This window comes from Zhongshania borealis (assembly GCF_039539625.1).
Taxonomy (GTDB): domain Bacteria; phylum Pseudomonadota; class Gammaproteobacteria; order Pseudomonadales; family Spongiibacteraceae; genus Spongiibacter; species Spongiibacter borealis.
In genome coordinates, this window is the sequence record NZ_BAABDM010000009.1 from 1 (window position 1) to 57,671 (window position 57,671).

Annotated in this window: 38 protein-coding genes; all 38 read right to left on the reverse strand. The window is 44.2% G+C overall.

Annotated features, from left to right (window positions below):
• Positions 1-120 precede the first annotated feature (120 nt).
• Positions 121-519, reverse strand: a complete 399-nt coding sequence (locus tag ABD836_RS16435; RefSeq protein WP_344938070.1) for a hypothetical protein — start codon at positions 517-519, stop codon at positions 121-123.
• Positions 520-783: 264 nt separating this feature from the next.
• A complete protein-coding gene (locus ABD836_RS16440; RefSeq protein WP_344938072.1) occupies positions 784-1,977 on the reverse strand; it encodes a UxaA family hydrolase in 1,194 nt (397 codons plus the stop codon).
• A complete protein-coding gene (locus ABD836_RS16445; protein WP_344938074.1) occupies positions 1,974-2,345 on the reverse strand; it encodes a UxaA family hydrolase in 372 nt (123 codons plus the stop codon). Before ABD836_RS16445 ends, ABD836_RS16440 begins: the two co-directional genes overlap by 4 nt.
• A 276-nt stretch (positions 2,346-2,621) precedes the next feature.
• A complete protein-coding gene (locus ABD836_RS16450; RefSeq protein ID WP_344938076.1) occupies positions 2,622-4,172 on the reverse strand; it encodes an alpha-L-fucosidase in 1,551 nt (516 codons plus the stop codon).
• A 16-nt stretch (positions 4,173-4,188) separates the two neighbouring features.
• Positions 4,189-6,051, reverse strand: coding sequence for an arylsulfatase (locus ABD836_RS16455; protein WP_344938078.1), 1,863 nt, complete (start codon positions 6,049-6,051; stop codon positions 4,189-4,191).
• A 201-nt stretch (positions 6,052-6,252) separates the two neighbouring features.
• Complete coding sequence (locus tag ABD836_RS16460; protein WP_344938080.1) at positions 6,253-9,006, reverse strand: TonB-dependent receptor; 2,754 nt, start codon at positions 9,004-9,006, stop codon at positions 6,253-6,255.
• A 547-nt stretch (positions 9,007-9,553) separates the two neighbouring features.
• Positions 9,554-12,316 carry a TonB-dependent receptor gene (locus tag ABD836_RS16465; RefSeq protein ID WP_344938082.1) on the reverse strand — a complete coding sequence of 921 codons (2,763 nt, stop codon included), beginning with the start codon at positions 12,314-12,316 and terminating at the stop codon, positions 9,554-9,556.
• A 488-nt stretch (positions 12,317-12,804) separates the two neighbouring features.
• The gene (locus ABD836_RS16470; protein ID WP_344938084.1) at positions 12,805-13,770 is read right to left on the reverse strand and encodes an SGNH/GDSL hydrolase family protein; all 966 of its coding nucleotides are present in this window, start codon (positions 13,768-13,770) and stop codon (positions 12,805-12,807) included.
• 120 nt (positions 13,771-13,890) lie between these two features.
• A complete protein-coding gene (locus ABD836_RS16475; RefSeq protein ID WP_344938086.1) occupies positions 13,891-15,132 on the reverse strand; it encodes an alpha/beta hydrolase family protein in 1,242 nt (413 codons plus the stop codon).
• Positions 15,133-15,154: 22 nt separating this feature from the next.
• Positions 15,155-16,672 (reverse strand): alpha-L-fucosidase, encoded by a 1,518-nt coding sequence (locus ABD836_RS16480; protein ID WP_344938088.1) that lies wholly within the window; start codon positions 16,670-16,672, stop codon positions 15,155-15,157.
• 75 nt (positions 16,673-16,747) lie between these two features.
• On the reverse strand, positions 16,748-18,595 hold the full coding sequence (locus ABD836_RS16485) for an alpha-L-fucosidase (protein WP_344938089.1): 1,848 nt from the start codon (positions 18,593-18,595) through the stop codon (positions 16,748-16,750).
• A 51-nt stretch (positions 18,596-18,646) separates the two neighbouring features.
• Entirely contained in the window at positions 18,647-20,101 is a 1,455-nt protein-coding gene (locus ABD836_RS16490) for a sulfatase-like hydrolase/transferase (RefSeq protein ID WP_344938091.1), read from the reverse strand.
• 48 nt (positions 20,102-20,149) lie between these two features.
• Positions 20,150-21,715 (reverse strand): arylsulfatase, encoded by a 1,566-nt coding sequence (locus ABD836_RS16495; protein ID WP_344938093.1) that lies wholly within the window; start codon positions 21,713-21,715, stop codon positions 20,150-20,152.
• Positions 21,708-23,291: a sulfatase-like hydrolase/transferase gene (locus ABD836_RS16500; RefSeq protein ID WP_344938095.1), complete on the reverse strand. Its 1,584-nt coding sequence runs from the start codon at positions 23,289-23,291 to the stop codon at positions 21,708-21,710. Before ABD836_RS16500 ends, ABD836_RS16495 begins: the two co-directional genes overlap by 8 nt.
• Before the next feature lie 81 nt (positions 23,292-23,372).
• Complete coding sequence (locus ABD836_RS16505; RefSeq protein ID WP_344938097.1) at positions 23,373-25,502, reverse strand: right-handed parallel beta-helix repeat-containing protein; 2,130 nt, start codon at positions 25,500-25,502, stop codon at positions 23,373-23,375.
• A gap of 735 nt (positions 25,503-26,237) precedes the next feature.
• Complete coding sequence (locus ABD836_RS16510) at positions 26,238-27,293, reverse strand: formylglycine-generating enzyme family protein (protein WP_344938099.1); 1,056 nt, start codon at positions 27,291-27,293, stop codon at positions 26,238-26,240.
• A gap of 385 nt (positions 27,294-27,678) precedes the next feature.
• On the reverse strand, positions 27,679-28,596 hold the full coding sequence (locus tag ABD836_RS16515; protein WP_344938101.1) for a GntR family transcriptional regulator: 918 nt from the start codon (positions 28,594-28,596) through the stop codon (positions 27,679-27,681).
• A 376-nt stretch (positions 28,597-28,972) separates the two neighbouring features.
• A complete protein-coding gene (locus tag ABD836_RS16520; protein ID WP_344938103.1) occupies positions 28,973-29,623 on the reverse strand; it encodes a LutC/YkgG family protein in 651 nt (216 codons plus the stop codon).
• Complete coding sequence (locus ABD836_RS16525) at positions 29,616-31,073, reverse strand: LutB/LldF family L-lactate oxidation iron-sulfur protein (RefSeq protein ID WP_344938105.1); 1,458 nt, start codon at positions 31,071-31,073, stop codon at positions 29,616-29,618. The genes ABD836_RS16520 and ABD836_RS16525 overlap by 8 nt, the downstream gene beginning before the upstream one ends.
• Before the next feature lie 4 nt (positions 31,074-31,077).
• Entirely contained in the window at positions 31,078-31,845 is a 768-nt protein-coding gene (locus ABD836_RS16530; protein ID WP_344938107.1) for a (Fe-S)-binding protein, read from the reverse strand.
• A 378-nt stretch (positions 31,846-32,223) separates the two neighbouring features.
• Positions 32,224-33,072, reverse strand: coding sequence for a fumarylacetoacetate hydrolase family protein (locus ABD836_RS16535; RefSeq protein WP_344938109.1), 849 nt, complete (start codon positions 33,070-33,072; stop codon positions 32,224-32,226).
• 304 nt (positions 33,073-33,376) lie between these two features.
• The gene (locus ABD836_RS16540) at positions 33,377-33,718 is read right to left on the reverse strand and encodes an L-rhamnose mutarotase (RefSeq protein ID WP_344938111.1); all 342 of its coding nucleotides are present in this window, start codon (positions 33,716-33,718) and stop codon (positions 33,377-33,379) included.
• 10 nt (positions 33,719-33,728) lie between these two features.
• Positions 33,729-35,075 carry an L-fucose:H+ symporter permease gene (fucP, locus tag ABD836_RS16545; protein ID WP_344938112.1) on the reverse strand — a complete coding sequence of 449 codons (1,347 nt, stop codon included), beginning with the start codon at positions 35,073-35,075 and terminating at the stop codon, positions 33,729-33,731.
• Between the two features lie 51 nt (positions 35,076-35,126).
• On the reverse strand, positions 35,127-35,903 hold the full coding sequence (locus tag ABD836_RS16550) for an SDR family NAD(P)-dependent oxidoreductase (protein ID WP_344938114.1): 777 nt from the start codon (positions 35,901-35,903) through the stop codon (positions 35,127-35,129).
• Between the two features lie 51 nt (positions 35,904-35,954).
• Entirely contained in the window at positions 35,955-36,782 is an 828-nt protein-coding gene (locus ABD836_RS16555) for an amidohydrolase family protein (RefSeq protein WP_344938116.1), read from the reverse strand.
• 3 nt (positions 36,783-36,785) lie between these two features.
• Entirely contained in the window at positions 36,786-37,817 is a 1,032-nt protein-coding gene (locus tag ABD836_RS16560; RefSeq protein WP_344938118.1) for an aldo/keto reductase, read from the reverse strand.
• A gap of 1,081 nt (positions 37,818-38,898) precedes the next feature.
• The gene (locus ABD836_RS16565) at positions 38,899-39,402 is read right to left on the reverse strand and encodes an SRPBCC family protein (protein WP_344938120.1); all 504 of its coding nucleotides are present in this window, start codon (positions 39,400-39,402) and stop codon (positions 38,899-38,901) included.
• A gap of 287 nt (positions 39,403-39,689) precedes the next feature.
• A complete protein-coding gene (locus tag ABD836_RS16570; protein WP_344938122.1) occupies positions 39,690-40,778 on the reverse strand; it encodes a Rieske 2Fe-2S domain-containing protein in 1,089 nt (362 codons plus the stop codon).
• 261 nt (positions 40,779-41,039) lie between these two features.
• Positions 41,040-42,374 (reverse strand): MFS transporter, encoded by a 1,335-nt coding sequence (locus ABD836_RS16575; RefSeq protein WP_344938124.1) that lies wholly within the window; start codon positions 42,372-42,374, stop codon positions 41,040-41,042.
• 96 nt (positions 42,375-42,470) lie between these two features.
• Positions 42,471-43,877, reverse strand: a complete 1,407-nt coding sequence (locus ABD836_RS16580) for an acyl-CoA reductase (protein ID WP_344938126.1) — start codon at positions 43,875-43,877, stop codon at positions 42,471-42,473.
• 31 nt (positions 43,878-43,908) lie between these two features.
• Positions 43,909-45,330 (reverse strand): long-chain-fatty-acid--protein ligase, encoded by a 1,422-nt coding sequence (locus tag ABD836_RS16585; RefSeq protein WP_344938128.1) that lies wholly within the window; start codon positions 45,328-45,330, stop codon positions 43,909-43,911.
• 75 nt (positions 45,331-45,405) lie between these two features.
• Positions 45,406-46,656: a cytochrome P450 gene (locus tag ABD836_RS16590; RefSeq protein WP_344938130.1), complete on the reverse strand. Its 1,251-nt coding sequence runs from the start codon at positions 46,654-46,656 to the stop codon at positions 45,406-45,408.
• A gap of 93 nt (positions 46,657-46,749) precedes the next feature.
• Positions 46,750-48,465 carry a thiamine pyrophosphate-binding protein gene (locus ABD836_RS16595; protein WP_344938132.1) on the reverse strand — a complete coding sequence of 572 codons (1,716 nt, stop codon included), beginning with the start codon at positions 48,463-48,465 and terminating at the stop codon, positions 46,750-46,752.
• Between the two features lie 58 nt (positions 48,466-48,523).
• The gene (locus ABD836_RS16600) at positions 48,524-49,837 is read right to left on the reverse strand and encodes a phenylacetate--CoA ligase family protein (RefSeq protein ID WP_344938134.1); all 1,314 of its coding nucleotides are present in this window, start codon (positions 49,835-49,837) and stop codon (positions 48,524-48,526) included.
• An 18-nt stretch (positions 49,838-49,855) separates the two neighbouring features.
• On the reverse strand, positions 49,856-51,301 hold the full coding sequence (locus ABD836_RS16605; RefSeq protein ID WP_344938135.1) for an acyl-CoA reductase: 1,446 nt from the start codon (positions 51,299-51,301) through the stop codon (positions 49,856-49,858).
• Positions 51,302-51,334: 33 nt separating this feature from the next.
• Positions 51,335-52,765, reverse strand: a complete 1,431-nt coding sequence (locus tag ABD836_RS16610; RefSeq protein ID WP_344938137.1) for a long-chain-fatty-acid--protein ligase — start codon at positions 52,763-52,765, stop codon at positions 51,335-51,337.
• A 243-nt stretch (positions 52,766-53,008) separates the two neighbouring features.
• The gene (locus ABD836_RS16615; RefSeq protein WP_344938139.1) at positions 53,009-54,919 is read right to left on the reverse strand and encodes a CocE/NonD family hydrolase; all 1,911 of its coding nucleotides are present in this window, start codon (positions 54,917-54,919) and stop codon (positions 53,009-53,011) included.
• 111 nt (positions 54,920-55,030) lie between these two features.
• Complete coding sequence (locus tag ABD836_RS16620; protein ID WP_344938141.1) at positions 55,031-57,430, reverse strand: TonB-dependent receptor; 2,400 nt, start codon at positions 57,428-57,430, stop codon at positions 55,031-55,033.
• Positions 57,431-57,671 lie beyond the last annotated feature (241 nt).

The following is a 57,671-nucleotide window of genomic DNA, read 5'->3' on the forward strand; positions in this document are numbered from 1 at the left end:
CTTAATAATGCCACGTCTATCACTCCTAAATCCCCCGCAGTCATCCTGCGGGTAAGTGTTACACATGGGTCAAAATTCAATGCAAATATAGGGGGTTAGTGGGTCAGTTTTAAATGCAAATCAACAGCTGGGATTCAATGTGGAATAAGCACCAAGCGTTTCAAGATCCAGCTGCGGCAGTACACGTTCTAGCTCTACGCGGCCCCGTGAAAGAATCCGCTTGTCCCGTCGGTATAAGACCGACATCGGCATAATCTCAACCAACAGCACCGCAATCCGAGTAAGGACAGATTTACCTTTCATAATGTACTCGAGTAAAAATGCTGAGGAACACAATAGAGCCAAACCATCCGGCAGTACGTTTGCGCTGCCGATCGCAAGAGCTGCGGTAGTCATCAGTCCCGTTATGCCCAGGAATAGCATTATCGACACTATAACACTGGCCATGCGCAAACGGGCGGATGAAAGACCTTTAAACGTCAGCGCGTCGAGATCAATATTTATTTTATTGGCTAGCATAACGGGTATCGCCTTATTCAAATCAGTTTCAATAAGGATCGCACGGTAAGAAGATCTAGCAACTCAGAGCTAAATTCGTCTTAGAAATAAAGGAAATCAGCCCTTTCGGGCTACTTTGGGATAATATTTTCAGAAAAGTTGTCCCGCTCGGACGCACGGAAACAAACTTTGCCTTTCAACGATTCACCAGAAAAATCGATCTATTGCCGCAATCATCCCTTCAACGAAATCAATATAACTTAAAATTCCAGTCCAAATAGTGCTTTATCTCACCCTAGGTAAACACGACGGGCCGATGGGCTCAAACTGCTTGTAAGTTAAAATAAATTCTTGATGGCCCAATTCTTCTGATTTACTCTTTTCACCCGCTGCAACCTTGCAGACCAAGTCGAAAATTTCTTTTCCTACTGCCGCAACAGTTGCTTTGCCCTCAATCACTTGACCAGCGTTAACATCCATATCATCCTTTAATTTATGATAGGTTTCGGGGTTTGCACACACTTTAATAACAGGTGATATTGCAGAGCCTACTACAGAACCTCGCCCTGTTGTAAATAAAATAATATGCGCGCCAGAGGCAATAAGTTCTACTATTTCCGCATTATCAACAATATTAGGGAAGCCGAATCGTGGTTCCCCATCTGGCACCACATCCATTAGATACAAACCACCCTGCGGTGGAATATCACCTGGTTTAATCATACCGTGAATCTGTGAAGTACCAGACTTAGCGTAGGCACCCATGGATTTTTCTTCCTGAGTGGTAAGCCCGCCCTCAGCGTTGCCGGGTGCAAAACTACCGTATCCCATTGTTCGATAGTAGTCTTCGGCCTTATGAACAGCGCCAATAATTTCTTGCGCCAACTCTGGCGTTGCAGCGCGGTCGGCCATCACCTGTTCGCAGCCGATCAGTTCGCCGGTTTCCTCAAAAATACAAGCAGCTCCTTGGCCTATCAGCAAATCAAAGCTATGACCCACTGCTGGGTTAGCACTGATACCACTGGTGCCGTCTGAACCACCGCAAATCGTACCGATGACCAAGTCTTTAACGCTCATTTCAAGCATTGGGGTTTCAGCAATTTTTTCTAGACACTGAACTACAGCGCTTAATCCAGCTTCAATGGTGGTTCTCGTACCACCATTTTCTTGGATCACCAAGGTTTCTACCGGCCGGCCACTCGCCTTAATCGTTTCCGATAGTTTCTCTCGATTAAAACCTTCACACCCCAATGACAACAATACGACGCCACCAACATTGGGGTGCGTACATAAACGCTCCATCATATTAAGAGAGTAATCGTTAGGGTAGCATCCCGGAAAACCAACCAGTTGAACATTGTCAGAATTAGATTGCATTACTACAGCACGCGCTACATGATGTGCACACTCCACCAAATAGGCTACCAATACAACGTTACGTACGCCTTTACGACCATCGGCACGCACATATCCCTTCATTTCGCTACCCCTACTTTTCTGTCCCTTGTGTGGCTCGGGATGTAATCACTCTTCATATTGTGCAGGTGCACATGCTGTCCAAAGGAAATATCAACAGTAGCCGAGCCAATTGGCGCACCATAACGAATAATTTTTTCCGCTTTAGAAATATCACGGCGAGCTACCTTATGGCCGACATTAATTTCAGCCTCTAAGGTGACAACTTCACCTTCTAGTGATACGTTCTCTCCAGCTAAAATATGCGAGCAACAAACCAAAATATTGTCTTTATCATTCAATAACACAAACCGGTTATCATTCATTTTGACTTTTCCCATACACGATAGATTCACATCTCCTACCGGCCGCCGAGTTAAACCAAGTGCCATAAAAACACCCGCAGCAACCATTGTACTTTATTTATAAAATACACGCAATCACGATAGAATAGGGCGTAATACTGCTTTTAAGCGCATATAAAGGATATACCGCATCGCCAAATCCATACCAAACCCCTCAACAGCTAATCACCGGCAAAATCTCAGGTAAAGCAATGCCCCCATAACACCGACCCACAATCTAAAATCTAAGCTGGAGTTCTAGGGCCCGGCCTAAGAAAATTTATATGCTACGAATTCCCCCCCCAAAATTTCGCTTTGAGCAAACTATAAACTCACCTCAAGAGCGTAACCCGCTTCTTGGCCTTTTATCTTCGGCAAAGTTATCTCAACACTATCGTCACTAACCTTCCAATAAAGCTTGTCAGTTTGACCAAGTAAACGAATTCCTTTTATATCTAAGCTCTTAAGTGAGAATACTTTGATCTTATTACTCACGGGGCGAGCCAAAGCAATCACATAAATTTTGTCGGATTTTTTGGTAAACCAAAAATCCTTATCACTAAAGTCAAAGCTAACTTCGTTGTCTTGGCGATAACTTGTGCCTTTCATATCGATTTTTGACGGACCTTCATGATCGATAATCCACGGCTTAGAATCGTATATTGCCTCACCGTTCACAGACAACCAATTGCCAACAACCCTCAATATATTTGCCGATTCAGCTGGAATAACTCCCTCACCATCAGGCCCAACATTTAATAGAAAATTACCACCTTTACTCACATTGGCAATAAGCCAATACAAAAGCTCTTTAGCCGATTTCCAATCGTGATCGTAGGAACTGTAGCCCCAAGTATGATTTGTAGTAGCTATTCCTTCCCAAGTATTTTCACTACTTTTATCAGGTATAACATTGTCACCGGGCGTACCTATATCACCAAAGCCATTACCGATACGTGCATTAACCAGAATTTCGGGGTTTGCCTTATAAACAGTCCTATAAAAATCCATGCTGTACTCAGGTGGAATATAGATAGGTGTATCAAACCAGATTTGTGACAGCTCGTAATTAGCGAGTAATTCCTTAACCTGTGGAATGGATTTATTATAAATATAGTGTTTAAACGAAACCGGTGCTGGGTCCCAGGTATTAGGCATGGGCGCCCGCCGAGGTTTAATACCTGGTCCGGGGCCATGGTCCTTCATGCCACCGTCACCGCCATCACTCCAATCTAGAGAATTAGAATAATAGACGCCAAAATCCAAACCTGCTTTTCGAGCTGCAACTTCAACTTCTTTTAAAGGATCTCTACCAAACGGCGTAGCATCAAAAATATTAAAATCACTCACTTCCGATTTATACATTGCAAAACCTTCATGGTGTTTTGCGCCCATGACGATGTATTTCATACCCGCAGCTTTGGCAATCGCGACCCATTCTTCAGCGTCAAATTTTTGAGGATTGAATGACCGCGCTAGCTTTTTGTACTCAGCACGCGGAATCTCTTTTCGGCGCATAATCCATTCTGCAATCGTAGGGCCGGTACCCCCTTCATGCATTTTTTTACCTTGGTAGACACCGCCCAAAGAAGAATAAAGCCCCCAATGAATAAACAGGCCGAACTTATTTCTATTAAAACGTGCTCTACCGCGCTGTTTTCCATCAGAAGCATTAAGTTGCTTCCACTCAGCAGTCAGGGCTTTCATCTCCGAAGTACAAGGAATCCCAGATCCTTCAAAACCATAGACATCCTTTTTTTGTACTTCGTCTAGTGCGTTATGGGCAGCCAGCTCTTCCTTAGTGCAAGCAAATCCTATACTACTATTTAACAAACACGCGGCGATACCAAACTTTAGCAAACCTTTAATGATCATTTTCTATCCCCAAAAGTTAGCCGTCAATCCATTCTACATAGAGGTAAAAAACCGCCAGAGCATCACCGCTAGAATCTGCATTATCGCTAAACCAAGCCTTAACATCTAAATCAATCGCCTCAAGATCAACATCAAAGCTGACTTGCGAATCACTCTCATTAATTTGCTTAGTGTAGGTTTGACCATTTATATCTAAGTGAGCGTATTTTCTTGAAATAGTTTTCTTGGCAGGAAGATCGTGTAGCAATACTGTGAATCTGTATTGCCCGGCTTCAGCGGATTGTATTTTCCAAGGTGAGATTACGTAACTCTCTTCTTTTCCAATCCATCCAGTTCTACCGTATTTATCATCGGCAAAGCCGGGGAACCACGCTACTTGGTCGGTATTAGGGGCGAGCCAATCGTGACTTGTTAATCGCATTGGATTTTCATGCTCGGTTCCAATAATAGCGCGCTTGGTTGTAACGCCACTCCCAGTTACATGCTGCCACCAAACATCATATTCGGCAGCAAGCTTGCTGAAAATTTCTGGATATTGTTCAGCGACATCCTTGCTTTGACCTGGATCACTAGCAACATTAAAGAGTACTAATTTATCATCGCTACCGCTTGCTTTAACTAAACGCCAGTCACCCTGCATAACTGAATATGGCCGTTTAGGGTCTGGGTTTAATACCCGTTGATTTGTCACAGTTATTACACGATCTGGTAATGGCTCCCCCTGCAAAAGGGCTTGTTTCCAGCTAATACCATCCGTATCTAAACCTGAAATATCTAAGCCAGCTAAGTCCATTAAGGTTGGCATTAGATCGAAATGAGCTGACAAGCCAGCGACTTCTTTCGGCTCGGTAATACCACCATTTGGCCACCTAAGATAGATAGGTACTCGATGACCACCATCATAGGTCGTCGCCTTTTTACCGCGCATGTAGTAGTTTAATGTCTTAATCTTCTTACCGATTTTCTTCTCAATCTCTTCTATCTTTGGGCTAGCAGCAAACTTGCTACTGACCTCACCTAAGACCGAGCCATTGTCAGTTAGAAAAACAAAAATGGTGTTATCACTAACACCTGCATCTGCCATAACTTGCTCGAGACGCCCAATGTTTTCATCTACATTGGTGATCATGCCATAGAAGGCCGCGAGATCATCACTTAAGCCAAGTTTACGATAGGGCTCGATATACCTATCAGGTGCACGAAATGGCGAATGAGGCGCGTTGGTGGCCAGATACAAAAAGAACGGTTCCTTCTTTGCAGCCATTGTCTCGATGTAATCGATAGCCTCATCGAACCAAACATCGGTCGCATAACCGTCATATTTCTTCGGTTTGCCATTTAAGAAATACGTATCGTCAAACTGGGTATTTCCCCAAAAATCAGGGGTTTGCCCTACTCCACCAGCCCCATGAATAAGAACATGGTCAAAGCCTTGATCTTGCGGTCTGAAAGGATAGTTATCGCCAAGGTGCCACTTACCAATGATTGCGGTGCTGTAGCCACTTTGTTTGAGCGCCTCCGGCAAGGTCTGTGTTTCATTGGCAAGTAAATGCCGGCCCATCACGGTATGCCACACACCGGCGCGCAATGAATATTGACCACTCATCAACGCCGCTCTCGTCGGTGCACAGGTGGGATCCACATGAAAATTCGTGAACCTTGTGCTCATACCGGCCAACTCATCTAAATTCGGTGTCGCAACAATAGGATTGTCATTATGTGCCATATCCCCGTAGCCCTGATCATCAGTCATAATAACAATAATATTTGGACGCTCTGCATTTGCGCTTATCTCACTGACATTTCGCGCTTGCTTACCGCATCCGACCAATGGGATTAAAATAGACGCCGCCAACGCAAAGCGAATGGACCGCACCATGACTCTATCCTTAACACTATTTAAATAAGACACCGTGGACTAAACCTCTGTTATGTCAATACAACACGTAAGTGTAATTGCTAACTACTTATCAGTAATTATTACGAACAATTTGATAAGTAGTTACGCAATTTAAACCTAAGCCCTAACATTTATTTTTTTCAGCCGGGCAACTCTAAATTCGCTCATCTAGAGCCAATTTTAAAATGAGTAATTTAAACCGAGGCGAACAGTTCTGCCTGTATTACCATAGTAGGAAGTTCTCCACGTTGGAGCTCCACTATTTAGCGCATTACCTTCGCCTTCAAACCCATCTTGCCCCACAGTCAAAGTCGCAAACTGCCGATCTGATTCATTTGTTAAATTAGTAGCCGCCAAAGACAACTTCAATCCTTTAGAAAGAACTGCAGACATTGATAAATCGAGTGAAGACACCGCGTCCTGCCATATCGATGAATCTAACACCACGGGGTCTACTAAGTACTCTGAGCGATAGTTGTAAGCAAGACGCACAGAATACTGATCATTCTCCCAATACAACGTTGCATTCATGGTATCTTCAGACGTGCTCAAGAAAGGGAAGCCATCATAGTATTCAGAATTCGGTTCGCTTGGATCGACGTAAGAACCCTCGCTATCCGTGTAGGTATAGTTAAGTATGTAACCAAAACCTTGCAAAAACCCTGGCAAGAAATTTAAATCTTGTTGATACGCAAGTTCAAGACCATAGATTTTCCCACCCTGGCCATTTATAGCCTGATTAACCGGTACTGGATCGTCAAGTAATGCGCAGTTATCGTCATCAACGCCCTCAGGACACTCAACTATCTGATCTTGAGTTGCGTTATAAACAAAGGTGCTTATATCTTTGTAAAAACCTGCCGCTGATACAAGCCCTGTTTCAGCAAAATACCATTCCCATGATAAATCAAACTGCGTCGCCTTTGTTGGATCTAGCATTGGGTTGCCACCACTGCCACGAACATTGGTACGGTTAGTCGCATTAATGACAGTTCCTGGGCGGAGCTTACCTTGTGGTGGACGCGCCATTACTTTAGCAATACTGAATCGCACAAGCATTTCTTCATTAAGTACAAAGCGCAAATTCATACTCGGTAAGACATTACTGTAGTTTTTCTTTTTTGAAACAGCTGAAACTATACTTAAACCACCTTGATCAGCAGGAAAGTTAATCCCCTCATGACCAATTGACCTCGTTTCAGTTTCGACTAAACGTACACCAAAATCGCCGCTGATACGATCCTCAAAAGCTGACACATTCGCCATTATGTATGCGGCCATCGCGTCTGTTTCAATATCGTAAGTATTGATTAGATCTTGATCGCCGTCGAAACCGCCAGGTAAAAAGGTGTTAAATATCCTGTCGAAATCGGCAATATCCCATCCCGAAAGTGCGTTTGACTGCACACCGCTGAAAAAGTCATTTATCGGAAAATCACGAGAATAGTCACTTAAATAGACAGGATCGCCGTTATCATCGACTGTAAAGGGCGTATTACCGACAGTTTGCGTATAGCTCTTTACCCTCGAAAAATATTTTGCACCGAGTTCAACACCAACGATTGGACCGTATTCGACAAATCCTTCCAAATCAAAGCTAATGGATTTATAGGTATCTTCAACGTCGCGATTATCATCGTAAAGCTGAAATAAGGCACTTGTTGCCGGGTCGAAAATTCCATATCCAACCGGACCAGCTAAGCTTGGTAAGGTTTGAATATTGCCATTTGCGTCCAACCAATTTGCCGATGCCTCAGAAAGTTCAGGCTTAAAATTAACCCGGCGATTCTCAGGCCAGGTTTGCGCAGATTGACTCATAGATGCATTAGTACTTAAGTTCCACTCTCCCAAATCACGCTCATAGGTTAGACCAACGAGTACGTCTTCGGTCTCAGTTTGTTGCTGACGACTTAGAATATTTCCGCTAGCCGCGTCACTGGAGACATAAAATGAACTCCCGCTGGCATCATCGACTACATTGCCTTTTCGAATAGAGGTCAATCTTACCTGATGGCTGTCGGCGTCAACCTCCAGCATCGAATAACTCAAATCAAGCGACAGACTACTTTGTGTATCTGGCTCGATCTGAAGAGTGGCTGTTCCACCATAGCGAATCCGCTGATTAAACTTAACTCCCGCTTCCCAACCTGTGGGATCATAGGCTCCCGTAACGGCTTCACCAGTCTGCGCACTTGTTGAGTTTGTTATGGGAAAAACCCGCCAGTTAAAAATATTGTAATAATCATTTCGCACTGATTGCTCGTCATAGAACCCTGAAAAAACAAACCCAATACTTTCATCCCTAAATTTGTCTGCGTAACTCCCCTTAACCGCAACATCATCTTTTTCAGCTAGGCTGTTAGATTTAAGTTGAATTGCGGCATTCAATTTTCGCCGCTTGATCTCTAAGGGACGAAAAGTTTTCAGATTGACCGTTCCACCAAGACTTCCTTCATCGTGATTAGCACTTGGGCTTTTCACCACCTCAATAGACTTCAACATATCAGCTGACATTGAGGAAAAATTCACCGCGTTATCATCACCACCATTGGTCATTACCACGCCGTTCATGGTTACATTGTTAAGGCTGGGATCGACACCTCGTATAGTAACAGTTGAACCTTCACCATCTTCACGACTGATACCAACACCTGTAATTCGCTGCATTGCCTCGGCAATATTTTCATCTGGTAATTTACCCATGCCCTCAGCGAAAATTGAATCTGATACATTGGTAGAATTCTTCTTAGCATCGCGCTGTGACTGAGCACTAAGGCGCATACCAACAACTTCCACTTCTTCAATGACTTTAGCGCTAGCTTCTTCTTTTTTCTCTACTTCACCCTCTGCGTAGGATGGATAATTAAAAAGCGCAACGCCACCGACAACACCCAGTAATACATTCTTGCTTATGGTTTTTATCTGCATAGCCATACCTACTCCATCCACTCATTATTGTCATTATCAACATTAAAAATCAGCAAAGAAAATCGGCTTCACGCTGTTTTTTATTAATAATAGTACCGATGATGTGTGGTGTCAATACATGGAGTTTGCATCACAGCCGAACCCCGCCTGTTAAAACAAGCAGTCAATGACGAATACTCGTCAAATTTAACTTTCCTTACAAGCGAGCCGTTACTTTCCGCCACGAAAGATTCCGATTTAGCGAGAAAAGTAACGAATCGCGGCTAATTATATGAGAGATATTAATGGCATAAGTAAACTTAAAGGAATTTAGAGCAGTGCAGATACACACCAACAACGTAGATATATAAAATGAAGCCAGCCAAAAACTTAACTTATTCAGACGCATACTCATGTGAATGCTAGTATCACTCTGGATAAATGTAAGTTTCTGACTAAGCCACTATTTCAAATAAGATAGGCTCAATTGTTAATAATTCGAGCTCTATAACCAAATATCAAGTTCTAGGTTATAAACATCAAGCTGATTTTTATCGATTCATTTACCACATGACTAGAACGAATAGTTCAATCCTAAACGAAGGGTTCTACCTGTATTGCCATAATAGGCTGTACGCCACGTTGGAACGCCACCTTTTAGTGCATTGCCCTCGGTTTCAAAACCTTCTTCTGGCACTGTTAACGTTATATATTTTCTGTTGGACTCATTTGTTAAATTTGTTGCTGCTAAGGAAAGCTTTAATCCTTTGGTAAGCACTGCAGACATTGATAGATCAAGCGATGAACGCGCGTCTTGCCACACTGAGGAATTAAGTGCCACTGGATTTACCAAATAGTCTGACCGATAGTTATAGGCTAGGCGAGCTGAATACCGGTCGTTCTCCCAATACACAGTTGTATTGAAAGTATCCTTTGATGTACTTAGGAACGGGAAATCGTCGTAATATTCTGAATTTTCCTGCTCCGGGTCTACATAAGAACCTTCGCTTTCTGTGTAGGTGTAGTTAATAATGTAGCCAAAGCCCTGTAAAAATCCTGGTAAAAAATGCAAGTCTTGTTGATACGCAAGCTCAAGACCTAACACCTTTCCTCCGCCACCATTTATGGCTTGATTTACTGGTACTGGATCGTCTAGCAACGCACAGTTCTCGTCATCAACGCCCTCTGGACATTCAACAACCTGATCTTGAGTGGCGTTATAGATAATTGTCGCGACATCTTTGTAAAATCCAGCAACCGATACTAAACCAGATTCATCAAAATACCACTCCCAGGATAAGTCATATTGCGTTGCCTCTGTCGGGTCAAGCCGGGGGTTGCCACCACTCCCCCACACATTGGTTGGGTTAGTCGCTCTAATTACCGTACCTGGACGCAACTTACTTTGTGGCGGCCGAGACATTACCTTTGCAACGCTAAATCGCAATAACATTTCTTCACTAAGTACAAACCGTAAGTTCATACTGGGTAATACATTGCTGTATTTTTTCTTAATATTGACTGGGGTAACAGTACTTATGCCACCTTGATTTGCAGGAAAATTAATCCCCTCGTGGCCAACAGAGCTGGTATTGGTTTCTACAAAACGCACGCCAATATCCCCCATCAATCGATCCTCAAATGTAGAAAGATTAGCCATTACATAGCCAGCAAGTGCATCTGTTTCTATATCATAGGTATTGATTAAATCGGTTGGACCATCGTAACCACCAGGTAAATATGTGTTAAATAGCGCTTCAAAGTCTGGTATGACCCAACCAGAAATGACATTTGATTGAATACCACCAAAAAAGTCATTAACTGGAAAATCAAGAGCATAATCACTTAAATAGACAGGATTACCATCAGCATCAACCGAGAAAGGAGTATTGCCGGTAGTTTTACTCGTGCTTTTAAGCCGTGAAAAATACTTTGCGCCAAGCTCAACACCAACAATTGGCCCATATTCAATAAAACCTTCTATGTTCACACTTAAGGCTTTATAAGTATCTTTAGCATCGCGATTATCATCGTACAACTGGAATAATCTAGTAACCGCTGGATCATATATGCCATTGTCAACAGACCCACTCATGGTCGGCATGTCTTGAATATTACCATTTTCATCTAACCAATTCGTTGACACTAATGCACGTTCAGGCTTGAAATTTACACGTCGATTTTCTGGGGTTTTCTGAACAGCCTGACTATATGAGAGGTTTGAGCTTAAATTCCAGTCACCTATCTCCCGCTCATAGGTAAGCCCACCAAGTAAAGTCTCCGTTTCAATTTGCTGCTGACTCGACAAAACATTTCCAGTCGTTTCTGCCGATGCAGAGAATGAAGTACCACTATGATCGTCAACAACATTTCCATCTCTCTGTGATGTCATTCTTATCTGGTGAAATTTAGCCTTTACCTCTAACATCGAATAGCTTAAATCCAATGACAAACTACTATTGGTATCAGGTTCTATCTGAAATGTTGCAGTCCCGCCGTAACGGATACGCTCATTAAACTTAACACCCGCCTGCAACTGAGCTGGATCATAGGCAGACAAGACCTCCTCCCCCGTCTGCGCGCTCGTTGCATTCGCTAAAGGAATTATTCTCCAATTTAAGGTGTTAAAGTAATCCTGGCGTACAGATTGCTCGTCATAAAAGCCAGACATAACCACACCGAGGTAATCGTTATTGAATTTATCCGCCATGCTAGCCTTAACTGCAATATCATCTTTTTGAGCGAGACTATTTGTCTTTATCTGCACTGAAACATTTCGTTTTGCCCGCTTTATCTCCAACGGCCTGAAAGTTTTTAAATTTATAGTGCCGCCAAGACTTCCTTCATCATGATTGGCACTCGGGCTTTTAACGACTTCAATTGATTTCAACATATCGGCCGACATAGAAGAAAAATCAACGGCGTTGTCATCTCCTCCATTAGTCATTGTCACGCCGTTCATAGAAACATTATTAAGACTAGGATCAATACCACGAATGGTAACCATTGAACCTTCACCATCTTCACGGCTAATTCCAACACCGGTAATTCTCTGCATTGCCTCAGCAATATTTTCATCTGGCAACTTACCCATACTTTCGGCAAAAATTGAATCTGAAACATTGGTAGAATTCTTTTTGGCATCACGTTGTGACTGCGCACTAAGGCGCATACCCACTACCTCAACCTCCTCAACAACTTTTGCACGAACTTCCTTCTCCCTGCTTAGATTATCTTCCTCCACATCCGCATAGGAAGGATTGCCAAATAGTGCCGCAATGCTACCAACAACACCTATAAATTCTTTCGTATTTATTTTTTTGATTAAGACATTCATACCTACTCCATTCACGCATTATTTTAATTATTTGTGTTTAATTTCAGATGAGATACAAAAAACAGCAATGTGTTTTTTATTAATAATATTTACACCGCTACAGGATGTCAACTTTTTAGGTTCAGTAATTTCCACAAAAGATGGTTAACACATTAGACATTTGTCTAATGTGTTGCGATTTTTTCCTAATTAATGCCGAACTAGAAACTCATTCCAACTAATTTAAATGTTAGGTAAAAGACTTTACGTGGAAGGCGTATGCAAAAATTTGATTGGTAAAATTGATAATTGAATAGCGGGGAGCCACTGAAATAGGCAGATATATATCAACATGCACGTGAACTGCTGTTCGTATTTTAGTTTCAAGTTCAATTCATTTCATTTCATCGATACTAACAATAAATATAAAAATTGTGATCGAAATGTCACACTAATAATTAAGGGCGACTGACATAGTAACTCTTCTTTTGTTCGTCCTTTAGAAATACCTAATGAGAATGATTATCTTTGATAAGGATATACTCAACGACTTGATTTGTTTGCTGTTTCTTACCAATTTCGCTGAAATGAACATCAGCTTGTAACTGACCTTCAGGGTAAGTTGTAGAGAGTTTGTAGAGATCATTAATTACAATTTTGTTCTCTTTCATGACCTGAGAAGCAAGCTTATTGTACAGAATTTCATCACCACTCATACGCCCTACGGCGCCAGCGGGCACCGCCGTAATTGATGCCCAAATGAGTCTCGCGGCAGTTTTCTTCCTCAACTTTTTGACTATTTCCTTTAAGTTTTCGGCATAAATTTCGGGGGGATTGACGATCTGGCCACTGATATCTAATGTATTATTTGTTAGGCGCTTCAGGTCATGCAAACCAAAATTAAAATGTATTACTTCCCAATTCAATGAACTCAACCAATAGTCGAGTTTTTGAAGTCCACGACCAGTGTCACCTCCGTTCTCAGGAATACGGTATACGTTAAACTTATCGGCCAAGCTAGTTTGAACGTAAGGGGTGTAGCCTATCGATATTGAATCACCAATAATGAGAACATTGGGAAGCTTGTCATTATTCTTTTGGAACGCAAATGATGGATGTTTACTAAGCCGCCCTGTTGCCTGCTGCCAACTCGCTCTTTCTTTATATAGATTGTCTGCGCTTAATGCTTTATCGATGTACTTTATTGATTTCGAATCGTAAATTTTCTTCCCATTAGAAATCACAAGCTGAATTTCCAATGGTCCCCCACTTTTAATATTTAAGATGGCTGACTTTTCTAATGGCTTAAGTGATGCATTTCCTGATACAACTCGATAGGAATATTCAATACCTTCCGGCTCATTTAATACAACCGCTTTAACAATATTCTGGGTAACCCCTTGGATGCCCTGCTCCTCCTGAACCACTTTAAGACTTTTTATAATTGGCGCATTGATGGGCAATGCCTGTAGCACGGGGCTCACCAAAAAGAAGATTAAGCTTAAATAATACCTAAACAACATATACAGCAGATCCTTAAAAAATTGTAAAAGGCCTTCCTGAGCTCTGCTTAGGAAGCGTATGCATTAAATAAATTATTTATCGGTGTAATCTGAACTTAGAGTAAGAATTCCACTTTTAATATTAACAAACCAAGCCTTGACACCTTTTGGGAGTGTAGCGCTTACAAGCCATTCATTTCCCGAACGGGTAAGTGTAGCTTCAGTTTCTTGCCATTTTTTGTCGCCAGACACACCAGAGTCCGTTGAGCTAATTAACACAGCAGAATCTAGCTTTTTGCTTGATGTCAATTTTATATTTACCTTATTGTCTATCACCGTACTAGCAGAAATATTAGCCCAAGGCTTACCTAAATTAACGACACTTTCAGCAAAGGCATAACTATCCTCAGGTTTCATAGCTGCTTTTTGACTATGACCCAAGCCAGGTATTAAACTCACCATATAGGGACCCGATACAGCATTATAACTCGAAGCCTGCTTGTCCAATGGGAAATGCTGATCTCCGGGCCAAGAAATCCATAAAGTTGGTAGCTCAGCACGCGGTAAACGTAATATGGGGTCCCATACGTTTTTATAGAAACTATTATTGCCTAGGACTTTACCGTATTTATTTTGCGCTTCCGATAAATCCCCACATCCATAAGTTGGTATTGCGAAGGCAAAACGCTGATCTATTCCGATCACCGTACTAGTGATTACACCTCCCCATGAAACACCCATTAAACCAATTTTTTTTGTGTCGACAACACTAAGCGATCTGATCAAGGAATTTGCCAAAATGACGTCGGCAACCGCGTGGTACATCCATTGATCTTCCAGTTTCTTTTTAATTAGGTCGTTATAGATTCCTGGACGTCGAGGTCCGGGCCATTGGTGTGTTTGCCAACGCCAACTCCCCGTTTTTAGTTCTTCTGCTAATAAGTCATCTGTTTGGCCTTCAACCGCAATACTAATAGCGGCAAAGCCTCTGGCAGTCCATTTCTCAACCCATTCTTTCCACGCAGTACCACCACCACCATGCACTAGTACTATAGCCGGTACTTTATTATCAACCGATGCATTATTAGGCAAACCTAGCCAGGCATATATTCTTGTTGGTTTACCATCAAAAGGCAGGCCATCATAGAAAATAGCTTGCAACTCGCCAGGCCTAATCATAAACGCAGAACCATCTTTCAGGGTTACCGCCGGTACATTGCTCAGCGTGTTTAATGCCAATACTTTTTCCCGCTCAACTGCATATCCTGCATTCGCTGAATTAGTAAATATCCATGTCAAAAGAATAATTGTATGTATCAGTGAGAAGCGAATCATTATATTAGTCTCTAGCTTTACCTTAATGGATATCTGCTAACTCAATTTCGAATCCAACTACATATTGAGCTTTCATCAATGTAGGAAGTCTTATATGCAGACCATCTCTTTCCCGATGCCACATTATTTTTTCATCCGAGCCCATCAGCGTTATAGATTTTATCTCTCTCTCTAAAACACCCTCACTTGCCAATGTTTTAATCACAACATTCTCCTTTGGCGTACTCAAGACAAAGGCGTATAAGCTGTCATCTTTAGTCGTAAAGCGAATATCCTGCTGTGAATAATCCTTTTTGTTCTCTCCCTGGCGACCGGTTTTGATTTTTAAGGGGCCTTCTCCATAAATTTTCCACGGTCGTGAGCCATAAATCCCTTTTGCATTGGTTCTAAATACCTCCCCGATTGCATTAAGATACATCGCTTGCTTCTCCGGAATTGTACCGTCACCTCGCAGGGCAATATTAAACATCACTACGCCATTTTTACTAATCGCATCAATCGCATTACCTACCATTACCGCAGGACTCATTTTGTTTACTGCAGTAGCACGGTAAAACCAACCTCCAGAGAGGTCCGTAGCCCATATCCAAGGCTCTGCTTGTATAGTTCCTGAACTACCACGCTCTAAGTTGTAAGTAAATGCCGAACGGTCCACATCTGGATCTTTAAAGGACAACACAACTGACTGTTTTCCATTATTTTCCTTTAAGTCCCTATTAATATAATCAGTAAAAAGTTTGACGCCCAAACCTTTACCTTCACCGATTTTTGGGTATGGCGAATCAACATTGAACATATCAGGGTCGTACTTACTGATTAAATCCCAGCTTCTTGCATACCAATGCTCGTTCCAACTGTCATGCTTTGCGTATTCCTTTGGTGAGTAGTCCATATTAAACAAGTCCCACTCAGGAGTACCTTGCTTTTGATATTGACGTGCATGTTGAAAAAATCGTGGCGACCAATACAAATGGGTAGATACACCGAATTTAAGTCCGTGTTCTGCGGCGGCGATCTTCCATTCTTTTAAAGTGTCGCGCTTTGGTCCCATTTTTACTGAATTCCAAGGGTGCATGGAATCATACATATCGAAATTATCATGATGTGTCGCAACGGGCATAATAAAACGCGCACCATTATATTTTACATACTTAACTAGGGCATTTGGGTCCCATTTTTCAGCTTTGAATAAGGGAATCATTTTCTCGTAACCCCATTCAGATGGTGGTCCATAGCGCTTTGTATGCCACTGAGCAAACTGTTCCCATGGATCTGGCTTGCCATCCTTAGTCATCTTGCCCTTGATTGGTGTATACATACGAAAGCCGTACCAGGAACCATCATTCGGCCGATTCTCATCAGCGGCTGATGGAATTCCCCAGTGGAACCAAACTCCCATTTTCCCGTCTAGCAACCACTGGGGAACACTATAGTGCTCTGCTAAAGATTCCCATGTCGGTTCAATTTTTTCTGCCTGTGCAGAAGTGGTCACAATTACATTTATTAACAAGTAATAAATGAATATGTATATTCTCTTCATTTTCACCGCACACTAACGTTAATGCCGGATTGATATCCTTGTGTATATCAACCGCTTAGAAATGGATTTAAGGATTTACTTCATTGTTGGCGTCAAATGGATCGCCTTCAGATTTATCCCTCCACCTACGACTTTTGACTTAGGTGAAACAGTAATAGTCTGCTTGCCTGCCTTAAGGGCAATAACACCGACAGCGTCCGTACGATATCGATACAAAGTTCGGCCTTTAGGCTGACGCTTGGAATTTAGGCGCTCACCAGTATCTAAGGCCTGCAACATTCTAATTTCATCACCAAACCGGATAATCCACTCGCTAAAGTCGACTATTTCATTAGCAGAATACTCTACGGCAATTGAATAGATTCCCGGTTCAGCGACATTTATTTGCCATGTCCCTTCGCTGTCATCGCTCCAGTTCATTAGATTATTGGCATAATTCCAATCGCCAAACTTTTGCATCCATCGTATTTCTTGATTTGTACAGCCATCACATTTAGCGAAAGCTGAATTTAAAGTGGTCCGAATGTCGGGATCAACGCCGGGTGTATCATCTACCTTCGGTAAACCAGCGACCTCTAATGCAATAACCGGCACGAGGGAATCGGGCTTAGCCACAGGTACTTGCAGCTCTATCCAATCCTTACTACTCCTAGACACTAAAACGTTTAGATTCTCCGTTCCCAGCAGTGTGCTTGAAATAATTCTATTTTTTAAACCTGATAGATGAATTCTGCCGTCCTGCGGCCAATCAAAGACATGCAAATAAATCACACTGCCTTGAACAGTGATATCACCCCAGGATTGCGCTCGCCCCCAGGGTGACGCCTGGGCACCGTAGATTGTCCCGCCGTATTGATTTAGCCACTCTCCAGCCTTTAATAGACCTTTTTGTGCATACTCTGGTACTAGACCTTTGGCATTAGGTCCAACATTAAGCATGTAATTTCCGCCACGCCCCACCGTCGAAATTAAGCGGTGAAGAATCTCCTTTCCAGATTTCCAATTTTCATCGTACCAAGCAAAACCCCAACTATTATTAGTGGTATCAATTGTCTCCCATAATCCCGGATGATTTACTTGAGAAAGACTGTGGTCACCTAATGTAGAAAAATCACCGACCCCATTTCCAATACGACTATTAATTAACGCCTTAGGTTGTAATTTCCTTACCAGGTTAACCAGCTTCATAGACTGTTCTTTAGTCATTCCACCAGGCGTATCAAACCAAACCGTTCGAATTGGCCCGTATTCCGTTAAAAGCTCGGTTACTTGGGGTATCACTTTCAGGTCAAAGTAGCTGTCAAAATCGCCCTTTTGATTATTATCTGTCCAAGCGATCCCTGCACCGCCTTGCTCATACCAATCTTGCATTTGCGAGTAGTAAAAGCCCAGACCCAGTCCGGCTTCCTGGCAAGCTTTAGCGAGCTCCTTTAAAGGATCGCCGGAAAATGAGGTGGCGTCCTCAATATCGTAATCGCTGGCCTTAGAGTGATACATAGCGAAGCCTTCATGGTGCTTTGCAGTAATAACAATGTTTTTCATGCCAGAATCTATCGCCAATTTAACGATAGCTTTGGCATCAAATTGATCTGGGTGGAAATCCTTTGCTAACTTTTTGTATTCATCAATAGGAATATCTGCAACACGATCAGACATAAGCCATTCAGAAATTCCGTAGTAGGTCTTTCCCTTCCACTCACCGCCAGGAATAGAATACAAACCCCAGTGGATAAACATTGAATACTTATCTTGAGTGAACTGCTGGCGACTCGCCTCATCAACCTGTTTGGATGTATTCATACTTGAATCACCCCACAACTCATCCATTGATAAGTCGTCATCTTTAGCAAATGCCGAAATACTACAATTTGCTAAGATGATGCAAAGGGCACTGGATAAAATATTTTGTCTGATCAGTTTCATACTATTCCCAATACGGATTATCTATATATTTCTGACTTAACAAACAAGGTTTCACGCCTTTGTTTTCTTTTTCTTTTCCTTTTCCTTTGGCGCATCATACTTACTACGATTATCCGATGTAGTGCTAGCTTTCGGCTGTCCTGGCAGGGTTTTCTTCCACTCCACCGCCAACGCCTTCATTCGAGTCACAAGTTCGGGATTTTCACTTGCTAAATTCATCGTTTCAGCGCGATCACGCATGACGTTATAGAGCTCTACACTTCCATCTTGCTGATGATAGAATAGTTTCCACGGCCCTTCTCGCACAGCAAGCATTGGCTTAATTCCACTTTTTTTGCCGTAACGCCATTCCCAATACATGGGCTTTTCACGCTGCACCGTGCCGCCCTGCAACAACTTAAGAACCGACTGACCATCTGAGACGTATTTTTCAGGTAATTTTGCACCAGCTACATCAGCAAAGGTAGGTAGTAAGTCTACTGCGGTGACGATTGATTCGGTATCGGCTCGTCCAGCTGGCACATGCCCTGGCCAACGAACAATGAAAGGCACCCGTAGACCGCCTTCATATGTATCGCGTTTACCTCCTCTTAATCCTGCAGTTTTGCCTGTGCTGTAGTACTTTCCGTAGGGTATCTTGCCTTGCATCACATCTAACTTAGCTGACTTGTGACGAGTACTGTTCGCATTGCCCGTGTGCTCAGGCCCATTGTCACTGGCAAACACAATTAAAGTATTTTCACGTAAATTTAATTTATCAAGTGCATCTAGCACTTTTCCAATTCGCTGATCAGCACCATCAACAACAGCAGCATAAATACGGTCTTGTTCATTTAAATGCTTATATTTTTCCAACGACTCCTGGCTGGGGTCATGGGGCAAATGTGTTTCATGTATCCATAGATTGATAAAGAATGGCTTGTCTTTATTTCGCTGAATGAAATCAATTGCATCGGTATAAAGATTAGCAAAAGTCGTTTGTGGCCCTTTGCCATTAAACACCTTGGCTTCGTCATACCCATATTCGATTGGCTTGGGAGCGCCACCATTATTACCTAAATGCCATTTACCAAAGTGAGCCGTGGTGTATCCAGCAGACTTCATTACCTTTGGCAAATTTAGCACATCTGGGTCCAGCCAATCGGCCATGGAAAAGTTCATATGATGATCAAGGCCAGAGAAATGCCGATGAACACTATTTCTAGCGGGATACTGACCCGTCATCACCCCCGCACGACTCGGCGAGCACGTTGGATTAGAAACAGAGAATTGGTAAAACTCTGAACCTTCATTTGCAAGCCTATCTATATTCGGTGTTCGAATATCTGGATGACCATGTAGGCTAATATCGCCCCAACCAAAGTCATCGGCAAAGATAAAGATAATATTTGGTCTACTTTTGTTGGCAGCACTCTTAGATTCTGCAGCAAATGCCCCGATACTTATTAGGGTCAATACAACTACAGCAATTACTCGAGAAGTAATTCTAGCCCGTTTCATTTTCATACTCCGCAAATCCATTAAATTCAGCTTATCGTTATTGGTACAAAAAATTTAAATATCTGGTGTCCAATCCGGAATACCCTTTGATTTCAACTGCTGTTGATATTTTACTGACATTGGCTGCATTTCAGGTGTAACATTTGGACGATTCTCATTCACTAAATATTTCTTAGTCGAATCCCACCATTGGTCATAAGCTGCACTAAGCTCATTAACAATTTCTGGATACATATTTGCTAGATTGCTAGTTTCGCCGGGATCAACTGTAATGTCCGATAAAAAGTATTCCACTTTATTACTCACCAACGACATTACTAAACGCCACTTTTCGGTACGCACTGCAGCGCCGGCATACTTACTTTCGCCTCGCGTAATTTGGCTTTTTAGGCCGTCTCCCCAACGCCCTTTATGGATAAATAACTTACGATCTACCCATTTCGTATCGGCGTTTTCCAGAAGTGGCACTAATGAATGTCCATTTGGTGGCAATTTACTATCAGGTATTTTTGCACCGGCTAAATCAACGAAAGTACGATACAGGTCAATATGTGCGGCAAGAGAATTGATATCTTCCGCTGGCGTTAAAACACCTTTCCAATACCAGAATGACGGTACATGTGTTCCACCCTCCCATGGTGAATTTTTTCTTCCTTTCATACCTGCATTAAATGGGTATATCATTTCCCCGGATTTATTTATTGGAGCCATACTCATGCCGTTATCCGTGATGAAAATAACTAAGGTATTGTCGAGCAATTCCCAATCGCCCAACATCTTCATCATACGGCCCATATTGTCATCAATATTCTCGATCATGCCGTAGCGCGCAGCAGTGGTTTCGTCATAGCCTTGCTCTAAAAATCGGCGTTTATAACTCTCTGGAGCATACATTGGGCCATGTGGCGCGTTGAGTGGGATATAGGCAAAAAAAGGCTTATTGGCTTTTCGCTGCTTATTGACCCACGCGAGGGCAGAATCAAAAAACACATCGGTACAAAAGCCTTTAGTCTTTACAATGGTATCGTTGTGCAGCAAGACATTATCAAAATAAGGGTTTTCTAAATTCGCTTTAAAATCACCGTACTTGTATTGGCCAATCCCTCCACCACCAAGCATCAGCACTTCGTCAAACCCCCTATTCTGCGGCAGATAAGCGCTCTCATCCCCTAAGTGCCATTTTCCAAACAAGCCCGTTGTATATCCAGCACTCTGTAGTGCTTGCGGAAAGGTAATAACATCAAGCGCCATACGTTCACGCTGCTTAATAGTATGCGTTACACCCACTTCAAAGGGCCGCCTACCGCTCATAATCGCAGCTCGACTGGGCGCGCAGGTTGGGCTAACTTGAAAATCAGTGAAGCGCTTAGACTGTTCAGCAAAGGCATCTATGTTTGGCGTCCGAAGTATGGTATTTCCCTGACCAGATAAATCTCCCATACCTTGATCGTCGGTTAAGACAAAGATGATGTTTGGTCGCGATCCGGACAGATTTAGCTCCGCTGCGCTTACATCAGCACTCAGCATTAACATCAATATTCCGATCACACTTTTTACTAAAGCCGAATTTATACACTCAAATTCAAACCACAAGTTTTTTACACTATGAAGATCATTCATTAATGTGATCCCCCCGCAGCTCCCTCACAAGCACCGAATTCCGATCACGCAATAATTTTGCAACCGCTGCTTTTCCTGGCTCATTAATTAGATTGCTTAGTTCTTTAGGGTCATTAATTAGATCATATAATTCTTCATAGATTGGCTTTTCGCCCTTAATCGATTGATCAATATAATCTGCATAATCTCCATCATTTTTCTTATCGAAATAGCGAATATATTTCCATTCATGGGTCCGAACGGCTTCCATTCTTGGATAATTTTGTATTGTCATCAAATTTTCCAAAAACAATTCATCTCGCCAATTTGCTTTCTCACCCTTAAGCAACGGTGTTAAATCCATACCTTGCATTCCAGCAGGCACCTCCAAGCCAGCCAGACTCAGCAAGGTAGGCGCGATGTCGACCAACGCCACCAGCTCATCACTACTATCAACCTTTTTATTCTTAATGCGCGGATCGTAAATTATTAGGGGTATTCGAATTGATGGCTCATACAGGAAAACCTTACCTCGGAGCCCAAATTCTCCATGCATCAAGCCATGGTCCGAGGTAAAGACAATAATTGTATTGTCAGCAATACCTTGCTCATCGAGGTAGGACTGCAACTTTCCTATTAGTTTGTCCACACCCGATATGGTTTGCATTTCGCGGATTTTCCGTTCAACCAGTGAACTCTCTTCTTTCGCATAATCATACGAAGACAGGTACTCACCATTGTGAACATAATCTGGTAACTTTGGCTCAATGATGTTTTTATTCGCAACAAAGGTTTCTGGTATCGCGATTTTATCGGTCATATCCCGATAAGCGCTCTTGTACAACGCTAAGTCTGACTCACGCAGCTCCATCGAACCTGTAGATGCGGCATGAGGAATGTTAAAATTGATCAACAGCGCAAATGGTTGATCTTTTGGCCTGCTTGCTAAAAATCTATTGCCATGACTAAAGGCCTCAACTGGTGTAACAAAATTTTCCACACTCTCCTCGAGAATTTCAACTTGCGTATCCGCTTTTGCATTGTTAAAAATTGCATGCCGTTCTTTTGGGTAAAAACCAAGATGCTTGTGCCCGGCGTACCAATAATCAAAACTGGTATCCATAACTGAACTTTTATAGCCTTTGACTCCTGCCTGATTTTCTCCGATTGGAGTATGGTTTTTTCCTATATAACCTACAAAGTATCCAGCCTTTTTCAAAAGCATGGGATAAGTTTGATTGTATGCCTCGTTATTCAAAATGCTGTGTGATTCAAAATTAACGCCATGTTTTCGCTCATACTGCCCAGTAAGTATGCTTGTTCGGCTTGGCGTACATACCGCACTAGTTGCAAAAGCACTTTCAAATACAGTGCCATCAGCAGCTAATTTATCAATGACGGGCGTATTTATTAATGGATTACCCGAATATCCTGCAGCGTCTGCACGCATATCATCGGCCAGCACAACAATTATGTTTGGTGCTTGCTGGATGGTTCGTGACTTTATTTCAGAACTTAAATCCTGATTATGCACTGTTTCGCTCGAATTGCAGCCAACAATGGCAAAGGCAAATATCAGCGCGACTAAATTTCGCATTGCATTCCTCATTTAACTTAGCTAACTAAGTTTTATAATTATTTTTCTTTTACTTACAAAATGTCATACATAGATAATTACTTATGATGTCTGAAGTCCAATCTTTGACATATCTATTTGCTTTATACCTAAAGCAAATGCTGGTGAGCTATCTTTAAGATTAAAATTCCCTTTACTTACGTCTACAAACATCGGATCAGCAGCTATGCTATTTCGATCAATACCAAGCTTTCGGTGATCAGCAAGATGATCTATTGCTATATTTTCTTTCGCCTTGCAGAAATAGATATTGCCATTGCAATTAGTATCAACGGCCCGCGCCAATTCACGGCCACGACGATCTTCGCTTGAACCTTCTTTACCTGGTGGTAGCTCATCAATAAACGTACATATGTCCGTTGTTGAATAAAAAATATTGTTCTTGATAGAGGCGCCAGTCATTGGACCTTCGCGAAGTGACATATAATAGCCACGGGGAGGTGCAATAATATCTACTATGTAATTATTCTCGGCACGATTATTGAGTTTTAGCAAAATACCTTGTGAAGTACATTTGTAAATTATGTTTTCGGTAATCAATGTGTCCGTCTGTCCGCCATCAGTTCTAATCGCGGCCTGCATAATCATTGGGGCAACTAAGTGGTGTACATAATTCCCTTTAATCACATTATTTTTACCTGCACCTCGTATATATATTGCGTTTCCGTCGCCTAACTCTTCCATGGCGTGATGGATTTCATTATAAGCAATGAGGTTATTTCTCGAATGCAAGTATGGCATTGCCTGCTCGCGTGTCATTTTACGCTTTGAGCCACCAAGATCATGCCAACGCACTGTACGTGTTAATTCCCTACCATCGCCTTTAGCAAAAAAATGACTCATATAACCTGAAATTATTAATCCAGTATAAGGCGTGTTATGAATAAGATTGTTCGTTATCTTATTATCACCACTTTGCCAAACTAGGATTCCTGATCCGTGCGCATAAATTCGACCAGTGTGGTGAATATAATTATTACTGATCACATTATTTTTATTGACATCTTTAGTCCCTGGGCCATATCCACAAAGGAATATCCCCGTACTGCCAATATACTCAAGTAGATTATTGGTGATCCTGTTGTTTATTCCGTGCAAATCTACCCTAAGTGCACTACCACCACACTGTGAAAAATGACAGCCCGATACGCTGCAATTTTCTGTACCGCGTAATCGGAACATTGCATGATTTTTATCTTGCATCTCCCATTCATGCTGAACGCCTGCATCTTCATCTGTCAGTGTATGGCGCTCGCCATGCATGAAGCTTAGTCCAAAAAAATGAATATTCTTAACTGGCGTATCTACTGGGCCTTGCTTATCAATAAGCCCCTCAATTCTTACCAACTCTTGCAATTGTGGTGCGTATATCGCTGAATCACTACGTGGCCATAAATATACTTTTTTTGCCTTACTATCCAAGACCCAATTCCCGGGCTCGTTCAACGCTTCGAATATATTCTCAACCCAGCAATTTTTGGTGTTTGGCAAAAAATGCAGCTTGTTCATCGCGTACGTGGACTTTAAGCGTGTGTTTGCAATGCTTTTCTTTTCATCAACCGATTTCATCGGCAATATATTCATAATCCAAGCATGATGCGGACGAACAAAGAGCTCCACATCTGACATATTGGACCAACTCTTCATCGCGCCCTTTGGAAAACTTAGCTGAGTTTTTTTCCCGTCTTTAATAGGGATAAAACGTTCAGATCTTGCCCTAGGTAACATGCCCTGATTATCAAATAGGGTTTTGAAGTTGTTAGATACATCGGCAACAATCAGCTTACTTTTTGCGGCGGCCGGTACGTCAACGTTCAGTACTTCATGACTAGCTTTTCGCCATCCTGTTATCTCTTTCGCAGCGCTAAATACGGGTTTTTCATTTGGGTACGCGGAATAAGTAATACTGGCAGCGTCACTGCCGGAATCCACTAAACCAAACACCACAGTCTCATCTAGCTGATACCGCCCACCACGTATTAACACTAAAATATTTTTATCTGGAAAATTCTTCCTTTTCTCACGAACAGCATCACGAGCACGTTTAAGCGTTGCAAATGGTGCATCAACAGATGTGCCCAAATTAGTATCATTACCATTCACAGCAACATAGAAATCAGCCTTATTCGTACCCAGCAATGCTGGGTCACCAATGACTGGCATGGCTGACATACAGACCATAGAACTCAATCCAGCCTTACCTGAAGATCGAAGGAAATCACGTCGAGTTAGCGCTTTATTCGTAGATGGCTTATGTAATTTCAATTTATTATCTCGCTGCGAGCGGCTTTTCCGCTTTAATTATTACTTCACACCCAATTACTACGGGTGATTTTTATTTATAATATACCATAGTGAGTGCATGTCAATCCTAATTTTACTGCGCCACCTTCTGTTACCGTTAAGATCCATCTCATATTCCTAACGATTTACTTACTTGAATTACCTCTGTAACTCACAATACTGCTCCGCAAGCATGGCGTCTGAGCCAATTTCAGGCCAACAAAGCATCCTACTTAATGGAATTAGTTCATAAGTTCGAGCCAGCCCCAGATTATGCTGGAACGAGTAAATCACGACGAAATGGCCACTCTAAGTCCCGCCTGAAGCTATAAGTTCAACTCCTCACAATTCAGACCATTGGACAGCGTTTAGAGTCGTTGATTAATTTAGGGATAATTGAGAACAAGTACAAAGGTACTTACGCGGGCAAAATGCGCTGAAATTCTGAGAACGACTACCTAAAAACATGGAGTGAGATCAACAAATTCATCACGACAATTCAAGGCAATCAGACACAAGGCAAGCTTTAGCCGAACAAACACGTTACAGGTCACACTAGTGACAGCAGAGACCGCCATAGACATGACTATTAATTGAATCTCGCAACAAGAAAATTCTTACATCTCACTTTTTAGGGATAGATCTTACTAGCCGCAACCCGACGTGATTACTGCCCGTATCAGGTGCACCGCGGCCGCGACTACCCGGCATGTACCGTGTGCAGTACTGATCGGTACAAAGGTAAGAGCCGCCCTTTTGAACCTTCTTGCTTATGCCCGGCTCACTTGGGTCTACACTCCGCTCGGGACCTTGCGGATTATTGGCGACACCGAGCTTGGCAAGTACCTGATAATATTCAGGATCATACCAATCAGACGTCCACTCCCAGACATTTCCAGCCATATCATAAAGACCATAGCCATTTGCGGGGTAACTGGCCACCGGTGCAGTGGCTTGATAGCCGTCTTCAGCGGTATTGTTTGTCGGAAAGCTGCCTTGAAAGGTATTGGCTTGAAGGCGCGCCTCCACCTTAAACTCTGCACCCCATACATAGGGCTGGCGGTCTAATCCACCTCTAGCGGCATATTCCCATTCAGCCTCGGTTGGTAAGCGTTTATCGGCCCAATTAGCGTACGCTAAGGCGTCCTCGTAAGCGATATGAACCACGGGGTGATTCATTCGGTCTTGTATTGAACTGTGCGGACCCTCTGGGTGGCGCCAGTCAGCTCCGGGAATAAATCGCCACCATTGCCCAGGATTAGCGAGCGAAACACTGTGCGATGGTGCACTAAAGACCACTGAACCCGGCACTAAGAGATGACGTGGAACCCCTGGATAATCCGCAGCATTTGGCACTCTCTCTGCGAGCGTGACATAGCCAGTAGCCTCAATAAACTTTACAAAATCAGCGTTTGTGACCTCTGTTGCATCGATCATAAAGTCATCGACTAGCACGCGATGCTGAGGCAAGGCATCATGCATTGCAAGGTCATTCGCCCCCATCCAAAACTCGCCACCACGAACATGCACCATCGACTTTTCACTCGCAACTGAGACAGCAGCGCGGAGCCTTGCGTTTGACAGACCGGTATTACAGTGCTGCGGCGACACAAGCAAATCTTCAGCAGCGACCGCAGTGGTAAAAAGACAGAGAATTAAACAACAATTGTGAAGCTTCATAGAGTCCCGACGCCTTGCAATAATTATTAGTCAATAAGCTGGATATAGCCTTAACCCGCAAACCAAAATTCATTCCGAGCGTATTTCTAGGGCCAACAATACCAATGAGGGAAGGGAAGGCATTGTAATTTCATATCGTGGGTATAATTCAGCGAAAAATCACATGCACTAAACTTTATCTATTTTTGTACGAAACAAAATCAATGCTTAATTTGACAAAAACACTGACACGCTCATTGATCAGCCACCATGAATACTATTAATAAAGAACAATTTAATCAAGATGTTCTATAAAATAAGCAAAAATCAAGGCGGACCGCACTAAGCGCAGCTGCCATGCGGTATATTGCCCTCGCAAATTGCCTACGAGAGCAATTTTCCGTACTTAACTCGATTCATTATTAACACTTGTAGAACACGCCATAAGCGTTCGCTCTGCGGAATCTAAATGAAGCTCTAGGGCACGCACTGACGCAGCAACATCCCTTGCCAGGAGAGAAGTAAGCAGCTCAATATGTTCGTTTAATGCGACTTTCAAGCGCTCTTTTTCACCTTCTTTCTTCCATTGATAATGGTAATGGCAGACGAAAGAGACAACCTCAAAAAACTGGTTGATGAATCGGTTATTTGCACCTTTCTGAATAGCTAAATGTAGCCTTGCATCAAGATCAGGCACTTCTTGGTAGCGCTTATTAAAATTGGATTTTACTGATTTATGATCAGCGAGAATCTGCTCTAACTCACCCCATACAGCAGCATCCTTGTCCTGATCCAGTAGTTTTACCAGTGCGCGCATTTCCAGCACTTTTCTGAATTCGATCAACTCCTCTGCAAAACCATCATCAAACTTAACCATTTGCCACTGCGAGCGGGGGTCTTTTTCAATGAGGCCAAATCGAGAAAATTTAACAAGAAACTCCCTCACCGTCACAGTATTACAACCAGACTGCTTAGCGAGCTCAAGTTCAGAAAATCGGGTTCCAGGTAAAAGCTTCCCACTATTAATTAACGACAAGAAGTAACTCTGAATCACTTCTTCTTTTGTCGAAGATGAAGTACTTATATCGTAATAGTCGCTCTTTTTCGGTTTACGGACAGCGCGCTTGCCGATGCTGTCTCGCTTTATAATGCCCTTTTCCTCTAACTCACCGATGACCGTGCGAATAGTCGTACGACTAACATCCAGCTCAGTAGCAAGCGCTAGGTCACTGCTTAGATAAGACTCATTTGATCCGGCGATATCTTTCACCTTATCTAGCATTAGATTGATTGTTTTTTGTACTAGATAACTTTTATTTTTCACCTGCAACCCTCATGGCAATGTGCTTCAAACCCATGCCAACATCATGTAATTCCTTCAAAATATCACTGTGTATTTTGCCAAGAAAACACAGCAATTGTAAGACTTTACATGACTTCTAAGGAGGGAAGGGGATTCATTGAACAATTCTTTTCAAAAGAACGTCATTTGCGGGGATCAAGCAGAAAAAACTGAATACTTGTACCGAGAATAGCAGTGCAATTGCTAGCCAAAAGCCATATAAACGTCAACAAACGAATTAGTTAAAGCTAGGGGCAAGCTCAAAATGCGCCTTTCACAAGCTACCTGAAAGGCGATTAACCGCGCATCAACACCAAGGCCATGTTTAAACCAATTGTATCAATCTGCTCTGGGCAGCTTACCCAAGTAACAACACATGAAGATACCGCGGCCCGTGGGCACCAAGCACAATTTTTTGCTCAATATCCCCCGTCCGCGAGGGGCCAGTAACGAGGTTTATCGTGCGCGGTGTACCGTTCGGGTGCTTCCTTAAATCGGCCCATACTGCTTCTTGGGTGGCTAATACCTCTTCTCGACGCAGAATCACAATAAGTACCTCGGGCAAAAAATGACTGGCCGAAGACGCCCCCGGTGCCGATAACAGCACCAAGCTGCCAGTTTCAGCAATGCCACGAAAAGCCTCGGTGACACATACCACACTGTCGACACCTTCAGTACCAGTGTGGGTAATTAGGTCTGGCGCACCACCCCAGTTATGCTCGGCAACGTCACCATTTAAATAGCATTCGCCACGCAAACCCTTATCAGCTAGATATTGCAACACGGCCCCAGGAATTTCTGCAGGACTACCCAGCTGCGTAAAGCTTGCCGCAGCACCAAGCAGCTTTCGTTCGAACAGCGCCTGCATTTCGCTACCGATTAGCTTCGCTCGCGCTGGGATAGTATTCGCACGCGCTGCAGCAATGGCCTCCGCAGGGCTAGGATTGCTTGAAATTGGCCGCTTATTGCGACGAATAGACTGGAAAATTTTCTCACGCGCACTACTCATACCGAATACCCACCGCATTATTGCCCTTAGCGTCCGCTTTAATACGACTACTCATAGCGGCATGAAACGTCGTGCCTTCAGGCGCCGGAAAATCTCGATGACGGGTCCATCCGCCCGCCATAGGTAGCCACGTTAAATAGCCTGACCGACGACCAAATAGCGCCATACTCCAAACAGCGATCCCACTAAACATTTGATATAAGCGTGGATGAGTTGCGAGCCAGGTCCACGAGCGAAGTGCAAGGCGCCCCCACGTGGCCGTTAGCTTCTTCTGATGCTCTTCTACTCGCCAACGCCGCATAATATCAGTGAGTGGTATTTTTACCGGGCACACCTCCACACAGCGACCGCAAAAAGTTGAAGCATTTGGCAGTGCTGCAGAGTGCTCTATACCAATAATCGCTGGTGTTAATGCCGAGCCTATAGGGCCAGGGTAAACCCAGCCGTAGGCATGACCACCCGCGGAGCTGTATACCGGGCAATGGTTCATACAGGCCCCACACCGAATACAGTTCAATACGTCTTGGTCGTCACCACCAAGCAATTCACTGCGGCCACTGTCTAACAAAACCACGTGAAATTCTTCCGGGCCGTGCAAATCCTCTGGTCGCTTTGGTCCAGAGGAAAGCGTGACGTAAGAGGTTGCCTCCTGACCAGTTGCTGACCTCGGCAATAAACGTAAAAATGTTGAGAGATCTTCCAAGGTCGGAATAACTCGTTCGATAGTTGTAACCACCACATGCACTCGAGGCAAGGTCTGAGTTAAATCGCCGTTACCTTCATTAGTGACAATGACAGTGGCACCCGATTCGGCAATTAGGTAGTTCGCGCCGGTAATACCCACATCCGCCTCAAAAAACCGTTCTCGCAAAGCCTGTCTGGCCTCGTTTACTAGACTTTCCGGTGTAGAGATATCGCGTTCTGCCGCCAACTTTGTATGATGCTTAACAAATGTCTTTTCAATGTCATCCTGAACCAAATGCACCGCAGGCACGACAATATGGCTAGGTGCTTCCTTGCGCAGCTGCAAAATATACTCGCCGAGATCCGTCTCCACAGGCGTAATGCCCTTTTCCGCAAGAAAGTCATTAAGCCCGAGTTCTTCCGTTACCATCGACTTACCTTTGGTAACCATTTTTGCGCCCGCATTTTGACAGATAGCTAAAATTGCCTCTCTGGCATCATCAGCGCTACTCGCCCAATGCACATGACCACCCTGCTCAGAAACCTTCGTTTCGAAGAGTTCTAGATAGGTATCTAAATCCGCCATTACTTGACGTTTTATCCGTCGACCATCTTCCCGTAATTCTTCAAATTCGGGCAAATCCGACACAACTGCTGCCCGACGCGCCTGCAAGCCACTGCCTAAGTTATTAAGCGCCCCTTGTAATTTGGGGTCTTGCAAGGCCACAGCTGAATTTTTCTTAAAAGAAGTACAATCTGCTTGCATAAGCTTATGCCTCGCCCTCGCCAATGGCGGGTATATCAGTCATACCCGCAAGCACTTCGGCCACATGCCAGGCTTTCACCGGACTCTTATCACGGCTTAGCTTACCCGCAATATTCAATAAACAGCCCAAATCGCCGGCTAACATAGTGTCTGCACCACTGGATTTAATATTATCCAATTTACGGCTAACCATATTATTTGAGATATCTGAATATTTAACACAAAACAGACCGCCAAAACCGCAACAGACCTCGGCATCTTTCATTTCTTGAATTTGCACACCCTTTACACTTTTCAGCAACTTTCGGGGCTGGGCTTTTACATTCAGCTCCCGCAAACCTGCACAGCTATCGTGGTAGCAGACAACACCATCGTATTCGGCACTAACCGTCTCTACCGCCAACACGTCAACTAAAAAGCTGGTCAACTCAAATGTATTTGCAGCCAATTTGACCGCCCTAGCATGCCACTCAGGGTCATCGGAAAAGAGTTTTGGGTAGTGGTCCTTAATCATGCCCGCACAAGAGCCAGAAGGAACCACAACATTGTCATAGATTTCAAATGTTTTAATAAGCTGCTTTGCCAGCGCACGGGAGTCGAGTTCATCGCCACTATTGTAGGCTGGCTGTCCACAGCAGGTTTGCTGCTTTGGAACAACCACATCGCACCCAGCGTCTTGAAGTAATTTAATGGCAGCAAAACCGACATTGGGACGCATAGCATCCACCAAGCAAGTCACAAAGAGAGCAACCTCTCTCGATGCCTTAGACATAGATTCCATCATTTCTCCCAGACCGCAATTACTCGTTATTTTTCTACACACTACATCATTAAAATCACTATAGTGTATTTTATTAACAATAGTCAACACGACCTGTGCGCGATTCAAGTCTCGCAAATTATTGAATCACCAGTAAGGTCAACATCTCAAAGCCGATGGCAACTGACACAAACACGCAGCCCAAGGGCCTCAGTATCAAAGGATATTATTTTGCCAGCTCAACCATAACGAAGGAAGCAGGACGAATATAGTCAACCAAGGACGATATTTAGTGAAGGCTTATATTCTCGTAACACCGTTAATTTCTTATATAAAACTTAGAGAAAAAGGATCGCGGCATAAAACTACTACCGCGATCAATGACAGACCTTATCTCTGGTAGCGGAACACGCTCTGTTGCTGCTCGCCAATATTTTCGATGCCCAAGCGCATGACATCACCTTCCTTCAAATATTTTGGTGGCGTCATGCCAAGACCCACACCCGGAGGCGTGCCAGTACTAATAATGTCACCGGGCTGTAAACTCATGAATTGACTGATGTAATGCACCAGAAATGGCACCTTGTACACCATTGTTTTGGTATTCCCATCTTGAACACGCTCGCCATTAAGCTCTAGCCAAATATCGAGATTATCCACATTCCCAACTTCGTCAGGCGTTACCAAATAGGGCCCTAGCGGGCCAAAAGTATCGCAACCCTTGCCTTTCATCCATTGCCCTTCACGCTCCAGCTGAAACTCCCGCTCAGACAAGTCGTTGATAACACAAAAACCAGCAACGTAATTCATGGCCTCAGCTTCGGAAACGTATTTAGCTTCTTTACCTATTACCACTCCCAACTCTACCTCCCAGTCGCTCTTTTTAGAGTGTGGTGGCAGCTCTACGCGATCAAACGGCCCTGTGATCGACGAAGTGGCTTTCATAAACAGTACCGGCTCCGGTGGCACGACAGTACCTGTTTCGCGAGCATGATCTTCATAGTTAAGACCAACACAAATAAATTTACCCACACCAGTAACCGGCTCTGCAAGACGCGGCTGACCACTCACCAAAGGCAAACTTGCGGTATCTATCACCTGCGTTTTAGCGAAAAGCTCGCCGCCCAAAAACTCGCCATCAATGTCTTTGACATAGGCGGACAGATCGCGAATATTGCCCTCTTCATCCAGTAAGCCCGGCTTTTCCTGACCAACTTCACCAAAACGTAATAACTTCATTTTATTTTCCTCATATTTATACTAGCTAGCACAGGTAAAAACCTACACCTCTACTATGGAGTTACAGCGCAACGCCAAACGGGGTATCACATGGCAATACATCAGGCCTAAGTGATGACGTAACTCCGAGCGAATCCAGAAAGGATAAATACCGCAAGCTGTTTATTGCTTATAAAATACATCAAGAGGCAGTTTTTTGTCAAATCAAATTATGCGCTGCTATCACTATAATCACTCAGCAGATAAAACAGGCATCTACTGCTGAGCCATTCTTAGCCGATAGCACCTATATTTAAAGCAAAGCTCACAAAGTAAATATTCTATCCATAAGAAGCCATTTTTCGCCCTTTGCAGCCCATGGCAAAGGTAGCTGCATCGTTGCCATTAATGCCTCCCACTCCTGCACCTTCTTATTGGCATTATCAGCGAGGGCTTTAGCCTCAAATGAAAACATCTCATTCACTTCCAATATGGCAAACAGTCGATTCCCACTCAGGTAGATTTCCATATCAATCACACCCGCGTCCTTAATACTCTGAGTGATTTCTGGCCACACATTGCCAGCTTCGTGATAGCGCTGGTACTCCGCAATCAGATCTGGATCATCAATTAAATCTAAGGCCAAACAGTAGCGCTTATTCTTCATTAGCCGCACCTTAAGTATCGTGAATTTTTACCGTGCGATAGCCATAAATAGCAATGAGTACAAAGCAAAGGAAAGGCAATACAAAAGAAGCTTGAACTGGGCTAAGCATTTCCAATGACCAGCCATCAATCACCGAAGCCTGTAACATAGGCAGAAAAGTCCCGCCAACGATTGCCATAATTAGACCAGCAGCGGCGAATTTGGCATCGTCACCTGTCATACCTTTTAATGCGATGCCATATATAGTCGGAAACATCAGCGACATACAGGCCGATATGGCGACCAAGCAATAAAGACCAGTCACACCACCAATTAAGATTGTACCCAAAGACAAAGCCATTCCACCTGCGGCTAAGGTTAACAACAACATACCTGGAGGAATAAATTTTAATAAAAATGTGCAGACAAAGCGGCTGACACAAAAAATTATCATGGCGACAATATTATACTGTTGCGACAGTACTTGAGCGTCTTTTTCAGCCATTCCCTGAGCCGTAAACACCTCGGTACCGTAATGGATAATAAAGGTCCAGCACATGATTTGCGCGCCGACATAAAAGACTTGGGCAATAACACCCTCAACGTATTTTTTAGAATTACGCAAACGGTAAAAGATTGCCTTTAAGGTTACATCCATTGTATTGGGTGCTTTGTGATTTGGCATTTTCATTAAGGCAATCAGCACAAACATCACCGCAATCACCAGACCAATCATAACGTAGGGATGACTAACAATTTCTAAGTCTGCGCGTTTGACTGCGTCAAACTCCTGAGCCGACAACAACTCCCGAGCCGATTTACCCCTTGCATCTAATTTTGCCAATATAAATTGCGATGCCGTGTACATACCGATCAGCGAGCCAATCGGATTAAAGGCTTGGGCTAAGTTCAGGCGACGCGTAGCTGACTCAACTGGGCCCATCGACAAAACATAGGGGTTAGCCGTTGTTTCTAAAAAAGACAAGCCACAAGTAAGTACGAAATAAGCAAGTAGAAAGGGGTAGAACTCCCCAACCATGCTCGCTGGAACAAACAGTAAACCACCCGTCGCGTATAGCCCCAGTCCAACTAAAATTCCGGCTTTATAAGAGAAGCGACGAATAAATAATGCCGCAGGTAGCGCCATGGCACCGTAGCCCGCATAGAACGCAACCTGCACCCAAGTGGCCTCCGCCGCCCCAGTGAGAAAGATCTTTTGAAATGCCGCCACCATGGGGTTGGTAATATCATTAGCAAACCCCCATAAGGCAAAGCAACAAGTAATCAGTACAAACGGGATTAGAAGGGCGCGGGGCACCAGCTCAACATTTTTATTCATTGTTACGGCATCTACTGTTGCTGCCTTCACTGTATTCATCTCATCGGCCTTTGTTAGATTTTATAGTCGTTAAGGATGATCATTAATAAATTAATTATTTAAGGTAACAAAGCCACCATCAATAGGAATATTTGAACCGGTAATAAAGGCGGCTTGATCTGAGCACAAATACGCAATCAAACCGGCAATTTCATCAGCTTGGCCCATTCGTCCAATCGGCTGACTTTTAGATAGTTTCTCGAACATTTCTTGTTTGGTATCGGGGTAATTTTTTTCTAAGAAATTATCAACAAACGGAGTGTGTACTCGACCTGGCGCAATGCAATTACAACGAATGCCATCATTGATGTAATCCTTGGCAACCGAATAAGTCATGGTTAAAACCGCGCCCTTCGTCATCGAATATGCAAAGCGATCGGCAATCCCTACCGAGGAAGCCACCGATGCCAAGTTTATAATGACACCGCTTTTCTGGGCTTTCATTGCGCCAATAAGTGCCGACATCGCATTATAAACGCCCTTCACATTGACACTATAAAGTCTGTCCAAATCTGCTTCAGCGGTCGACTCGAGGTTACCGACATGAGCTATACCCGCATTATTAATCAGTATGTCGACCGCTGATTGCTCAAGTATTTTTGCGAACACCTCTTTTGTTTGACCGTGTTGAGAAATATCGCATTCGTAAGCACTTGCTTCGCCGCCAGCTTGCTCAATTTTAATAACCGTTCTCTGCGCAGCATCCAAATTAAGATCAACTACAACGACATGAGCACCGTCGCCCGCCAAACGAAGACAAACACTTTCGCCGATCCCACTGCCACCACCGGTAACCAGCGCCGTTTTACCTGATAAATTCTGCGTCATAACCATTCCTTATACTGAAATCATTAAACTGATATCGCCGCCTCAGCGGCATTAAAGACTGTAAAATCCTGCCGCTGTGTCACCCCAAATTGCAGACTGCTCGGCGTCACTCAAACTAGCGACAAACACCTCACTGTGGGTGAGCCATTCGCCGTAACTCCCTGCCAAATTGACTACCGGCCAATCACTTCCCCACATCAACCGTTCAGCACCAAAGCAGTTCAACAAGTGTGTCATATAGGGTAATAGTGTTTGGTAAGTAGGCGTATCACCGGCTTCTGTCATCAAGCCCGACAATTTGCAGCAGGCACCGGTTTCCAATGCGAGGCGCTCAATAGCAGTGAACCAAGCATCGTTAGATCCAGTGGCAATTGCCGGCTTAGCACCGTGATCAATCACAAGCTTTAATTCCGGATAGCGCTGCAACAAGGTCGAAAGCGCATCTAAATGCTCAACTTTCACTAGGGCATCAAAGGTGAGATTTCGCTCAATTAACGCTTTGAAAACGGGTGCGAGCTCTGGCTTTAACATCCATTGTGGGTCGGCAATATCCTGAATCATGGGGCGGACACCTCGGAATGCCGCATGCTCACCAAGACGATCAAGAACGCTTACCGCTGTGGGCTTTTCCATGTCAATCCATGCGACCACCCCAGCAATGAAATCGGTATTGCTCGCAAGTCCAAGCATAAACTCAGATTCTTCAAGCGTTGCCGCGGCTTGAACCAATACTGTTTTGCTGATTTCAGCTTTGCTTAATATCGGGCGCAATTGATCTGGTAAAAAATCCCGATAAAGCACGCCTAGGTCTGCCGTCAGCCAATCGTAATCACCACGCGTAAGCTGCCAGAAGTGTTGGTGCGCATCTATTCGTATCATCGATCAACCCTTGACCTGCTGGGGCACGGGTGCCTGAGGGTGCAACAGTTCCAAATCTTGCAATGCTGACCAGAACGCATCGGGAATTTCCACCCGCATCAAATCAACCGTCGCCGCAACACGGCAAGGCGAACTTAAGCCGGGGATCACGCTGACTACCGCAGAATGTGCCAAAGGAAACTGCAATGCGGCTGCCGCTAAAGGGACATCAAACTCTGAACAAACTTTTTCAATATGCGCAACCCGCGCCACAACATCATCAGGCGCAGGTGCATAATTGTAATGGGGTACAAGGCCCTCACAATGCACTCCAGTGGCTAAAATACCGGAGTTGTAGGGGCCACCCAGTACAATTGAGACATTGCGACCTACACAACGAGGTAGAAATTTTTCCACTGAATGCTGCTCTAACAAGGTGTAACGCCCGGCCAGTAAAAGGCAATCAAAATCACAATAGTCCATTGCCAAATCGCAAACTTCGTATTCGTTAACACCCAAACCGATAGCACTCACCAAGCCTTGTGAGCGCAGCTCATCCATGGCCTTGTAGCCACCCTCCATGGCAATGCGAAACAATCGCTTGTGATCTTCGCCATGCGTCATTTGACCAATATCGTGCATATACAAAATATCAATTCTGGGCAAACCTAAACGCTGAATACTGTGTTCGTACGAACGCATAACACCGTCATATGAATAGTCATACACGGGATCAAATGGCATAGGAGAACAAAAACCGAATTTGTCCTCGGCTTTGGCGCAAGGCTTGAGCAAGCGCCCCACTTTGGTGGATAAAACATAGTCGGCAGCCGGTGTAGTGCGAAGTGCATCACCAACTCGGCGTTCACTCAAACCAAATCCATAATAGGGTGCGGTGTCAAACTGGTTAAGCCCCATTTTCTGAGCCATATCGATAGCTGCCACGGCCTCTTCGTCCGGCATTGGGTGATACAGATTACCCAGAGTAGCCGCACCGAAGCCGAGTTCTGAAACCTCCAACGATGTGCTACCGATACGTCTTTTGCGGATATTCATGTCAACGAGAGTTCCAATATTATGTATGTCTGAATCGATATATCTTAAAAACAAACATTCTTTTAATTATCTAGCGTGCATATGGACGCCTACCTACCATAGTAAAGCCATTAATGACGCGGTCTAACAAGCAAAATACGCTTTATATACCAGTCAGCATCGCACAAGCTTATTACTCAAAGGTATATTATTAATAAAGAACACTCTATGTTGCTGACCAATAAATGTCAATTACCCTGAAAACAAATTCCGATACAAAGACGACCATTAATGAAAGGTAAGCATGGCTTTTTAATTTAACCAAAGACTAAAAGCCACCTACTAGCATGTTGTTTTTAAAAGAAAAATCAAAAATAATAGAGCATTCCAATACCTCAGAAACGGGAGGAAAGAAACCGCAGAGCCGATACAAGCAAGAAACGCCCCCGAATAGTTGAAATTGCCGAAACTTAACCCTATATTTCGCGATTCTCTGCAATATTTATATTATCCAGTAGATCAGACCAAGCACCGAAGGCCACACTTTGCGGTTACTTTGCTTGCCTCTGTTTATAGTTGCTTTATGTTAGCTTCGAACTTGATGCTATATAAGAAAAGACCAGGTTTACTCTATTCATTGGCATATGTATCGCTTGTGCCGAGTCAACCCAAGATTTTTACCAATTATCGAGCAGCTTTAAAGCAAAAAATTAGCATTGCCACCGAAACTACGCAGCGTGCTAAACATAAGCTTATCAGATCGTTAACGTCTCTATTGGAAGGCGAATCTACTTAAGCTGCGCTGCAAAAATCGCATATCGCCACCGTAGCTTGTCGAACCGTTAACTGGACGACAGTTGGAAATTTTACGATCAATCGATACTGGCTTAGGAAATAAGGGATTCGCCGAAGCATTGCATATCATCAGCCTGTCGACCCAAAAGGGCATGTGCATAATATTTTGGCAAATTGGGTGTCAAAAATAGAACGGCGGCCGTTGCTTATACGCGGGAAAATAATCATATTTACCCTATGGTCCTGACGACTCACCACCCAATGGTGGACCTCCTATGGTCAAGGTATAACTCCGATTTCAAATAAATTACTTTGATACTTTATTCTCAACATATTTCTTAAAGCGTCCAAGCATCCAGCGGTTGGCCATACTCATAATAGGTCTTGTCAGCGCGTCCACCCAGCTTGAACCACCACGATTTTCCATGGCCATATACCAGACCACCCTGCAACTTCCATCGCCAAGATCAGTTACGCGATAATCTTCAATAAATTTTTCCGGATCTTTTTTGCTGCAACGTACGAATGTAAAGGCCATACGTTTGCCACGCTCCCACGCGACAAACTCCTCGTATCCAACGATACCGCCAACCATAGATACCGTACGCGTAGTGCCAACACCAAAGGGCTTGGGTGACGTCCACTCAACGTTCTGTATTGGAAGAGCCCAGACCGTCCAAGACTCGGCGTCTTCAAACACATCAAAAATTTGTTCCGGTGTCGCCCGGATCACCTGCTCTGTCTTGAATACATTATTAGCCGTTTCCAGAAAATCCACACCCACCGGCGTGCACTCAAAATGTTCGCTCATTGTTACACCTATTATTTACCTGCTGGTAATACAAAGCCAGAAAAACGCCCTCACCCTATCTACATGCCGTATCTCTTTATGAAAAGGCACCCAGCTCCAAACCCGATTAATTTCAGAGCACACCACCTTCGTTATATCGAAGCCCGGTCCTGCACTTCCTTAATCAGGGCCGTTTCCCAGCTATAGCTCGCCATTCACCTAATCGAAATACCTCCGGATGAATAAAACACAAGCTATATAAATGATACTGCAACACTACCACAAGCTAACGCGAGGTCTTATATAACTCACTGAATTAGCCCCTCCTCCAAAGCAAGCACCTCAAAACTCGGTGTTTCGAGTCCTTTAACATGATGCTTACCATTGACCTTCTCATGATATCCTCCAGCGTTTTCTGGTTGATCATAAAATTGCTTATACCAAATACGTCCCTTTGCAAATTGTCCATCGCTTGCAATTTGTAGCACGCGCAAAGCAGGTTTTTTATGTTTCCAAATACTAAAATCAGACGAAAATGCCTTTAAAGCCCCCGCTTGAATTTCGCGAGCGCCAGCGATATCACTCTCCGTTGGCGGTATGTTCGAGGCTCGAGACAAGGCCCCATGCCAAACCTTAACCAAGCCATCGTCCACCGGAGTATTTGCAATTAACTCATAGGTTAATACATCACCAAAAGACTGCTTAGAAAGTAGAATACCTGGACCGGTATACCATGTGGAACTCATTAGCATGCATCCATACCCTGCATGAACACCACCCTGACGCTGCACATATAGATGATCACGAAACTCCGTTTCGAAATATTCACACGGCGCACCATGAGTAGGGCCTAAATGTTGAGCATCAGCCATATTATCCAGAATTTCGACGGGATGCATTGCCAATTCTCCGAGATGATCAAGTTTCCAGTGAATCCACTGAGGATCACTCCACTCTTGCAAATAGGGTGCTGAATAATCTGGCTTGCGGCCTTCCGGGTCGTACCACATCATGACGCAACCCATCGATTCCTCTACAGGATACGACTCCAGCACTGCTGATCGCGGAATTGGGCCATCGTGATAAGGAATATTGTCACAGCGACCATCGGGGCCAAATCGCCAGCCATGATAAGGACAACGAATCGAGTCGCCTTCAATCTGCTTGCCGACAATAACGATGTTCGCGCTGTCTGACGCAGTAAGATGAGTTTTCATATGAGGGCAATAAGCGTCAAGCATCACCGGGACTCCACTCTCGCCGCGATACAACGCAAGATCTTTACCGAAAAAATGAACAGCCATGGGCCCACGATTAAGTTCCGTGCTTTCGGCCACCACAAACCAACCTCGAGGAAAAGTGTGCGGACCAAGTGAGTATTCTTCCGATTTTGCCATAACGTACTCCTACTTTTATTTTTACCTGCCACACGCGGCACTTAGCAGTATGATACTTAATTATAATCTGACTTCATTTCAGCAATCTATTGCGCCATTCATGATAATCCTGCTAAGTCGCCACGACGCATTAGAATTAAATAAAATTAAAATTTTATTTTCAATCGACCTTAATTAACGTAAACGTATTGTTATTTCGCATATTGTAATTGTAAATATATAGTCAACACCAACCATTCCATTAATTTAAATTTCTCATCGTCAACCGCGTGCATCAAGTGCCAAACGAACCTTCGCATATTCAACAGGCGTCAAACTAAAGCGCGTGAAAACTAAGGCTCCAACAAGGAAACATACTAACGGTAGGCCGCCCATCAAAAGCACAATATTCTGTTTCACAAGATGTGATTGCTCTGCAATGTTCGGCTGAAAATCAGACCACTGCAGAGTAAAACCAACTAAACCAATCATAATTCCATGAGCAAGTTTATTTACAAAACTCCACCCAGCGAAGTACGTTCCCTCTTTCCTTTCACCAGTTAAGAATTCATCGCAATCTATAATCTCAGATTTCAATGAGTACCCTAGTACATGAGTGCAAGTGGTTGCCCCACCTGCAAGCAAACAACTTACCACCATAATGTGCCAGTCATTTTCACCAACCAGTATAATTAAACCATAAGCTAAACCACTTACCACGAAAGACCACAAGAGCAATTTAGCCTTCTCAAAATATTTAGCCAAAAATATCCATCCCGGTACCATTATTAAACTCGCGGCCATATTTAAAGCCATAAAAACCGGTAAAAGATCACCTTCCTTAATAACATAATTGACAAGAAACGGCATGAGCACACCTATTCCTCCAACGCCAATGGCATCAATAAAAACGACAAAAAGTAATAAGCGTGCGTGAGGGTTTACCCAGACATCCCGAAGTGCTTTATACGGGTTTGAACCACCACGCCCTTTAAAGGACGCGCGCTCTGGTGGCAAAAACGAAACACCCGTGACAACAACAATAACGGTAAGCAAGCCAAGAGCATATGCCATCGCTTCTGCATACGACGCCCCTTGAGAAACTAGGTATGTCCCTAAAATCCCTGCCGCCGCAGTTCCCAAAATTCGCATAAACTGACGAACGCCGAATACTTTATCTCGTTCGCTAGTTTTTAATGTAATTTCCGCTCCAAGTGCCATATGCGGCACATCAAACATGGTAAAAGCGGTATAAAATCCAATAACAGCGACCCCAACCCAAAGGCTCAACTGAACACCATGAAGAGAATCCGGCGGTGACCACGCCATTACACCAAATACAGCGATTAATGGCGCAGCGATAAGTAGCCAAGGTTTACGTCTACCACCTTCTAGCTCAGTTCGATCACTCACATTCCCAATTATTGGGTCAGATACTGCGTCCCAAACTTTCGCGATAAGAAATATTACTCCTACAACAGCAGGTTCAACGCCCAAATCATCTACCGCGTATTTCATGTACATAATCAACATTAATACGTAACCGTACATAACGGGAGTCATGATCGCGCCGTAAGCAAAAAGGACTTTATTATTTATCCCCGATTGTTGGTTCATTACGTATCCTTATTGGCACGTGCGATAAAACCTTGCCATTTAACTGACTTAGAACAATACCCCTCTCCGCGGATATACTTGATCACGCAGAAAATATTACTGGGTATCATCTAAAATCCACTTGCACATTCTTCGCAATGGTTCGATACCATCCTGAGGCGCATCCGACGGCGGATTAATAGCAGCGCCCAGCGAGACAAGTCGCTGCCCACCTTGGTAAGCCAATCTATCTCTAATCTCTGTCTTCAAGGATTCAGGATAGATCCCTATAGTCTGTGTATACGCATTTACTGATTGAATTGCTGTCTCGACGGTGTCAATAGGAACAACATTTGCTACACGGCATGCAAGCTGCCGAGCAAAGTCTACTTGCTCACTATCATGAGACACGATGACCGCTCCTTCAGAGGCTTTTCCACCAATCACAGTGTAGTCATCAACAACAAATCGAAGGCCATCAATTTCCTGCTTTAGATCCGGGTCAAAATTGCGATGCGGCGTACTGATCGCGTCTGGCAACTCCTGAATTGCTTGAAAAAGAGCACGACCAAAACGCTTGGCACTTTCTAAGCCTTTGTCATCTGTGCCACTAACTACATATATTACTCGAGCATTCAAGCAGCCTTCTTGGTTAAAACCACCAACGTCCAGCGCTGCCCTGCTTGCAACACTTTTCATAGTTTCTTCGTCAGCAAAGGCTTCAGAACCTATTATTGTGCCACTTTGTTTCGGATCCAAAGTAATCAAATCAATACCTGGCTGTAGGTAGCCCGAGATGTGTTTAATACTAGTAAATCCACCCCAAGCAATAATTTTTTCTATGTTTTTGGGCCTATAAAGCTCTTCTTCAAATGATTTATCCCCCCCTTTCCAGTATGCAACAGTAAGATGTTTAGTGACGGGGTGATCAGGGTCCATGTCAATCATCGTTCGGGCTACTGCCGTGGTCGTAAGAGGGTCATTTGACGGTGCCTTAATAATGGCGTCACTTCGCGTAAGCGCATTTCTAACTATGGTAGCAACACCAACCATTGGCGCATTGCCCGCAATAACATGAACTGCTCGAGCGCCAAATGCACGAATTTGAACCCCTTCTCTTATAGAGACCCAGCCATCCAGAAAGTTGATACCTACGGTATGATCAATTGACCTTAACAAGCCTTGCTTATTAAATATCCCAGGAATACCTTCGTAAATCGAACGTAATATTGGTTCTGAAAGGCCAGATGTTTTCTTTGACAGTTCAAACGCTTCTTGCATATACACATTATCAGAAAATGTCAGACGCTCACCCAAACGGCACAAATAGTTTGCTATCTCTTCAATGGTCAGTGAGTAGAGATCCGCCATGGCAGACGGTTTATTCAACACAATTTTATCTATATAATCTGCGGCGTTGGCCGATCTAAATCCACTCCCCTCCTGGCGACCACCATACTCAACCGAGTAATCTTCTATAACTTCTCCCCGCACAATTAATGGGACATCAAACATTTTACTCATAAAATTCGCTCCTTTAAGTTTGATTTCGTGCTCATATCTGAGCAGATGCGTTAATCAAAAATTCCAGCGCCTTATCATGCGCTTCGGGAGCTCCTGAACAATTTATCTTATCATCGCCGCCTTCCTTCTCGCTGTAACGTCGCACCTCTCCACAAACATAGGCACCTTTCCGACCACAGTCACACACGTTGTCGTATCCCGATAAAGTAACCTCATCACCACTAATGAACCCGCCCCAGTAGGTTTCAGGTATAAGATCCAAAAACGCGAATCGGCCGACCTGCTTCGCAGATCGTGGTAATGCTTCGCCACTGATAGGATCTAGTACAAAAGGTATAATCGTCGGGGGTATATGGTAATTTTCATGTTCGCACTGAACGAATGGCGTCGTCATTTCACTCATACCATACAATTCATAGGCTCGAGAAAATCCCGTAACCTCATAGATCATTTCTTTCCATCCATCTGGAAGCGCAACACCCTTATTACCTCCTCCAGTAATCAGAACACTGTCTTCCCCAAAAATATCTGAATATCCTTGGGACTTTGCCTCTGACATGGCGTCGTACAACATTGTCCAAACTGTGCACATGTAAATAGGTTTACCACCAAATCGCTCTACAGCCTCAGCGTAAAACTCCTTTGTACGCTGTTTCTTAACCATTTCGCGCGCAATAAACTCATCTTTTTTTGCTATTAATTCTGGGCTAATCTCAAGTTGGCCCAATTCGCCACGAGCCTCTGCAGCCCTTATTCTTCCACCCAATGAGGCGATATCTGCGCTCAATTTGTCGTCGTACAAGTACAAACTGTTCTCGTCTGTCATACCAAACAGTTCTGCCTGCGATTGAGATGTCCGTATCATTGTTTGGTAACCGCGCTTATAAGACGGGAAAATCAATGGCAAAGGGTTCTCAATCATGTCAGGACCCGAATTATCGCCAAACCAGTCGCGAATTAGGTTCCTCATCAGTAAATTAGGTTCTCTCGATTCTGTTTTATTTCTCGGGATGAATGATAGTTTTCCGGTAGTACCAGAGGAATGGCACAAAGTCAGATTAGTATGCTCCTCCAAGAGATCAATCCACTCATCAATCGATTTACACTCACTGGCATCAATTGTTGAGAGATCTTCGGCGGTCAAACCATTCATCCACTTAGTTAGCTTTTTAAACTGTCCTTTCTCGAGATAAGATAATGGATAAGATTTATAGACTGTATGCGGGAACAAAACTTTAACTAGGTCATCAGTTGACTCTATAGAGTCAACACCCTGTTCAGCCGCTAGACGTTCTAAGGTAGGTATTTTGTGCTTAATCGATTCGAACTTTTTCTTTGCAGCAATCAAATAATATTCATCTAGTTCGCTTCCATGAACCTCGAAACCTTCATTGTAGCGTCCATGCACAAACGTTTTTGGTTCATCCGCTAGTTTTGCCAAATAGTCGATCATAGAAACCTCACCAAATCGTAAAATAATTATTGTAATTAGAACGCTCCATCTAAATTAGAATAGACGGACATTAGTCTATCCAGAAACCTCTGGATCGAAAGTTATTTTCATTTCTTTAATACCGTTAACAAAGTAATCACGAACATACTTAACTGGCTCTGCAAATTTTGGATTGCGTAAGCGTGGCAACACTTCATTAAATACCACGTCGAGCTCCAAACGTGCGAGATGTGAGCCCAAACAGAAGTGCTGACCGATACCGAAAGCCCGATGCTCCCGATGAAGCTCAGGCATACGTTGGCCACGAGTAATATCAAATACAAATGGGTCGTTGAAAACAGATTCATCAGTATTGATCAGGTGCCAGTTGAGAATAAGTTTGTCACCTTTTTTCAACTGTACTCCGTCCAATTCGATATCCTGCATAACAGTACGGCGCATACCAACAAAGGCGGGGTTATAACGGAGAATTTCTTCAATTGCATCGGGAATCATTGACGGATTGTCTATCAACAATTGTAGCTGTTCCGGATTCTCCATAAGCAGGCGCATACCATGAGCAGTTACCGAGCGCGTGCTCTCGTTACCGGCAGCAATCAACATTAGGAAAAACATTTGAAATTCACCAGTGGTCAAATTTTCTCCTTCGACAACGCCATCGAGCAATGCGCCAACGATATTATTGAGGGGCTCATCTCGATGCCGCTTTGCCAATTCATCTGCGTAAAAATACATATTTGCCGCTGCTGCATCAGCCCGCGCCTGAGGATCATCACCACTTATATCCGAGTCTTCCTGGAAAAACATTTCATTAGTCCATTCGAATATTTTCTTTCTGTCTTCCTTAGGCACACCGCATAAGTCAAGAATAGCCATTAACGGCAACTCAGCGGCCACCTCACTAATGAATTCACATTCCCCACGACTGGCGACAGCGTCAACGATTTCCTTTGCATAGCTTTTGAACGTATCGTGGTAGGCCTCAACCGCCTTAGGCGTAAAGGCGTTTCGTGCAATACGCCGATACTTTTGGTGCCTAGGTGGATCCATATTTACAAGCATTTGTGCCTGAGCATTGATTTTCGCTTCTTCGAGCTCCATTGGTAGCGCTGTTCGCGCTGTACTGGAAAAAATCTGCGGGTTCTTGCATATCTCGTCAGCAAGATCACGACTCATAACTGTCCAATATGGGATATTAGTCAGTGGATCGTCAATTTTAATGATTGACGCCGTTGCGACCTCACGCAATTCTCGAAGTGCCGCATGGTGCCCCCCTTTTTCATATAGATCCGGTGAGAGTATGTTTTGATATGGACAACCAGTCATAATAAACACCTACATATTAATATTATTTTTCTACATTATGTCCGTGGATCATTAGCCCCAGGACAAAGCACGCTAGAGCACGAAGGGTAGACCTTACTGATAGAATTCCATAACCATATCGTAAAGACCTGATCCGTCAGGACAAACCATAATTTCCACGAGTGCAGGTTTTCTGAGCGCAATCATTTCCTTTATAACGGGTTGGATTTTTGTAGGATCGTCGACCCGCTTCGCTGCGACCCCAAAACTCGAGGCCATTTCGCACAAACTGAGTTCACCAACGTCGTAGGATTCACCACCAGCCGGGTCCATCGGAGACTCAACCTCGAAGCCATGCATCATGAATAGCCCCCTCATACAGCCATAGCCACCATTATTAAGAATAACCATGACAGCAGGGATTTCGTACTTAGCAGCGCTCCACAATGCCTGAATACAAAATAGTGCACCGCCGTCACCGAGAATACCTACAACTGGTTTATTCGGCGAACCTAACGCGACACCCAGAGTTGCAGGCAAACCCCAGCCAAGAGCTTCACAATGACCGAAATAGCTACCGGGACGATTAAATTTAATTACCTTGGGCAACTGACCATAGAAGGATGCAAGCTCATCTACCACAATGACATCGTCGGGTAATGCATTTTCAATTTCGCGAAATGCAGCGCCCCAGCGAATTGGAGTAGACTGCCAATCTTGATTCAAACAATTTTCTACGAACTGCTCCCGCTTACGATAATCCTCGGTTATTTGCGCGACTCGTACGGCACGCTTTTCAGCATCTATGACATCGCAGAGACGCTCACTCAATGCAGTAAGGGCAAGTTTTGGATTCGCTAGCATAGCCAATTCGGTCGAACAGAATTTCGCCAACTCCCGGGAATCCAGATCAATTTGTATCACTTTAGTGGATTCCGAGACTACAGGCTCAGCTGGCGCATCCGAGTACTTAAAGAGCTCGTTACCAATCGTGATAAGTACATCTGCCGATGCCGCCATATTGCGCATAAAGACACTTTGCTGTACCACCATACCTCGACTCAAAGGGTTCCCGCTTGGAAATATGAGCTTATCTTCGTTACCGGTGTAAACTGGCGCACCTACAACTTCCGCAAACTTTACTAATTCGGCAACCGCGTCTAAGTCGGCCACTATTCGGCTTGCAAAAATTACCGGGCTTTTAGCCTCAGTTATTAGCTTCACTGCCGCTAACAAAGCGCTTTCCGATGGCAATATATCGAGCTCAAGGGATCGGCCTTTCGGTGGCAATTGACGATATTCGATCGTTGCCTTCTGAACCTCAGTTGTCATTGATAACACAACTGGTCGCGGTGAAGGCGCCTTGATGTCACGTAAGGCTCTGTTCACTGACAACTGCACATCAGCAGCCGTGGTAATTTCCCAACAGCTTTTAGATACCTGACTTACCATGGGCTTTATGTCGATACCCATAAAACGTTCAACCCAAGCCCGCGGTGCATCCTGCTGACCAACAATGACCAGAACGCGGCTACCAGCAGCATAAGCATTTTGCAGGTTCGCCATTGCGTAGGACAATCCGGCTGCACTGTGGACAACAACTACGCCAATTTTCCCACTGCTTCTTGAGTATCCATCTGCCATGCCCATCGCCGCGGATTCATTCGCAGTGTGCACAAATTTTATGCCGGATAAGCTATAGAGATCATGCAACATCGGTACATTAGTAATACCGCAAACGCCAAAAACACAGTCAACGCCTTCCTCTAGAAGCATACTCCACATGGCAGTGGCTCCAGTCATCTTTATAGCTGTTGGATTGTTACTCATGTTCGTCACTCCGTTTCTGTTATATTTTTATATACCGGCTATTACTCTACAAAACCAACTAAAGTCGTTCTATTGCTAACTCCAGCAAGGGGCCATTATTTAGGCCGCAAGCACAGGCTTTGTCCCAATGCACCGTTCCAGAATCACCGGTAACAATACCGCCCCAACAATCTTCAGATACTAATTCCAACGCCGCCAACTGGCCGTTTTGAGTACCTTTTCGAGGAAGTGCCTTACCTGTTCTCGGATCGATAACAAAGGGAATGGTGTATACGTTAAAATGGTACATGCCCTCAGGACATTCGCTGGCAGCTGCTGCCGCAAGTTCAGACATTCCCCAGGCTGTGACAATTTTTTCAGTACCCATTGCCGCCTTAAATTGCTGACGCCAATCGCCTGGTAATATCGTTCCTTTCTTAACGCCACCGAATACTGCAAACACCGAATTCGGAGAGAAGGCACCCGTTAAGCCTGACTTTTGAAAAGTCTGAGTTAGTTCCCATGCGTGATCAAATGTACCCATGAAATAGATACTTTTTCCGATATAATTATTCTTTATATTTGCAATCCAATTACGGATACGTTCCGGTGCTTCATTTGTAAAACGCCCAACATCGGCAGCACAAGACGCAACGACTGGGTCCTTAAGACATTCTTCAAGCGTGTCATTTTCAGCTGCCTTTCGTAATTTACTCATGGCTATTGTCATTTCGGGACTAACGAAACTGCCGAATGGAGACTGCACCGGGTTTTTCAGATACTTGCCCTCTAATCCATCGTAGAGAACCTGAGTAATACGAAAACTACGGCGTGGACTCATGGTAAAAAAATCGACGTCATTCTGTCTCTCGTTTACATCAAACAGATCCGGATTGGCGCCCGCCAGGGAATCTACTATTAAATCTCTGTCTGCCTGTGAACGAGGAACAAAACTTAAAGTTCCACTTGTGCCTGATGAGTGACAGATAAATATATTGGCTTGTTTATAAAGTCGCTCACACCATTCAGAGAGGTTTTCGCAACCCGTCATTTCAACACTCGATAGATCATAGGAAGTGTATTCATTAAGCCAAGCAGTCATTTTATCGAACTGTTTGTTTTTTAAGAAAGACTTGTCATAACTCTTATAATCACCATCTGAATATAAAAACGGGATCAAGTCATCAAAACTTTCGCACGCCGCAGGGTCCTTCTCACCCAGTTTTTTAGCTAGCGCGGGAATCCGTTTTGCCTGTCGCGCCAACTTGCGTCGAGCCGCTTCCAACTGAAATATTTCCACATCCTCTCGTTCTAAGGAACGCAGTTCTACTTCCGACTTAAACACCAAATTCTTGGGGCTGTCTAAGTACTCATCTAAATTCAATTTTTTCATTATCTGCATACCTACCCTTTAGGCCAATTTACGCCACTGAGCTGGTGAATAATTTGTCATGCAATCTTCAGAAACTACCCAGGTGCACATTTTGCGCAATGCTTCATTGCCGTCATGAGGATCGATAGAGGCATTGTATTCGCGCATATAGCCAAGCGAGGTAATTCGCTGCACGCCATGCAGGGCCAATGTGGTACGTAATTCGTCGCGCAAATATTCAGGGTAAACCCCTACCGTCTGTACATCTCGAGTAAAGTACTTCAGCATAGTGCTGTAATCCTTTACCGGCACAATGTTGATCGTCCTATATTTAAGTTCATCGGCGAAATCTACTTGGTCTCCCAATAGAGACACAATTACGCCACCACGTTTATCCCCCCCGATCACGTGATACTCATCATCGAGTAATGACAGAGAATCAACTTTTGATAAGAAGGATGGATCCATATGAATCGCTTCTGAACTTGTCTCTTCTGGAAGATTCTGGATTTCATCAAACACCATCTGCGAAAATTGCTTTACCTTGGCTATTGATTCGTCGCTCATATCACAAACAGCGTAAGTAACCCGTGAATTGGTACACCCATTCTGATTGCCATTTCCTACATCATCTGCGAGTCGAGTAGCCGCCTCGTGCATCATAAGGTCAGAGCTAAACGTGTCCCCACCAACAATAGATCGGCTTATTTTGGGGTCGAAAGCCATAAGGTCGATACCTGGACGCACATACTTAGAAATATGTTTAATTGACTCATAACCACCCCAGGCCACAATGCGTTCAACATTTTTTGGGTGATAGAGATTATTCTCGAATTTTTCGTCACCGCCACGCCAATAAACAGCTGAGAAGCTTTTGGTCAGGGGATGATCTGGTGCCATATCAATTGCTGTTCTAGCAAGGGCGACGGCCGTACCCAATTCGTTGGAAGGAATTTTGACCATGGCGTAGCCTCTAACCAAAGCATTACGCACAAAGGTCATCATCGCGGGTGCCGGCCCGTTGCCTGCAATTATGTGTGCAGTTGGCACGCCGAAAGCATGTATATGCGCAATGCGTCCATTCATTCGCTCGTAGGGAGCCCAGCCATCGAGATGCTCGCGCCCCACCGTATCAATCATCGCCTCTAGCATTTCACGCCGACAAAATCCCTGGTTTACCGTTAGCGCTCGCTTAACAAGGTCCGATGAAACGTCATTAAATACTCTAGACAATTCAACTGCCCACTGCAGATGCGGATTCGTCTCAACATCCAAATGCTTACCAAATTCAATCAAGTAATCAATCACATCATCAAGAGAAATCTGATACAAGGCATCCATTTCCCTTCTACTAGGCAAAACAATTTTGGACATATACTTATTCGGATCTGGGCATTCAAAGCTGACGCCGTATCGACCCTCGCAAGTAACTTCGTAGTCCTCGATAACTTCACCACGCGCAACAATGGGTATCTGATACTTCATAAAAATTGTCCTGTCTAATTTTTATTATTCGGATTAGCCTTTGAGTAGAAACTCAGTCGCTTCTTCAACTGCACTGGACGTACCTGCGCATCCAATCTTATCGTCCGTTCGAGATACGACCTTGTTAATTGTCGTTTCGATATAGACACCTTTTTGACCACAAGCACAAGGCTGATCAAATGTCATCGTAACTTGGTCACTAGTGATATAACCGCCCCACGATGTTACTGGCAATAAGTCGAAGAATGCGTAGCGTCCAGTTTGACAACCTGTTCGGGGTAGTGGCTCATCGCTATCTTCATCGAGAACGAAGGGGATAATTGTTGTCGGGACATGATATTTATCATATTCGCAGGCCTCCATCGCCCATAAGCCTTCCTGCATCCCATAACCGACACGGAGTTGTCCGTCGTACAAGCCCAATGCATCAGTCACTTCTTTTTTCCAATTTTGAGGTGCTTTGTCACCATCAAATCCCCCGCCACAGATAATGAAGGAGTCTGGACTGTAAGCTCCTTTTACACCCTGCTCTCTAAATTTCTGGGCAAGGTTATATATGATTTTCATGCTACCGTAGAAAATAATTCGTTCACCACGGTACTTATTCATCATGCGATCCATAAGTCCCATAAATTGTTTAGGAAGCTCTGCGTTACTACGGGCGACATCTGCTTTTCTTTCAAGAAGTTTTGGATTGATCTGCAGCGAACCCGCTTCGCCTTTTCTGCTTGCCTCGCGAATTCTACCCGCGAGACTAACAAGGTCAGAATCCACATAACCTAAGGGAGCGTCTACTAGACCTTCACCAAATTTAGCTTCGTAAAAATCCATAAAACGCCAGCTTCGCGCACCTCGGCGGGCTCCCGGATACACCAATGGGACTCGATCTGTTCCCGGTCGCAATGCAATTGACTCGCCATTAGGCCCGTCACACTTTGAAAATCCTGAGTATGTAATCTCCATTAACATATCCCATTCCTGCTTGGTTCGCGGTAAAAAGGAAGCTTTACCTTCAGCACCAGCCGACATCATCAGGTCTACATCTGACTGCTCTTTGAGTACACGCATCCAGTCTTCAATTAGCTCGCAGGAGGAAGCATCTACACAACTTAAATCAGCCGCACATAGCTTACTCAACCATTTGGTCATACGCGTAAAATCACCAGACTCCAACCACGCTTGGGGATACCCTTTGTAGGTCTCTTGGTTGTAGCAGAGTGGCAAAAGATCATTAAAATTATCAATTTCAGAAATATTATTTTGAACCGCCATGCGACCAACCATTGCGATGCTTTCTTTAGCCGCAGAGAATTTCTTTTGCGCTAACGACAAACGAATCATATCTAAATCAATAGGATCAAGAGAGAATACGATCTCTTTTTCAAAATCCAAAAAATTTAGAGGATCCGCGGCAAACTGCTCTTTAAATTCTTCTGATTTTTGTAGCTCTTCGTAACCACTCATTGATTTTCTATTCCTCTGCCCGTGATTTAAATCAGACTGCAGTTGTTGGCAATGAAAATACCTAATCGCAGTTTTAATATAATTTCCACTAAAACTGGCACTCTCTCTATACGTAAAAGGTAGATTGCTTTAGGGAAGCATTCAAATGATAAATCCACATGCCACGTTATCATTCTTGCATGAGCATCGAGATCGATAGCTCGAACCTAAAGCGCTAATACAAACACGAATTAGATAAACAACTCACGGCTCTTGCCCCCAATTTTGAGGTATTTCAAAGCCGTCACTAGTAGGTGTTTTACCTTTGGCCACACCGGGCATCTCGTCGTAGGCCATCAGTGGTAGCTGTAGCGTGGAGGGGGTTACACCACCTATCTGCAGCATATAGTTGCCACCTAGGAGCGTCGCCATTAACCCTAGTCGCGGATCGCAGGCGCGCGGCACACTACGAAAGTAAACTTGCACTGACAACGAACAATCTGTAGCGGCCTCTTGCGTTCGGAGCGAGAGGCGGATCGCGTGGCCTGGCAACACACCGTAAACGCGATGCAAAAATGGGAGATTTACCTCGTAGGCCTGATTCGGCACCAAGTACTCATCTGACTCAAGCAAAAGATAGGGGCGAATTTGGAGGCCGTTATCATCTTTCCAGCTCTTCACTCCGCCATCCTTGGCTATCATGCTGCCCATCACTGCTGAGCGCGTAATCTCGAATTCAGTGCCGTCGGGAGCCACATCGTAAAGCTTCGCAACAAGCATTAGATTAGTATTACTCGAACTAACGTAGACAGTGGCTGCAACGGGTCCTCCAATCATCGCACCGCTCTCCAAGGGAGCCGTGGTGAAGTCAATCAAGGCACCCTCAACACTGGGAGGAGCCCAAACAAGGCTAGTGGTTCCAGCCTCAACCGGCGCCGCTATAGACAGCAAACCGCTTGAATGCATAAAGTAGCGAGTGTAGGCAGACGTAAGCGGATAGCCGCCGGAATTAATCCAACGACCGGTATTACCGGGTTCGATCACCTGCATATGCATTGGTGTTAAAGTGTCGATTCCTGTGTCGATATCCTCAAGCCAGCGTTCAAGCCATTGGTACATAATGCCATCATCTAGGCCATCACCGTGCCCCCAGTTCCCTACAATGAGCTGGTACCGATCACTAACGGCCTCTCCGTGCATCAATGAACTGAAAGGATCGCGATTGTGAAAGGCATTCTGGAGAGAATTGTAAACGTCGACACCGCCCGACCCACTGTCATCCCATCCAGCTTGAATAAGCACCGGGATACCAGATTCAGCAATACCCATTGCATCTGCAATATGATCTCGATGCTGCCAGTAATCACGATAGTAGGCATTGTCGCCAGCCTGACCGTCCAAGTCATGGGTTTGTGAGTCAGCATAATTTGTGGCAGCGTAATTAATAAAGCTCGGACCGAAAACAATTGGCGACGCGAGCCCGGCAAAGCGCCAGGATACCGACGGAATACCTTGGAGCATATGAATTTCCCGGTATGGATCCCCCCCTGCACATGATGCAATCATCGCTTTAACAGGAGAATTAACACCCAGAACGGCTGCGGTATACATCGCGCTATGCCCGCGGTAAGAACACCCAAAAAGCACAACGCGACCATCCGATCCAGACAAGGTATTCGCAGCCCAGTTGGCAAGCTCAATACCGTCAAGTTGATCTTGCGGGCCCATGAAGCTGCCGCTGCCACCGGAACGCCCAGACCCACGCACATCTACATCCACAAAAATATAGCCACGCTCAACGAAGTAGTCAGCGGTGTCAAGGGCCGTACCAGCTTCCTGTGCTGTGTTGTAAGGACTCTGCTGGAGCATTACCGGGAAAATGCCCTGAGCAATCTCACCATTGGACAGACCTGTAGGAGCGTAGACATCCGCAACTAAGTCAGTGCCGTCACTCATCGCGATAACAACGTCACTAACTAAAGTAACTCCGTAAATCGCTTCCGGAGGCTCCCAAAAGCCGCCCGGATAGTCAGTAGTACTTTGAGCCAAAGGCACTGTTGGCTCGTCAACAAGTGGTGCGCTTTCATTTTCTGTACCTTGCTTAGTTTCGTCGAAAGAACACCCGAAAACGAACAAGATAAGGAACCAGCTATACAAAAATATATAATTCTTCACTAGCACTACTCCTTTATTATTATTTTTTGGGGACTCATGCTCTCATCTCGATCTAGCCCTATTCGCAGAGTAGATTGGCATTTATCGACCTATTTATCCGCGCCATTTCAATCAATGAAATTCATAATTCAGCTCGAGGCCAATATGTCTGACTTTTCCTAGTGTGATCGCGTTAGTTCCAAATCCTGAATACGTCGCGGACCCAGACGCCACGTATTCCTCATCAGCGAGATTGTTACCAAATAGGGAAATTCGCAGACCTTGATCATTCCAAGGGATCCAAGTTGCTCGTCCGGACCATGTCGTCACACCATCAATTGTGGCCTGCGCGCGAAACTGTGGTAAGCCGGCAGCAGCGTCACTACCCATAAACTGATCCGACCTAGTATTGCGACTAAGTACAAAGTCAAAGTCACCGGCGTTAGTTCTCAACGAATAGTTCGCTGACAGGCTGTACACATAACGTGGTATATATGGGAATGGTTCACCGCTGCGGTCAATAGCAATTGGTTCAGCGCTAACCGGATCCAATACCTCATCGTCGTATTCCAGGATTCGCGCATCAATATAGTTTCCACTAGCACGTAGCATCCAAGCATCACTCAACAACCAAGTAAGCTCCATTTCCGCACCTTGCATCTTCGCCAAGCCTGCATTGTTGGTTATATTTTGGGGAGCACCGAGTGATGATGCCTTGGTAACCAGTATCTGAACGTCTTTATAATCGGAATTATATAGGGCTAAATTAAGCCGCATACGCCGCTGCAAAGCATCAATTTTAACCCCGACTTCAGTACTGATCACGTATTCGGGGTCATAGGGCTCAATATCACCTAATACAACATTTAGTCCTCCGGACTTGAAACCTTCGCTAAAAGTAACGTAAGCCATCAAGGCATCAATCTGCTCCCAGCTAAAATGTTCAGACACATCCAAGGACAAACTCATCATTGGCGACAAGCGTTCAAAAGTAACTTCGCCCGTCTTTTTAGGACCTCTCGACAGTGGATTCTCAATACCTTCCAGCATATTGAACTGAGTTTCTGTCATAACCGTAATAGGTAATTCATTGGCAATAAATTCAGGCCAGGGAAGAACGCCAGGAATTGGGGGCGGCACACTCTGCGATCCAAATTCCTCCAATAACATTTCGCGTTTCTCATAGGAGTAACGCAGCCCGCCGGTGATATGGAGCGTGGGGGTGATATCGAAAAGAACTTGTGAAAAAGCAGCATACGATGTGTTATCAAACGAACTTAGTGTCGAAGTATTTATGCCCCGTACATATAGACACTTTTCACCAAGTAGCCCCCCCAAGGTACATATATCGCTAAGACTTGGTAAACCTGGAAGACTCTCAAAGCCAACCCAGCTTTCCCGAGTCAGCGCTTGCCCGGCAATCTGATTATCCATCGACTCCCAAGAAGCAAAAACCCCAACCGTGTACTGTAAGCGATCCGTTAGCGCGCTGCCCGAAAATTGCAACTCATTCCCTAGTGTGTAGCGGCTTCCGTCCTTATCATAAATACCCTGTCGTTTAAGTTGTTCTCTAGTGAATTCTGTATTTCGAACTATCAATAAATCGGTGGCATCAATGTCATAATCATTATTATTATCTCCCTTGAGTGCATAGGAAGTGATGCTTTTAAAGGTGCCCATCGGTAGATCCCACGTTAAACTAACGCCAAACAAAGCATCGCGCGATGAGAATTTATTACCGAAGTTTTCGGTCTGAATTTTTCCGGTACCTATCAATTTTTCTGCGTTACTACACGCTTCGTGGTATGCCTCTGGCCGTCCAGGCGTACGAGCGTAACTCAGTGAGGAACTCAGCGTTATCTGCTCACAGTAATAGGGAGGAATGTTTTCCTCTTGCTTATTGAAATAAGCTAGCCCTTTCAACTCCATGTCGTCATTGACGTTCCACAACACCTGGAGCGCAGCCAGCAAGCGATCGTCGTCACCCAATTCCTTACCAGTATCCACATCTTCGGCATAGCCATCCGAGCGAATTGACCCAAACGTCCATTTCGAAAAGAGCCTATCGTCAACCAGCGGAATATCGATTGAAATTCGCGCGTCTCGCTGCCCCAAACTATCAAGTTTACTACTTAGCCCAATGGCAAATTCATCCGATGGGTCTTTAGTGGTAACTAAAATCGCCCCACCTACGCTATTTTTCCCGAATAATGTGCCCTGCGGCCCCCTCAAGACTTGAACACTCTGTATTGCAACGGTATCCACAAGCTGGCTATCATTGCGAGCGAGGAACATACCGTCTAAATAAACAGCGACCCCAGGGTCGGACTGCAGATCCGTAAGCCGGACCTGACCCACGCCACGAATAGCGAATGCCCCCTGTTTACGACCTTCACGCTGATCCAGACCCGGAGCGATTCGAGCAATATCGGCAATAGTAGAAATATTCTGAGACGCCATTTCTTCGCTGGAAACCGCAGTGACCGCCAAAGGCACGTCCTGCTGGCTTTCGCTGCGTTTTCGTGCAGTCACCACAACTTCCTCGAGCGCGGAAATTTTTCGCTTGCTTTGCGCTGCCGCCAATGTTGGCATGAAAAGCGTCGATAATATTAGTGCCAGCAGGATATTCTTCGTAAAAATAACCTGATTCTTCGTAGATCGGTATGTATTCACCGAGGACTCCTGTTATTGGTATTGTAGGATCCTTCAATTTTAAGACGGCAATTATGCGGGAATGACAGGAAATATTATTTTTTCCATCCATTTCGGAATA

Excerpts from the sequence above, each read along its gene's own strand:
- ABD836_RS16540 (WP_344938111.1), bottom strand. The coding sequence starts at position 33,718 with ATGAAGAATAAGCGCTACTGTTTGGCCTTAGATTTAATTGATGATCCA.
- ABD836_RS16500 (WP_344938095.1), bottom strand. The coding sequence starts at position 23,291 with ATGCGAAATTTAGTCGCGCTGATATTTGCCTTTGCCATTGTTGGCTGC.
- ABD836_RS16600 (WP_344938134.1), bottom strand. The coding sequence starts at position 49,837 with ATGAAAAAATTGAATTTAGATGAGTACTTAGACAGCCCCAAGAATTTG.
- ABD836_RS16490 (WP_344938091.1), bottom strand. The coding sequence starts at position 20,101 with ATGAAAATGAAACGGGCTAGAATTACTTCTCGAGTAATTGCTGTAGTT.
- ABD836_RS16435 (WP_344938070.1), bottom strand. The coding sequence starts at position 519 with ATGCTAGCCAATAAAATAAATATTGATCTCGACGCGCTGACGTTTAAA.
- ABD836_RS16450 (WP_344938076.1), bottom strand. The coding sequence starts at position 4,172 with ATGATCATTAAAGGTTTGCTAAAGTTTGGTATCGCCGCGTGTTTGTTA.
- ABD836_RS16570 (WP_344938122.1), bottom strand. The coding sequence starts at position 40,778 with ATGGCAAAATCGGAAGAATACTCACTTGGTCCGCACACTTTTCCTCGA.
- ABD836_RS16530 (WP_344938107.1), bottom strand. The coding sequence starts at position 31,845 with ATGTCTAAGGCATCGAGAGAGGTTGCTCTCTTTGTGACTTGCTTGGTG.
- ABD836_RS16550 (WP_344938114.1), bottom strand. The coding sequence starts at position 35,903 with ATGACGCAGAATTTATCAGGTAAAACGGCGCTGGTTACCGGTGGTGGC.
- ABD836_RS16465 (WP_344938082.1), bottom strand. The coding sequence starts at position 12,316 with ATGAATGTCTTAATCAAAAAAATAAATACGAAAGAATTTATAGGTGTT.
- ABD836_RS16455 (WP_344938078.1), bottom strand. The coding sequence starts at position 6,051 with ATGGTGCGGTCCATTCGCTTTGCGTTGGCGGCGTCTATTTTAATCCCA.
- ABD836_RS16555 (WP_344938116.1), bottom strand. The coding sequence starts at position 36,782 with ATGATACGAATAGATGCGCACCAACACTTCTGGCAGCTTACGCGTGGT.
- ABD836_RS16510 (WP_344938099.1), bottom strand. The coding sequence starts at position 27,293 with ATGAAGCTTCACAATTGTTGTTTAATTCTCTGTCTTTTTACCACTGCG.
- ABD836_RS16560 (WP_344938118.1), bottom strand. The coding sequence starts at position 37,817 with ATGAATATCCGCAAAAGACGTATCGGTAGCACATCGTTGGAGGTTTCA.
- ABD836_RS16535 (WP_344938109.1), bottom strand. The coding sequence starts at position 33,072 with ATGAAGTTATTACGTTTTGGTGAAGTTGGTCAGGAAAAGCCGGGCTTA.
- ABD836_RS16575 (WP_344938124.1), bottom strand. The coding sequence starts at position 42,374 with ATGAACCAACAATCGGGGATAAATAATAAAGTCCTTTTTGCTTACGGC.
- ABD836_RS16605 (WP_344938135.1), bottom strand. The coding sequence starts at position 51,301 with ATGAAGTATCAGATACCCATTGTTGCGCGTGGTGAAGTTATCGAGGAC.
- ABD836_RS16445 (WP_344938074.1), bottom strand. The coding sequence starts at position 2,345 with ATGGCACTTGGTTTAACTCGGCGGCCGGTAGGAGATGTGAATCTATCG.
- ABD836_RS16565 (WP_344938120.1), bottom strand. The coding sequence starts at position 39,402 with ATGAGCGAACATTTTGAGTGCACGCCGGTGGGTGTGGATTTTCTGGAA.
- ABD836_RS16440 (WP_344938072.1), bottom strand. The coding sequence starts at position 1,977 with ATGAAGGGATATGTGCGTGCCGATGGTCGTAAAGGCGTACGTAACGTT.
- ABD836_RS16525 (WP_344938105.1), bottom strand. The coding sequence starts at position 31,073 with ATGCAAGCAGATTGTACTTCTTTTAAGAAAAATTCAGCTGTGGCCTTG.
- ABD836_RS16485 (WP_344938089.1), bottom strand. The coding sequence starts at position 18,595 with ATGAAACTGATCAGACAAAATATTTTATCCAGTGCCCTTTGCATCATC.
- fucP (WP_344938112.1), bottom strand. The coding sequence starts at position 35,075 with ATGAATACAGTGAAGGCAGCAACAGTAGATGCCGTAACAATGAATAAA.
- ABD836_RS16610 (WP_344938137.1), bottom strand. The coding sequence starts at position 52,765 with ATGAGTGGTTACGAAGAGCTACAAAAATCAGAAGAATTTAAAGAGCAG.
- ABD836_RS16460 (WP_344938080.1), bottom strand. The coding sequence starts at position 9,006 with ATGGCTATGCAGATAAAAACCATAAGCAAGAATGTATTACTGGGTGTT.
- ABD836_RS16590 (WP_344938130.1), bottom strand. The coding sequence starts at position 46,656 with ATGACTGGTTGTCCATATCAAAACATACTCTCACCGGATCTATATGAA.
- ABD836_RS16475 (WP_344938086.1), bottom strand. The coding sequence starts at position 15,132 with ATGATTCGCTTCTCACTGATACATACAATTATTCTTTTGACATGGATA.
- ABD836_RS16580 (WP_344938126.1), bottom strand. The coding sequence starts at position 43,877 with ATGAGTAAAATGTTTGATGTCCCATTAATTGTGCGGGGAGAAGTTATA.
- ABD836_RS16505 (WP_344938097.1), bottom strand. The coding sequence starts at position 25,502 with ATGTCAGCCATGCCAGTCATTGGTGACCCAGCATTGCTGGGTACGAAT.
- ABD836_RS16520 (WP_344938103.1), bottom strand. The coding sequence starts at position 29,623 with ATGAGTAGTGCGCGTGAGAAAATTTTCCAGTCTATTCGTCGCAATAAG.
- ABD836_RS16585 (WP_344938128.1), bottom strand. The coding sequence starts at position 45,330 with ATGATCGACTATTTGGCAAAACTAGCGGATGAACCAAAAACGTTTGTG.
- ABD836_RS16595 (WP_344938132.1), bottom strand. The coding sequence starts at position 48,465 with ATGAGTAACAATCCAACAGCTATAAAGATGACTGGAGCCACTGCCATG.
- ABD836_RS16495 (WP_344938093.1), bottom strand. The coding sequence starts at position 21,715 with ATGAATGATCTTCATAGTGTAAAAAACTTGTGGTTTGAATTTGAGTGT.
- ABD836_RS16480 (WP_344938088.1), bottom strand. The coding sequence starts at position 16,672 with ATGAAGAGAATATACATATTCATTTATTACTTGTTAATAAATGTAATT.